The organism is Bacillus sp. AR8-1 (assembly GCF_008042345.1).
Classification (GTDB): Bacteria; Bacillota; Bacilli; order Bacillales; family Bacillaceae_G; genus Bacillus_A; species Bacillus_A cereus.
This window is the reverse complement of sequence record NZ_QNUB01000008.1, coordinates 180,717-238,387: the sequence shown is the minus strand read 5'-3', so window position 1 is coordinate 238,387 and position 57,671 is coordinate 180,717. Positions and strand designations below refer to the sequence as shown.

Sequence of the window (57,671 nt, the reverse complement as noted above, 5' to 3'; positions counted from 1 at the left end):
AATGCTTTTCAGCAAGTTCCGCTATTTTTTCACATACGGAAACGATATTACGATCCACAATTTTAAAAACATTTTCATGGCTTGTTTTTTTTGATATTTGGTTAAAATATTGTACGAAAAAGCTTTGAACATCATTTTCTATTAGTAATTCTAATTCTTCCTCTTCAATACCACGTGCTTGAAGTTCTTCGTATTTATAGTCAATATAATCGTAAATAGAAGATCGTTTTTCATCTTCTGTTTTATGATTACTCCAACCTTCCTCACCTGTAAATACAAATGTTTCATTTGGTATTTGGTATAAGTGACGGCTCTTCCTTTCAATGAACAACCCTTCTTTCATATACCAAGGTAAATCTGTACTTGAAACATAGACAGAATCACGTTTCTTTGTGACCAAATCAGAATAGGCTTTCGCACAGGCAATTTGAACATCTGTTTTTAATTGACCAATGTTATTGGGACAATTGTAAAAGACGAAAGCACGCATTGCATTTGGGCTAACGTGAATGTCTTTTCGCAGACGAATTGCTTCATTTGTGAAAAATAGCTGTAGTAAAGCAAAGCGCTCTTTATGTGTACGCTCACGAAGTGGTGGCAGCGTAACAGTCATCGGTATACGTCTTGTAAATGTTTTTAATAAAAAGGAATTTGGTTCTTCTGTTGTTGCAGTAATGATTAATACTTGTGCTTTACGTTCGTTCTCTGTTTCTCCAAGGCGGCGGTACACTCCGCGGTCAATAAAGGTGAAAAGCATTTCTTGTCCCTCTGGAGGTAGGCGATGTACTTCATCTAAGAAAAGAATTCCTTCATGTGCTTTTTCAATTAACCCTTTTTGATCACTTGCTCCTGTGTAAGCTCCTTTTTTAATCCCAAATAACTGTCCAAGTAGTAGTTGTGGATTGTTTGCGTAATCAGCACAGTTAAAGACGATAAATGGTGCATTTTTGGGAAGCTGTTCAACTTCAATTGCATATTCGTGCATTAAAGAAGCAAACATAGATTTTCCGACCCCTGTTTCTCCCAGTAGTAAAGTATGCATACCGTTTGGAGGGTAGAGAATAGAAGCTTTCGCTTTTTCAATTGCGATTTTAAGGCTCGTATTTTCAATTGCAAATGTATCTAATGAAGTTATGTCTTTTGAATGCGTTTCCAACGAAGTGTTCGTTTCTATGTAAAAACGAACAGGTCGCGTATTTGTTTTTAATAACCGTTTATCTTTTACAAGTTTGTTTAAGTCGCTACTTACATTGGCGCGATCTAGTTGTAGAAATGTAGCGAGTTCTGATGCGGTTACACCTTCTGTATAATTTCCTTCTTGTATTGCATTAAAAATGAGATCTATTCGTTTCATTTCCATTCACCTCGAAACTTCATCACTATTTAAAAGTTTACACAAAAATGGGAAGGGTGGGAAGAGAAAAATAAAACAGCTTTAGTCTAGAAGTACTAAAGCTGTTACAATCTTGTGTCTTTCCAAAAATTTACCTCGAGATGAGAAGATGGATTATAGGGAAGAAGTTTGTATCCTTGTGACTGTAAATAATCAATTACTTTTGGCAGTATTTGTACGGTCACACTCGAATCATGCATTAAAATAACTTCGACTTGTTCATCACTTTGATTACGCACTCTTTCGAGTATGGCAGAAGGATTATCATAGCTTTTCCAGTCATAAGTATCGATCGTCCAATCCCACATTTTATACTGGGCTGATACAAGTGCGTCACGGTAATTCTTTTTTAAGTAAGGCATACTACCATATGGAACGCGAACGAGATGTGTATTTAATTTCGTAACTTGCTGGACAATGCTTTGTGTTTGTTCCATTTCTGCAATTAAAGTGGAAGGGTCACCAGTGTAAAGGCGTTTTACATCATGTGACATGCTATGGAGCCCGATATAATGTCCTTCTTTAATTAATCGTTGCATCGTTTTTCTGTAATGCGGCACTTTTCCGCCAATAACAAAGAAAGTTGCTTTTCCGTTCTTTTCTTTTAAGATGTTTAAAATTTGTGTAGTATATTTGTTTGGACCGTCATCAAATGTTAAGTACGCAATTTTTTGTGTAGGAGAAGTTGTTTCAGTATTTGGATGATGTTCAGCAGGAATAACGGTTGTTGCTTCAGTATTAGATGATGCGTACATAGTAATTGTTAAGAATAAAATAATACATTGAAATACTCGCTTGATCATAACATTCACCCTCAGTTTGACAATCAAGATGTAAAAAAACTTGATACTTTTCTTATTATGTATATCTTTCTCCAATAGAGGAACTCTCAAACAATCTATATTTTGGAAATATAAAATAAGGAATAAAAAATAGCATCCTAAAGGATGCTATTTGAATATTTCATAATGGTAAAGGCTATACTACAATTAGTCTTCGCGTTTTTTCACTTTTTTATAAAAGGAAATAAGTGGTTTGTAACGTTCATGTACAAGACCGATTATTTCAGCAATGATTTCTGTGAAGAAAATCAAAGCGAAAAGAAGAATAATGGATAACCATAACGTTGCACTAGTAAAAATAATGGCATTTACACTAAAGAAAATACCGAATGCGTATATAATTAGTACCGTTTTACGATGAGAGAATCCCATTGCAAGTAAGCGGTGATGTAAATGCGATTTATCTGGTGCTGAAATAGGTTTTTTATTTACGATACGACGGATGATTGCAAATATCGTATCAAATATAGGTACACCTAAAATGATAATTGGAACGATAAAACTGAATAACGTTACACTTTTGTATAATCCAAGTAACGATATAACAGAAATACAGTATCCTAAAAATAGTGCTCCTGTATCTCCCATGAAAATTTTTGCTGGATGGAAGTTGAAGAATAAAAATCCAATTGTACTTGCTAATATAATTAATGCGAGTGGCAAGATAATAGCTGTTCCAGTACCCCATGGGCTAGTGAAGGCCATATATGCTAGCGTTGCAAGTACGATAGATGAAATACCAGCAGATAATCCATCTAAGCCGTCAATTAAGTTGATTGCATTCGTAATACCTACAAGCCAAAATACTGTAATTGGATAAGCAAGCCATCCAAGTTCAGTATCCCCAAGGAATGGGATATATAATACTTGCACTAATAATCCACTTTTTACAATCATAATGGCAACTAACAGTTGTCCACCGAATTTTACTTTCGCAGATAACTCGTACATATCATCTAAAATTCCGATGATTACAATGATAATCGCACCTAGTGTTATCGATAACATTCTTTGCTCATATAAGCCGCCGACAACAAATCCTACAGCTACACCAATAAATATTGCTAACCCGCCAAGACGTGGCATAATCTTTTGGTGCACTTTACGTGCGTTTGGCTTATCTGTCGCTCCTATTTTAAAAGCTAATTTAATAACTAAAGGAGTAACGACGAGTACAGTGATGAAAGATGCCAAAATGGCATAAATCACTTGTGAGTCCATTAATACCCCACCCTTTATATTCTAACGTAGTTTTTTTTTTTTTTTGAAAATATATTTATCTGAAAATTATGATGTTTATTTACAGGCTCATAACATATGGTATCACAAAAAGATTAGAATTCAATCTTTTTTTCTCTTTACGGTTAATGGAAGCGGATAGAATATATGACAATTGTATATAGAATGTTGCATCATATGAGAAGGTTAATCGTACTGGACTTTGGAATATGACATTTCCTTTTTTCTTCGATAGTGAATACTTTTAGTTCAGTATTATAAGTGTTACACGTAGAAATGAGTAAGTTTCATGTTAAAATGTGGGAATTTATCTCGCGTCAACTAGTAGCCCCATTCCTACTAATTAAAGTTTTACTTTATCCCGCATTAACGGGCAGTAAGACCCCCACCTCAAAATTCAGCGAAGCAAAGAAGTTAGGTGGGGATCAACTGCCCGTAAAAGCCCCACTGATTAAAGTTTCACTTTATATTATAGTGCATTTAATTTTACAAAAACTTTAAAAAGAATGAGGGAAGTAATTCATATAATGAAGAAGGAAAAGGGTTTTCTCATTTTTAATGTGAGAGGGGGAAGCACAGGGAGAATTCTGTATTTCATATCTTTTCTATTGTAAATTCCTGTGCGAAAAGGAAATGAAAATTACGATAATAGGTACTGGATATGTTGGATTGATTACAGGAGTAGGATTGGCAAAGTTGGGGCATTCAGTTACATGTTTTGATATAGATGATGAAAAAATTGAACGGATAAAACAAGGGGATTTACCTATTTATGAGGTTAGATTACATGAATTAATAAATTATGCATATGAGAATAATGCTTTAACTTTTACATCAAATAAAGAAGAGGCATTTGATGATGTAGAGTTTATATTTATTGCAGTTGGAACACCATCTTTATTAGATGGGACGGCGGATTTAACGTATATTCAGAGTGCTTGTAACGATATTGGATTATATGCGACAAACGATATTATTGTTGTTACGAAAAGTACAGTTCCAGTAGGTACAAATGATGTAATGAAGGGATGGATTGAGGGGAATTTAAAAGGGAGGCATACAGTACATATCGTATCGAATCCAGAGTTTTTGCGTGAAGGTTCAGGTATTTATGATTTCTTTCATGGAGATCGTATTGTAATTGGAGCGGATAGTGAGGAAGTAGCAAGAAGAGTAGAGAGTTTGTATAGCCAATTATGCTTAGAAACGTATGTTACAGATATTAAAAGTGCAGAGATGATTAAATACGCATCGAATGCCTTTTTAGCTACAAAGATTAGTTTCATTAATGAAATTTCAAATATATGTGAGAAGGTAGGCGCAAATGTATTGGATGTTGCCAAAGGGATGGGAATGGATAAGAGAATTGGTGCATCTTTTTTAAATGCGGGCATTGGATATGGGGGATCATGTTTCCCGAAAGATACGAAAGCACTGGTGCAAATTGCGGGAAATGTTGCTCATGATTTTCGTTTGTTAAAAGCGGTTATTGAAGTAAATAATAAGCAACAGCTGCTATTGATTGAAAAAGCGAAAAAAGTCATGAACATGAATAAAAAGCGGATTGCAGTTCTTGGCGCATCCTTTAAACCGAATACGGATGATATTAGAGAGGCATCATCTCTTATTATAATAGAAGCATTACTTAATATAGGTGCAGAAATTGTTCTGTACGACCCAAAAGCAATTCAATATGTGAAAAATATATTTGGAGATGCTATACAATATAGTAGATGTATAGATGAATCGATTAGAGATGCGAGTGCGGTTTTTATCGTAACAGAATGGGAAGCTATTCGAGTGTACCCGTTAGAAAAGTACGTACAACTTATGAGAGAGCCTATTTTATTCGATGGGAGAAATTGTTATACTGATGAAGATGTTAAGAAACAAAAGATAGATTATTACTCGGTGGGCAGAAAAAGTATTTGTAATAGAAAAGTTTCTGTTATGCGTTAAAAAGGGATGTACTCATCCATATTTTTATATGTCATAATAGAAGCTGTAATTAGTGAAAGAAAAGAGGCAATCACATGACTGAACGTTTAAAAGTAATGACAATTTTCGGGACACGTCCAGAAGCAATTAAAATGGCACCTCTTGTATTAGAGTTGCAAAAACACCCAGAAAAAATTAAATCGATTGTGACTGTAACAGCACAACATCGCCAAATGTTAGATCAAGTATTAAATATCTTTGGAATTACGCCAGATTTCGATTTAAATATCATGAAAGACCGCCAAACTTTAATTGATGTTACAACGCGCGGTTTAGAAGGTTTGGATAAAGTAATGAAAGAAGCGAAGCCGGATATTGTACTTGTACATGGTGATACAACAACAACATTTATTGCAAGCTTAGCTGCTTTTTATAATCAAATTCCAGTAGGTCATGTTGAGGCGGGCCTTCGTACGTGGGATAAGTATTCTCCATACCCAGAAGAGATGAATCGTCAATTAACAGGTGTAATGGCGGATCTTCATTTCTCACCAACAGCAAAATCAGCAACGAACTTACAGAAGGAAAATAAAGATGAGTCACGTATTTTCATCACAGGAAATACAGCGATTGACGCGCTGCAAACGACTGTAAAAGAAACATATAGTCATCCTGTACTAGAGAAACTTGGAAATGATCGTCTTGTACTTATGACAGCTCACCGTCGTGAAAACTTAGGTGAACCTATGCGTAATATGTTCCGTGCAATTAAGCGTCTTGTTGATAAGCATGAAGATGTACAAGTTGTGTACCCTGTTCATATGAACCCTGTTGTTCGTGAAATAGCAAATGAAATTTTAGGTGAACATAATCGTATTCATTTAATTGAGCCGCTAGATGTAATTGATTTCCACAATGTTGCAGCTCGTTCATACTTAATGTTAACGGATTCTGGTGGTGTACAAGAAGAAGCTCCATCACTTGGGGTACCAGTTCTTGTTCTTCGTGATACAACAGAGCGCCCTGAAGGTATTGAAGCAGGTACGCTGAAATTAGCAGGAACAGACGAAGAGACAATCTTTGGTCTTGCAGATGAGTTGTTATCAGATAAAGAAGCTCATGATAAGATGGCGAAAGCATCTAACCCTTACGGTGATGGTCGTGCATCAGAGCGCATTGTAGAAGCGATTTTACAACACTTTAATAAGTAAATAAAAAAGGCCCAATCGGATAGATTGGGCCTTTTTGTTACGGCTGATTGCGCATAATCCACTCTGCATGAGCATTTGTAGAAGGTGGCGGATCAGTTGGTGTTTTATTTTGGTTTGTTTCTTTTTTTGCTTGTTCGTTAGAATTAGAATTAGAACTTGAATTTGAATCAGGATTTGAGTTGTTTTTTGTAGTTGGATTTTTTGCTTTTTCCCCTAATTCTTTTTCAATTTCGTTACGCACCGTTTCTACACTGATTGGATCTGGAAGGAAGTAATAAATACCGCCTATCTTTTTGTCTTCGCCTTCAAGCTTTAACGTTTGCATTGTAGAAGGATCAAATCCAGAAAGTTTATTGTAAAGAGCAAGTCCGTCTGAAATAGGAATGTCGGTTTTTATATATTTTCCAACGACAGCTGTTAAATCTTTAATTTTAAATACAGTAGAGGTGGAGTTTAACTTTTGGGCAACAGCGGCTAGTAATTGTCTTTGTCTAGCAGCTCGACCATAATCGCCATTTGGATCTTGTTTTCGCATACGGACGTAAGCAAGTGCTTCTTCACCGTTTAAGTTTTGCTGTCCTTGCTTAAATTGAATTTTTTTGTAGTAATCTACGTCAGAGCGCTCCCAGAAATCGAAGGGTACGTCAACCGTAACGCCGCCGACAGCATCAACGATACCTTTAAAGCCTTGGAAATCAATTTTAAGATAATGGTCTACAGGAACTTTTAGAAAGCCTTCGACAGTTTTGATTGCCATTTCTTCTCCGCCGTAAGCATGGGCAGCGTTAATTTTGTCTTCCTTATTTTTACCAACAATTTTAACTCGAGAATCACGAGGAATACTCATAAGTGAAATCTTTTGAGTTTTCGGATTGACTGTTGCAAACATTAATGAGTCTGTACGACCATTTTGACCGTCTGTCGCATAATCTTCTATACCCATAATGAGAATTGTAAAAGGTTCCTTTGTAATTTCTACATCTTTGTTTCTTAAATCCGATTTTTCACGAGTAAAACCACTATACATCCCCATAAGAGAAGAGTAAGAATTTAACACATAAACTCCTATGCTGCCAAATAAAAATGCGAAAATAAGGAAGAAGAAAAGTTTCCTTCTTCGCTTCTTTTTTATTCTGCTATTTTGGAGATGATAATAACGTTCTTCCATATATAATCTCCTTAGTTCGTTAGTTCATTTGTAGGGAAGTAATTCACTACATTAATCTTTGAAGGTGATAAAAGAGTTATGCTTAGATAACATCTTGTTCTAAGTACAACATATCTCCTTCTGTAATTGTACATTTCCCGTTTGTTAATTCAATCATCCAATTTGTAAATGCTTGTTTGCCGTCTTCTTCTACATAAGTATCAAATGTGACATTTTCTAGATAATGTATATCTTTAATGGCATATTTTGAATTACGTAATTCATTTTCTACTTTGCCAAGTAATGTGTAATCAATCTCGGTTTGCATCACACGCATTAGTTTTCGCTGGACAACACCGACATGATTAATGCCTTCGCTTGTACACTTTCCATATGCACGAATTAATCCACCTGCGCCAAGTTTAATGCCACCAAAATAGCGTGTTACGACAACGACGGTATCTTTTAGCCCACGTTTTTTTAGTACTTCTAGCATTGGTACGCCAGCTGTACCGCTAGGCTCGCCGTCATCATTTGCTTTTTGAATATGATCTTGTTCGCCAATTAAATAAGCGGAACAATTATGTGTTGCATTCCAATGCTGTTTTTTTATTTTTTGTATAAATTCTTGAGCCTCTTCCTCAGTCGTTGCTCGGCTAATATAACAAATAAATCTTGATTTTTGAATGACGATTTCGTGTTCGCCGTAGTCTTTGATTGTTAAATATTGTAATAGCACTTGTATACGCCCCTATCTATCAAAATGACTAGTACTTTCCATTTTAAAAGCGAGCCTTTTTATATTCAAACATTTTTTCTAAATAGGCTGAAGTTTTTGGTGAGTATTTTATCTTTTTGTTGTAATTTGTCGAGATGGTGAGTATAATTTCAACCGGCATTTCCCTGTATGGATGCACCATTTGTAGTTTTCGTGTAAAATTAGGAAATAAAACTTTTTATAAGGCAGGTACGAAAATGAAAATAGCTATTGTTACTGATAGTACAGCATATATACCGAAGCAAATCCGTGATGAACTCAATATATATATGATTCCATTAAACGTTGTGTTTGGAACAGAATCTTATCAAGAAGAAGCTGAAATTTCAGCAGATGATTTTTATGTGAAAGTACGTGAACAAGAGGAACTTCCAAAAACTTCTCAACCAGCAATCGGAAAGTTTGTTGAGCTATATGAAGAACTAGCTAAAGATTATGATGCAGTTATTAGTATTCACCTATCAAGTGGAATTAGTGGTACATATCAAACATCAACGACAGCTGGACAGATGGTAGAGGGTATTGATGTATACACGTATGACTCTGAAATTAGTTGTGAAGTACAAGGATTTTATGTGCGTGAAGGTGCAAGGTTAGCAAGTGAAGGAAAGAGTCCAAAAGAGATTATTGCTCGTTTTGATGAAATGAAGAAAACGATGGACGCCTATTTTGTAGTTGATGATTTACATCATTTACAACGTGGTGGTCGATTAAATAGCGCGCAAGCTTTCATCGGCAGTCTGTTACAAGTGAAGCCAGTTTTATATTTTAGAGATAAAATCATTATTCCGTTTGAAAAGATTCGTACACGTAAAAAAGCATTAAAACGTATCATTGAAATTTTTGATGAGCAAGCAAGTAAAGGTGTACCTATGGAAGCAGTTATCATTCATGCGCAACGTGAAGAGGAAGCGAATGAATGGAAGAAAGAATTAGAAGCAAAATATCCTCACGTCACAATTCGTACAGGTTATTTTGGAGCTGTAATTGGTACGCACTTAGGTGAAGGTGCATTAGGTCTTGGATGGTATACGAAGTAATAAAGATATAAAAAGCTCTCTTTTTAAGAGGGTTTTTTTACGGGTATGTTACGTTTAGTTGACAAGTTAATATTTGGAAATGGTAAAATGTACGTAAAATAAAATAATGAGGAAAGTTTTATAACTTACTTTTTACAAGAAACTATATTATAATAGAAGAGAGGTGAAACATATGGAGCATAATTCTTGTTTATGTCCAAAGTTTGAGTCAGCTTTTACTCTGCTTAGTAAGAAGTGGACTGGCTTAATTATTAAATCTTTGCTTGAAGAGTCGAAACGTTTTAGAGAAATCGCAGATATTATCCCAAATATGAGCGATCGTATGTTGTCAGAGCGTTTGAAGGAATTGGAAAGCGAGGGCATTGTAGTTCGTAATGTCTATCCAGAAGTACCAGTTCGAATCGAGTATGGCTTAACTGACAAGGGAAAAGCGTTAGAAAGTGTTATGGATGAGGTCCAAAATTGGGCTGAGAAATGGATGAAGTAGCATTTCATTTGTATTCGTATATTTAATAAAACGTAAGGGATTCCTTACGTTTTTTCTTTGTTTATAGAAGTAAGAAAAGTATGCAAATTTCTACACACACATACAAAAATATACGAATTTTGCGCTAGAGCTACATATAATATTACATTTGTTTTACAAAAACGTAACATTAGCAAAAAAAATCCCGAATTATGGTATAAATTTTATAGGTTATATACGGAAAAAGAAAAAAGAAAGCGGTGTAAAAAATAAAATGAAAAAGCTAAAAATGGCATCTTGCGCATTAGTTGCAGGGTTAATGTTTTCAGGGCTAACACCAAATGTATTTGCAGAAGATAAAATTTCTGACGTGAAATCACAAATTAATACACAAAATGACACTTTACATAAACAACAACAAGAACGTGATGAATTACAAAAACAAATGAATGACTTAAACAAAACAATTCAAGGTTTAGATAAGTCTGTTCAAGAGAATGCTGCAAAGCTTGATGAAACAACGAAAAAAGTTTCTGATACTGAGCAATTAATTGAAAAGAAAAATAAAGATATTGCAGAATTACAAACGAAGATTGCAAAACGTGAAGAGTTATTAAGAAAGCGTTTAGTTGCACTTCAAGAACAGCCAAATACGAACGTTGTAACAGAAGTTCTTGTAAACTCTAAAAACGTTGCAGATTTAGTTGATCGTTTAACTTCTGTTTCTAAAATTCTTGAGTCTGATGAAGATATCATGAAAACACAACAAGAAGACCAAGCTAGTGTGAAAAAAGATGTTGCAACGGTAAAAGAGAAACAAAAAGAATTAAAAGAAGCACAAGCTCAAATTGAAACTGCTAAGAAAGAACTTGACGCTGAAAAAGAGAAAAAAGCAACAGCGGTAAACGATTTAAGCGGTAAAATGGATACAGTTGTAACTTCAATGACAAGTACGGAAGGTCAATTGAAAGAGCTTGAGAAACAAGCGCTACAATTACAACGCATTGCAGAAGAAGAAGCACAAGCAAAAGCTGCACAAGAAGCTGCTGCTCAAAAACAAGCAGAGCAAGCTGCTAAAGCTGCGCAAGCTCAGTCAGCACAAGCACCTGCAGAGCAAGCTGCACCAGCAAACAATGGTGGACAAGCTCAAAAAGAAGAGCCTAAAAAAGAAGAACCAAAAAAAGAAGAGCCTAAGAAAGAAGCACCTAAAAAAGAAGAGCAAAAGCCAACACCAACACCCGATCCAAATCCGGCTCCGGGCGTAATTGGTAAGGCAAAGCAATACTTAGGTATGCCTTATGTTTGGGGAAGTGCATCTCCATCAAACGGTGGTTTTGATTGTAGTGGATTCATTTCTTACATCTTTGGTGTAGGTCGTCAAGACGTTAGAGGTTACTGGAACTCAGTTTCTAAAGTAGATAGCCCACAACCAGGAGACTTAGTATTCTTCCAAGGTACTTATAAAGCAGGTCCATCTCACATCGGTATTTACGTTGGTAATGGCCAAATGATTCATGCTAGTGATAAAGGAATTGCGTACGGTGATATTAACAGCTCATATAACCAAAAACATTTCTTAGGTTACGGTCGATTCTAGGATTTATAAAAGAATAAAAAACGTGTATAAAGTCGATAGCTTACTATTTTATAAGTAGGTTATCGGCTTTTTTGAGTTTTTACGGGATTTGAAGAAGGGTTTATAGTAGTGCTTGGAGGTGATTGTCGATGCTACCGGGGAAACAGTTGCTATTAGACGAACTTTCTTCAGATTTACAGAGGGAATTAAATGATTTGAAAAAGAAGGGAGAGGTCGTCTGTGTACAAGGTGTAAAAAAGAAGGCTTCTAAATATGTATGTCAGCGCTGTGGAAATATAGAACAGCGGCTATTTGCGTCGTTTTTATGTAAAAGATGCAGTAAAGTGTGCACATATTGCCGGAAGTGTATAACGATGGGGAGGGTAAGTGAATGTGCTTTACTTGTTCGCGGGATTGCTGAAAGAAAGAGAGAAAAGAATTTAAACTTGTTACGGTGGAGCGGAACGTTGTCTACTGGTCAGAATTTGGCGGCGCAAGGAGTTATAGAGGCTATTAAGCGAAAAGAATCATTTTTTATTTGGGCTGTATGCGGGGCTGGGAAAACAGAGATGTTGTTTTACGGTATTAACGAAGCGCTTCAAAAAGGAGAAAGAGTTTGTATCGCAACGCCGAGAACGGATGTTGTTCTGGAATTAGCACCGAGATTACAAGAAGTATTTCCATATATAAAGGTAGCGGCTTTATATGGAGGGAGTGTGGATAAAGAAAAAGATGCAGTACTAGTCGTTGCAACCACGCATCAATTATTGCGTTATTATAGGGCGTTTCATGTCATGGTTGTAGATGAGATAGATGCTTTTCCATATTGTGCAGATCAAATGTTACAGTACGCGGTAAAACAAGCGATGAAAGAAAGAGCGGCGCGTATTTATTTAACTGCGACTCCAGATGAAACGTGGAAGCGAAAATTTAGAAGAGGTGAACAAAAAGGTGTTATTGTTTCTGGACGATATCACCGTCATCCTTTGCCAGTTCCTTTATTTTGTTGGTGCGGGAATTGGAAAAAAAGCCTCATTCATAAAAGAATTCCTCGAGTTTTACTACAGTGGTTACAAACGTACTTAAATAAAAAATATCCTATTTTTTTATTTGTCCCCCATGTGCGATATATAGAAGAGATAAGCCTGTTGTTAAAGTCATTCAACAAGCGAATTGAAGGTGTACATGCAGAAGATCCGGGTAGAAAAGAAAAAGTAGCGGCTTTCAGAAAAGGAGAAATCCCATTATTAGTTACAACGACAATTTTAGAGCGAGGCGTAACAGTAAAAAATTTGCAAGTAGCGGTTTTAGGGGCGGAAGAAGAAATATTCTCAGAAAGTGCACTCGTACAAATTGCGGGCCGAGCAGGGCGGAGCTTTGAAGCACCGTATGGAGAGGTCGTTTATTTTCACTATGGTAAGACAGAGGCGATGGTGCGCGCGAAAAAACATATTCAAGGTATGAATAAAAATGCGAAAGAACAAGGATTGATCGATTAATGCATTGTTTACTTTGTGATGAGTGTTTTGTAGAAACGGTTAGTTGGTACAATTTTTTTGTAAAGTGTCATAGAAAATATATATGTGATAGATGTGAGCAGAAACTTTCCTATATTATAGGAGAAATTTGCATGGAGTGTGGGCGGCCTTTAGAATATGTTCCTGCCTCATTTCAAGAAGACGGTATTTGTATAGATTGTCTAAGGTGGATGAAAGAGGCGAAGTATCGTTCTTTTAAAAACCGTTCGTTATATATGTATGATGATGAGATGAAAGAAATAGTAGCGCAGTTTAAGTTTCGGGGGGATGCAGAGTTAGTGCGCATTTTTTATCGTCCTTTTCGAAGTTTATTTCAAAAGTATTTTGCTAATGGTTCAACCGTTATCGCTGTTCCGCTTAGTAAGGAAAGGGAAGTTGAACGTGGTTTTAATCAAGCTGAGTTATTAGCAACTTGTTTACCTGTCAAAATTTCTTATCCATCATTAAGAAGAAGGGAAACAGAAAAGCAAAGTAAGAAGACACGTAAAGAAAGGGTGTCAGGAAGCAATCCTTTTTATTTTCAGGGAGAAGAGATGTTTTCTGGGCAACATATTTTACTCGTTGATGATGTGTATACGACTGGAATTACAGTTAGGCAAATCGGAAGTTTGTTATATGAAAGAGGGGCAAGGGAAGTATCTAGTTTGACACTTTGTAGAAGTTAATATGGCAGTGTCGAAAGGGATAATAAAAAGGCGATAAGTCTTCTTTGACTTCATATGTTGTCATTCGTTATAGTCAAAATATGGGGCGAATGCCCTGATTTTTAGAGTGAAGGGAATGGAATGAACATGCAAGGAAGAGTGAAATGGTTCAATGCAGAAAAGGGATTTGGGTTTATTGAGCGTGAAGATGGTGACGATGTATTTGTCCATTTTTCTGCTATTCAACAAGATGGGTATAAGTCATTAGAAGAAGGGCAACAAGTAGAGTTTGACATTGTAGATGGAGCACGTGGACCACAAGCAGCTAATGTTGTGAAACTGTAGGGGATATTGTTTTGGGAAGAGAAAGCTGCGTTTGTGGCAACGTTATATATATGTAGTAGAACCTCTTGTTTTTCGCAAGGGGTTTTTTGTTATAGGGTAAGTTGTCAAAAAGTTGTTTCTTTTCTGTAACGAATTGTCCACAGTTATATTCGTTATTCACGATGTTAATAGGATAAAATAAAGATAGAAACGATGCATCTTTTCATTTCAACAAAAAACGATAAAAAAATCGCAATTCCACTAATTTTTTTAAAAAAGTTAGAAGGAGTTTTTAAGCCAGTGTCGAAATTATAGTACATAGGCTTGAAAGGAGGAATTCATCTATGAAATTCAACATTCGTGGTGAAAATATTGAAGTAACTCCAGCATTAAAGGAATATGTAGAGAAAAAACTAAGTAAGTTAGAGCGTTATTTTGATACATTCCCAGAGATTAAAGTTAATTTAAAAGTATACTCTGACAAGCAACGTGTCGAGGTAACAATACCATTTACTGATTTATTACTTCGTGCAGAAGAAACTAATAGCGATATGTACGCTGCTATCGATTTAGTAGTTGATAAACTTGAGCGACAAATTCGTAAACATAAAACAAAGGTAAATCGTAAGTTACGTGAGAAAGGTTCTGTGAAAACGAACTTTATCCTTCCAGAAGCAGTAGCTGTTCTGGATGCGGTAGAAGAGGATGAATTAGAACTTGTACGTACAAAACGATTCGATTTAAAACCGATGGACGTTGAAGAAGCGATCCTACAAATGGATATGCTAGGACATAATTTCTTCGTCTTCACAAATGCTGATACAAATGAAACTAATGTTGTATATGGCCGTAAAGATGGGAAATACGGTTTAATCGAAACTAAATAATAATTCAAAAGCGCAGCCGAAATGGCTGCGCTTTTTTGTATTGAGATTTTGAATGTGATTATCTCCATAAGTATGTACTTGTTAGGAGTATACTAATTTTGTTTAATTTAACAATATTTTATAATTGTAAATAAAATATTAAGTTTTCTGGAATCAATTGATAGTGTATTTTGCTTTTGTTATCTTTAAATTGCATTATATAGATTTACTTTGTTTCTTTAGTAAAAAAATAAAATCGATATAATGCTACAAATTATCGGAGGTGCTTTTAGTGAGCATTAAGAAAAAAAGTCGTTTTATGTTTGGATCTGTTTTATCGTTAGGTATTTTAGCTAGTACTTTTGCTTTAACCGAACCTGCTAAGGCTGATACAAAGGATGATCATGTAGAATTTACCTTTAGACTTTGGAATGCATATGATTTTACTAATGCACGTCCTAAAGAGACACCTACTTCTATGTATATGCGTGTAAAGAGTAGTGAGAAGGGCGGTGGTTCTTTTAACGTTTGGACAGAAGCTGATAAAAATAAAGGTAAAGGTAATAGAGATTGGGTAAATGTTTCAGGTGAGTCGAGTAAGCATGAAGGAACGGTGAAACCAGGTAAAACGTATCTTTTCCAAAATTACGCATATGAAAACTATGGAAAAAATGTACCTGTGAGATTTGGTGGTTATTCTAGAGAAAATAATGCTTATCCTACTGCTTGGAGTCCTGATAGTGTAAGACCGAGTGGACCTTACACTGAATATTGATTTAGAAATTATAAATTGAAATTATTTATTGTGTAGTACTAGAAAAAGTCGTATAGTTCCGAGTCTTGATTATACGGCTTTTCCTGCTATTTCATTTTTAAAATAGGAGGAGTTGTAATGAGGTTTATCTCAAGATATATTTTAGTTTGTTTTTTTATATTGAGTATTAGTTTCTTAGTTTCTTGTCAAAAGAAAGTAGATGAACCGATTGTAAATATTGAAGATACTTTAACGGAAAAAGATAATTTGAAAAGTATTCAGTTACAAGAAATTAAGAAAAATACTATTGTTGAACAAGTGTTTTTAAAAAGTGAAAATGGTCATGATTTCTTTCAAGGTCAAATAGAAAGAAATGATAGCTTAATAGAGGATAAGCTTTCAAATAAAAAATTAAAGTCAGGAGTTATACCAGAAAATTATTATGTTTTTTTAACGGGTGTGACGAATAAGAAAAAACCAACGTATCTTTTGGGACGGATTGAACAAATTGATGGAAAAATAATTCAGTGGAAACAAGAAGTTAAGAGTGTAAAAAGAAAAGGTACAAACGATGTTTATCAGTATGAAGTTGAGTTTCCTAAATTTGAAGGAGAGAGAGCAAATGTTTCTTTTCGTTACATTTGGTTAAATAAAGAAAATAAATGTTATGGTGTTGCGGATCAACTTTTCATATTAAAAAAGATTTAAATTTCATTAATGGTTTATGGAGGAGTTGTAGATGAGTTACTTTTTAGGAAGGATTTTAAAAGGTAGGATGTTTTGGTTGTCTGTATTTATTATGTTAGTAATTGTCATTGCTCAATATATTGCTATGTGTGTAACAACGAAAGGATTTAATGATGCTGGGATTATAAAGGTATCTCCATATTTATCTAACATTTTACATTTTAATAGATTACCATTTTATAGTGAATTTTATCTACTTATATTTCCTATGATTTCTGCAATGGCTGTAGCTGGGATTTATAGAATTGATAAAAATTATGGATTTATTTATCCTGTCATTTCTAAGATGGGAACGCGTCATTATTTTAGATTACTTTATTGTATTAATTTTATAGTATCTTTTTTTATTATAAGTGTCCCTTTACTATTTCATTTTTATTTATATGCGATGACTTATCCGACAGTTGCTCCGCATCCGATATTAAATTATATGGCGGCTACTGTTTCACCAACAGCTCAATTTAATACGGTTTATTATGAGTATCCTACTTTATATTTTCTAATGTATGTATTTTTAAATAGTTTATACGGTGCGGTATTTTCGAGTTTGGCTTTATCAATTTCGTTTTTTATAAAACGAGTTTATTTTATTTATTTAGTTCCATTTGTTTTACATATTGTTTGGCTTGGTATTGGGAGGGGGATTCTCTATCCTAAAGATTATTTAATTAAAGACTTCGGTTTTTTTGAATTGCAAATTTTTCTTAGTGTCCTGTTATGTATTTGGTTTTGTTCTGTAGTTCTTTATTTACGGGGGAGTAGGAAGCATGTTCTTTTATAATGCAATGAAAGAAACTATAAGGATGAAGTACGTTTGGTTAAGTATTCTTTTTTTACTTAATGTTAGTATCATTGGTTGCTTGTTCAATTATTTTGAACAGGGCATTGTAAAAGAAAAAATGAACGAATTAGAAACTTTGTATAAAGTTATGTCGTTTTATAATTTGTCGACTATATTTATTCCTTTAACCATCGTTTTTTCTGTATATTCTATGTCGAATTTTTTTAGTGTTTATGTAGTTTATCGAGTGAATAATGCAATGAAATTAGTTTCTATATATTATTTGAAACTATTCGTTTTTGTTTGTTTTTTCGCTGGGAGTATGATTTTACAGTTGTTTTTGATGTCAAATATGATGGCTGTAACTAGTGTTGATGTAAATTATCCATTATTATTTTGTATTCAATTATTTGCGAATGTTTTTATATGTATGATAAGTGCTTTATTGCAATTATTTTTACCTAGTTTACTTGTAATAATATGTATGATCACTGCTGTTTTACTAGATAGATTTATATTACATGGATTTTTATTTACAAATGCTTTTTATATAAATGTGTTTGAAGATGCTACTGGTTTATTTATACGCTTATTTGGCTGTTTTTTTATCTTTTTTATAAGTGTATGGATTTTATCTAAAAAAAGTTATATTTCTATGAATGATGAGACAGAGGTGATCTAGTTTACATTATGATCTTATATTATTTGTTAAAAAGAGATTTACATGTAAGGTTTCGAGATTCCATCAAGATAATGGCTTTTTTATTCTTAATTTACGCTATTATTGCAATTGCTTTTTTATACAATCAGCCTCTTAGTAATGGTAAAGAATCTGTATTAGTAGATGTTACCTTTTATCGATTTTTTCATGGAGTAGACTTTGTGGATTTATCTTATTTTTATAAGGAGGGGCGATTTTCTATCCCTTTTTATTGGGTATTCTTTCAAATCACTCCTTTGTTGCTTGTAGGGAATTTTGCTTTTTCAGATATTCAACAGAATGGTGTTTATTTACTTCCTCGTGTTAAGAAGAAGCATTTTCTGTGGTTAACGAAAATATTATCTTTGTTTTTTTATATAATTATTATTTGGATTGGTATGTATTTTATTTGGTTTAGCGCTTACTATTTGCTTTCTTTAGGAGAGGATAATTTTTTAAATTTATATAGTCAATTTCCTTATAAGATATTAGGTACTATGCTAATTCAAATAATTATAAGCTTTTTATTAGCTTTGGTTTTTGAGTTTTTAACGTTTTATATACCAATAACTATTGTTTTTGTACTAATGTTGTTGTACCTGTTTTTGTCTATTTTCTTTCATAGTATTTATTTTTTAGGCTCTTTTGTTATGCCAAATCGTTGGTATTTTGTTGATCACAGTTCAATTCAATTGACTTTAGGTAATAATCAATCTATTCAATGGAATGATTTACTTCTAATAGGAGTAGTAATTGTTGTTGTAATGATTTTATTAGGTAGTTTTTGTTTTAAAAAACTAGATGTGATAGGTGAATAATTTATGGACAATTATATTAAATGTGAATGTATGACGAAAAGATTAAAAGGAAATATTGTGTTAGATAATATTAATTTGTCAGTAAAAAAAGGCGAATTTTTAGTTTTGAAGGGGCATAATGGCTCTGGTAAAACAATGATTTTACGTGCTATATCAGGATTAATGCGTTTGAATTCTGGAGTTGTTTATATAGATAATGAAATGATTGGAAAACAAAAGCAATTCCCTGATTCTATGGGGATATTGATTGAATATCCAAGTTTTATTCCAGGGTATACTGGTTTTCAGAACTTGAAATTTTTATCATCGATTAATAATAAAATTTCTGATGAGGAAATTTATAATATTATTCAGAGGGTTGGACTTGATAAAACAGATAAGAGAAAGTATAAAAGATACTCTTTAGGTATGAAACAACGTTTAGGGATAGCGCAAGCTTTAATGGAACAACCAACACTATTGTTATTAGACGAGCCAACTAATGCTTTAGATAGTGATGGGATAAAAGATGTTTTAGATATTTTGGAAGTAGAAAAATCTAAAGGAACGACTATTATAGTAGCTAGTCATGATGTGCATGTCCTGGATAACGGTATAGTAGATCGCATTGTACATGTTAATAATGGAAAGTTGGTAGATTAAGAGTGACAAGAAATCATGTCTTAATAATCATTGGATTGTGTCTGTTGCTATGTATATTTGCTAGTTTATTTAGATTTAAAACATTAAATCTAAATAATGAATCTTATAAAGTGGTAAAAGATGAATTTTTATCTAATAGAACTTTTGAAGATGGACAAGGAGTTACGTTTCATGCTCTTGATCCTCTTGATCCTACAAAAGTTTATGATCCTTATGAAGACCGTGAAGTAGTGACGTATGTTTTACCTTTAAATATTACAAATACAACAAATCGGGATATTAACTTGCTTAGTAATGAGTCTATTTCCGATACATTGTTTTATTCTAAAATAGGAGAGTTTTATAATGTAATTCCGTATGCAATGGAGTTACCTAAACAATATCAGTTTGATCCTGTAATACCTGCTGGTAAAACAGTACGAGGATATATAGGGACAAATTATTTTATAGGAGATGACCCTTATAAAAATTATAAAAACTTTTCAAATGAATCAACTAAGGTGAAATTTATTTCTTTTATGAAGGATAAGAAAGGGAAATATCATGAATTAGAAATACCAATAAATTAATAAAATTCGTGATTGATCCAGATATATTTTAAGGGTGTTTTTTGCTGTGGTTGAGTAGATCTTGCAACATAACAGTATCGTTTAAAGTCGGAGTTGTTTCGCAGGTGTAAGTATCTATGGATGCTGCACCTGCGGAATTTCCGGCTTTTTGTAATTGTTCATTTAAAACTAATAGATTTCCTTCGATTATCCTCTTTTAAAGGGGGATATTTAATACGAAATTTGCAATAGAGGGATGGAGAAAAGGCATGTTAGTTTGTTAGAACAAATGAAATGAAAACTTTTTTTGAATATAAGGCCCGACATTCGGCCGATTGTTGTCATAGTTATAAGACAAGTGTTACAATTATCATTAGGTATATACATTTTAGTTTTTTTAATTAGGAGAAAAATTGGCATAACATACATTTGATTTTTACAACGACTGATTGTAATAGAGAAAAAGAAAAACAATCGGAAGTTTTATTTTAATAAAAGAGGAGCGTATTTCCTATGATCGGTATTTTAAAAAAGGTGTTTGATGTAAACCAACGCCAAATTAAACGTATGCAAAAGACAGTTGAGCAAATTGATGCATTAGAGTCATCTATTAAGCCACTAACTGATGAACAATTAAAAGGAAAGACGCTTGAATTTAAAGAACGTCTAACAAAAGGTGAAACAGTAGATGATCTACTACCTGAAGCTTTTGCAGTTGTTCGCGAAGCGGCAACTCGTGTTCTTGGAATGCGTCCATATGGCGTACAGTTAATGGGTGGTATTGCCTTACATGAAGGGAATATTTCTGAGATGAAAACGGGTGAAGGTAAAACGTTAACATCTACATTACCTGTATATTTAAATGCTTTAACAGGAAAAGGTGTTCACGTTGTTACAGTCAATGAATACTTAGCACAACGTGATGCGAACGAAATGGGACAACTTCATGAGTTCCTTGGCTTAACGGTAGGAATTAACTTAAATAGTATGTCACGCGAAGAGAAACAAGAGGCTTATGCTGCTGATATTACGTATAGCACAAATAATGAGCTTGGATTCGATTACTTACGTGATAACATGGTTTTATATAAAGAGCAGTGCGTTCAACGTCCACTTCACTTTGCTATTATCGATGAAGTCGATTCTATTTTAGTCGATGAAGCGCGTACGCCGCTTATTATTTCGGGACAAGCTCAAAAATCAACAGAGCTATACATGTTTGCAAATGCATTCGTTCGTACGTTAGAAAATGAAAAAGAGTATTCATTTGATGTGAAAACGAAAAATGTAATGTTAACAGAAGATGGTATTACGAAAGCAGAGAAAGCTTTCCATATTGAAAACTTATTCGATTTAAAACATGTAGCACTTCTTCACCATATTAATCAGGCGCTTCGTGCACACGTTGTTATGCACCGTGATACAGATTATGTTGTACAAGAAGGCGAAATCGTAATTGTAGACCAATTTACTGGTCGTCTTATGAAAGGTCGTCGCTATAGCGAAGGTTTGCACCAAGCGATTGAAGCAAAAGAAGGTGTAGAAATTCAAAATGAAAGTATGACGCTTGCAACAATTACGTTCCAGAACTATTTCCGTATGTATGAAAAGTTATCTGGTATGACTGGTACAGCGAAAACGGAAGAAGAAGAATTCCGTAGTATTTACAATATGAATGTTATCGTAATTCCAACAAACAAACCGATTATTCGTGATGATCGTGCCGATTTAATCTTTAAATCAATGGAAGGTAAGTTCAATGCAGTTGTTGAGGATATTGTGAATCGTCATAAACAAGGGCAACCTATTCTTGTAGGTACAGTTGCAATTGAAACTTCAGAGCTTATTTCAAAAATGTTAACGCGTAAAGGTGTACGTCATAACATTTTAAATGCGAAAAACCATGCGCGTGAAGCAGATATCATTGCAGAAGCTGGTATGAAAGGTGCTGTAACGATTGCAACGAATATGGCTGGTCGTGGTACAGATATCAAGCTTGGAGACGATGTGAAAATCTTCGGTCTAGCAGTTATCGGTACAGAACGTCATGAAAGCCGTCGTATTGATAATCAGTTACGTGGTCGTGCTGGTCGTCAAGGGGACCCTGGTGTGACGCAGTTCTACTTATCAATGGAAGATGAATTAATGCGCCGATTTGGTTCAGATAATATGAAAGCAATGATGGATCGTCTTGGTATGGATGATTCTCAGCCAATTGAAAGTAAAATGGTTTCTCGTGCGGTAGAGTCTGCACAAAAACGTGTTGAAGGAAATAACTATGATGCACGTAAGCAGTTATTACAATACGATGATGTACTTCGTCAGCAACGTGAAGTTATTTATAAGCAACGTCAAGAAGTAATGGAATCGGAAAACTTACGTGGCATTATTGAAGGTATGATGAAATCTACAGTAGAACGTGCTGTTGCGCTTCATACACAAGAGGAAATTGAAGAGGATTGGAATATTAAAGGTCTTGTTGACTACTTAAATACAAACCTTCTTCAAGAAGGAGACATAAAAGAAGAAGAATTACGTCGCCTTGCTCCTGAGGAAATGAGCGAACCGATTATCGCGAAATTAATAGAGCGTTATAATGACAAAGAAAAGCTTATGCCAGAAGAGCAAATGCGTGAGTTTGAGAAGGTTGTTGTATTCCGCGTTGTAGATACGAAATGGACAGAGCATATTGATGCGATGGATCACCTTCGTGAAGGTATTCATTTACGTGCTTACGGTCAAATTGATCCACTTCGTGAGTACCAAATGGAAGGATTCGCGATGTTCGAGTCAATGGTTGCTTCTATTGAAGAGGAAATTTCTCGTTACATTATGAAAGCTGAAATTGAACAAAACTTAGAACGTCAAGAAGTTGTTCAAGGTGAAGCTGTTCATCCATCTAGCGATGGCGAAGAAGCGAAGAAAAAGCCAGTTGTAAAAGGTGACCAAGTGGGCCGCAACGATTTATGTAAATGTGGTAGCGGTAAAAAATATAAAAACTGCTGTGGTATTGTTCAGTAATATAGGGCGGTAGCTTTGGCTGCTTTGCAAACTTTTATATCAAAAATGTATAATTAAGAAGAATTAAACTCTCTCCGTAATAAGTGGAGAGAGTTTCCCTTGTTTTCATACGAAAGTAACAGCAATTACATAGAGGTGAAGGAAATGGAATTAGTAGAAATTAGACAGGAATTAGAGAAAATGGCTAAGCGATTAGCGGCTTTTAGGGGGTCTCTTTGACCTCCCTACTAAGGAGAACCAAATTGCAGAATTAGAAGAAAAAATGATGGGCGCAGGATTTTGGGATGACCAACAAGGCGCACAAGTTGTAATTAATGAAGCGAATGCGTTAAAAGATATGGTTGGAAGTTTCCGTCAGTTAGATGAGACGTTCGAAAATTTAGAAGTAACGCATGAGCTTTTAAAAGAAGAATATGATGAAGATTTACATGAGGAATTAGAATCAGAAGTAAAAGGCTTAATTCAAGAAATGAATGAGTATGAGCTTCAGTTACTATTAAGTGATCCTTATGATAAAAATAATGCGATTTTAGAATTACATCCAGGTGCAGGTGGAACTGAGTCACAAGACTGGGGTTCTATGTTATTACGTATGTATACACGTTGGGCTGAAAAACGTGGATTTAAAGTAGAAACGGTTGACTATTTACCAGGTGATGAAGCTGGTATTAAGAGTGTAACTTTATTAATTAAAGGTCATAACGCTTACGGTTACTTAAAAGCAGAGAAAGGTGTACATCGTCTTGTACGTATTTCACCATTCGATTCTTCAGGTCGTCGTCATACATCGTTTGTATCTTGTGAAGTTGTACCAGAGTTCAATGATGAAGTTGAAATCGAAGTACGTACAGAAGATTTAAAAATTGATACGTACCGCGCAAGTGGAGCGGGTGGACAGCACGTAAATACGACAGATTCAGCAGTTCGTATTACACATACACCGACAAATACAGTTGTAACGTGTCAGTCAGAGCGTTCACAAATTAAAAACCGTGAGCATGCGATGAAGATGTTAAAAGCGAAATTATATCAAAAGAAACTAGAAGAGCAACAGGCACAATTAGATGAAATCCGTGGGGAACAAAAAGAAATCGGATGGGGTAGCCAAATCCGTTCTTACGTATTCCACCCGTATTCTCTTGTAAAAGACCACCGTACAAATACGGAGGTTGGTAACGTACAAGCAGTTATGGATGGAGAGATTGATCCATTTATTGATGCTTACTTACGTTCTCGCATCTAATAAGCGAAAAAAAGCCAACAAAATTGTTGGCGCATGCTGAGGATATAGAGGATATAGAGGATATAAGGCATTTGATTTTATTTTTATAGATGAAGTAAAGAGGAAGAGAAGTTGGAAACGACAACTTCTCTTTTTGATGGGATTATATGTAGATTACAATGCTGTATATTGTTTTGTAAAAAGTAGAGAATAGTAAAATAGAGCGGCAATAGGGTGAAGGTTTATATAGAACTTTTCTAATTTTCCTTTTAAAAAGGATTCTTTATAGAAGTTTTTTAAGTTGTTCACAGAATTGAAACAACTTATGAAAGCTTTATTTTATCAAGGTTCTCACTGTATTTTTGAGGAATATGAAATACACCTTAGTTTTTCTATATAAAGATAATGCTTATAATGAAAATGAGTGTGTTAGGAATAAAAAGAATATCAACAATGGGGAGCGATAGAAGTGAAAAAGAAATTGTTGGCTATTGCGCTAGGGACATCGGTTGTTTTTACTTTAGGAGCATGCGGAAATAAAGAAGAGAGTAAGTCTTCGAAACAGTCTGCAAGCACAGACAGCGCAGAACAAATTTTCCAAAGAAGTTGTGCTGGATGTCACGCAACAGATTTATCAGGGGCAACTGGACCTGATTTAAGAAAAGTGGGCGGTAAGTACGACGCCGCAGATATCGAAGAGATTATTAAAAAAGGCCGCGGTTCAATGTCACCAGGACTTATTCAAGGTGAAGATGCGAAAAAAGTATCTGAATGGTTAGCAGAACATAAATAAAAAAGGTGAAATGGACGAGTTGATAATATAGTCAACTCGTTTTCCTTTTTCTGGAATGTAACATAACTGTAACAAAAATGTATCCAAATTGGAAACCGTTTGATGTTACAATGGGGTTTGTAGAATTTTGCTGAAATATATTACATAGAGTGGTATTGCTTATGAGAAAGCATAAGTAAACTACCTTCAACAAGGATGAATAAGTGAAAATGAAGGATGTCTTTTATTTTCAGATGTACAGAAAAGTATTTCGAAAAAAATCATTAAGTATTGGGTGATAAATAATGATAAAAATGACGAATGTTTATAAGGAGTACCCGAATGGTATGAAAGCCATTGCTGGTCTTACAGTTAACATTAAACAAGGTGAATTCGTATACGTAGTTGGACCGAGTGGAGCCGGAAAATCTACATTTATTAAAATGATGTATCGTGAAGAGAAACCATCTACAGGATCTATTAATGTAAATGGACTTACTATCGAAACATTGGCAGAAAGAGACGTTCCGTATTTTCGTCGTCAATTAGGCGTAATTTTCCAAGATTTTAAATTGCTACCTAAATTAACGGTATATGAGAATGTTGCGTTTGCTTTAGAAGTAATTGAAGAAGAACCGGATGCAATTCGTGAGCGTGTAACAGAAGTTCTAGGTCTTGTAGGCCTTGAAGATCGTGCAGACGCACTTCCAAGTGAGCTTTCGGGCGGGGAGCAACAACGTGTGGCTATTGCAAGAGCAATTGTAAATAGACCAAAGGTTGTAATTGCCGATGAGCCAACAGGTAACTTAGATATTGAAACAGCTCTTGATATTATGAATATTTTTACTCGCATTAATGAGCGCGGCACAACGATCGTTATGGCGACGCATAATGCAGATATCGTAAATACAATCCGTCATCGTGTAATCGCGATTGAAGGCGGAAAAATTGTTCGAGATGAGATTGAGGGAGGATACGGATATGAAGGCTAAGACCCTTAGTCGACATTTGCGAGAAGGTGTAAAGAATCTATCACGTAACGGATGGATGACATTTGCTTCTGTTAGTGCAGTAACAGTTACATTATTACTTGTAGGTGTCTTTTTAACAGCGATTATGAATATGAACCATTTTGCGACGAAAGTAGAGCAAGATGTAGAGATTCGTGTACACATTGATCCAGCTGCAAAAGAAGCGGATCAAAAGAAATTAGAAGAAGATATGAGTAAGATTGCAAAAGTAGATTCTATTAAATATTCTTCTAAAGAAGAAGAGTTAAAACGTTTAATTAAAAGCTTAGGTGATAGTGGAAAAACGTTTGAGTTATTTGAACAAGATAACCCACTTAAAAACGTATTCGTTGTAAAAGCAAAAGAACCAACAGATACAGCGACAATCGCGAAGAAAGTTGAAAAAATGCAGTTTGTCAGTAATGTTCAGTACGGAAAAGGGCAAGTTGAACGATTATTTGATACTGTAAAAACTGGTCGTAACATTGGGATTGCGTTAATTGCTGGTCTTTTATTCACAGCGATGTTCTTAATCTCTAATACAATTAAAATTACAATTTATGCTCGTAGTACAGAAATTGAAATTATGAAACTTGTTGGTGCAACAAACTGGTTTATTCGTTGGCCATTCTTGCTAGAGGGATTATTCTTAGGAGTATTAGGATCAATTATTCCAATTGGCCTAATTCTAGTTACGTATAATTCGTTGCAAGGTGTGTTTAACGAAAAACTTGGCGGAACAATTTTCGAGCTTCTACCATACAGTCCTTTCGTATTCCAATTAGCTGGTTTACTAGTGTTAATCGGTGCTTTAATCGGTATGTGGGGAAGTGTAATGTCAATTCGTCGCTTCTTAAAAGTATAAAAAGTTGCAAACATAATTCGTACAAGCTTATCATATAGTAGAAATAGGTAAAGGCATCACACACTGTGTGATGCCTTTTGCTACACCACCTGTGTGTTTTGGAAAGGGGAATTCCGCATTGAAACGTAGAGTTGCAATTATTGGAATGGTTGTTGCATTTTTAATTGGTGCTGGCGGAATGTTTGCAGGCATGTCTGTATTTGGGGTTACCCCAGCAGAAGTAACGCAAACAATTTCGAGTGGGAATGCTAGCACTGCGCAAGGGAATTTGGCAAAAATTAATGAGGCGTATGCACTAATTGATTCACGTTATGTGGAAGACGTGAAAGATGAAAAGTTAGTTGAAGGTGCAATACAAGGTATGTTGTCTACGCTGAAGGACCCTTATTCCACGTATATGGATAAAGAAACAGCCAAACAGTTTAGTGAATCGCTTGATCCTGAATTAGAGGGGATTGGGGCTGAGGTGAACAAGACGGACGATAAGCTTATTATCGTATCGCCAATTAAAGGTTCACCAGCAGAAAAGATAGGAATTAAACCGAATGACCAAATTTTATCTGTAGATGGAAACAGTGTGAAAGACTTATCACGTGAAGAAGCGGTATTAAAAATTCGTGGTAAAAAGGGAACGACTGTCGCAATTGAAATTAAACGTGCGGGAGTAACTGATCCGATTGTATTTAAAATTAAGCGTGAAAAGATTCCAATCTTTACAGTGTTTAGTTCTGTGAAGCAAGAGAGTGGAAAAGATATCGGTTATATGCAAATCACTTCTTTTGCTGAAAATACAGCGAAGGAATTTAAGGATCAGTTAAAAGAGTTAGAGAAGAAAAATATAAAAGGCTTAGTTATTGACGTGCGTGGTAATCCTGGTGGCTATTTAAATAGTGTAGAAGATATACTAGGGGAAATTATGACGAATAAAAAGCCAATGCTACAAGTAGAGCAGCGAAATGGTGAGAAGAAGAAATTCTCTACGGAACTGAAAGAGAGGAAACCATATCCAATTTCAGTATTAATTGATAATGGAAGTGCTTCTGCTTCAGAGATTTTAGCGGGTGCGCTGAAAGAAGGAGAAGGATACGATTTAATTGGTGAAAAAACATTTGGTAAAGGTACTGTCCAGCAAGCTGTTCCATTTAAAGACGGCAGCAACATTAAATTAACAATGTTTAAATGGTTAACACCGGATGGGAACTGGATTCATAAAAAAGGAATCGCACCAACAGTAGAAGTGAAGCAACCAAATTATTATCATGCGACACCAATTCAAATTGAAAAAACACTTTCATACAATTCAAATGATGTACAAGTAAAACATGCTCAAGAAATGCTTAAGAGCTTAGGGTATGTACCAGGTCGTGAAGATGGATACTTTAGTAAAGAGACAGAATCGGCGCTGAAAGCATTCCAAAATGCGAATGAGATGGAAGCGACAGGACAGCTTGATAAAAAGACAGCTGAAGCGATTCAAACTAAAATTATCGAAAAAATCCGTTCTGGAGAAAATGATTTACAATTACAGTCAGCATTAAAGTTAATGGCAAAATAAGAAGAAATACAGGCAGTTTGCTGCCTGTATTTTTTTGTGTTAAACAAACGTTTGTTTAGTTGTGATAATATAAAAAGAAAGAATGATATAAATGGTGGTGAATGAGTTCGTGGAGGCGTGGATTTTTGAAATAATGCGGGCAGTTGGACGTTTTTTCTTACACCCTGCTGTCTATATATTTGTAATAAGTAGTATCTTCGTTGGATACTTACGTATGTTAAGAGAACGAAAAGATTTTTCTTTTAAAGTTTATGATATTTGGTTTGAACTGCGAACCTCTCTATTTGCAGGGATTGGATACGGATTAGTAGTATCTATTATTACGATTGGGCTTGGACTTGTTGTTTCTAAAGCAAGCTTATGGGCTATTTTAATTTGGACATTACTATTTGGATTAACGGCTATGTATCGATATTTATCGGCAGCTTATACATTTAGCATTGCGATTGTATGTGTTCTATTATCTTCTAAGCTACCAGTTTCCTTCTTACAGCTTCGAGAAGGTGAAGAGAATACCATCGTATCCCTTGCTATTTTACTAGGCGTTATGCTTATTGTAGAAGGCTTATTGATTTCTAAAAACGCGGTAGGATACTCTACACCGAAGATTAGGAAGGGGAAGCGTGGATTAAAGATTGGTTTACACGAATCAAAGCGTTTATGGATCGTTCCTATTTTTATTCTTGTACCGGGTGATGCGGTAACGCAGTTTATTTCATGGTGGCCTGTCGTTTCAATAGGTTCAAATACATATTCTCTATTCCTCGTTCCATTTTTAATTGGATTTATGAGAAAGATTAAAAGTTATGAGCCGACGGAAGCTTTATTATTTACAGGAAGACGTGTTTATGGATTAGCAGGACTTGTGCTCGTTTTAGGAATCGCAAGTTACTGGTGGCACGTACTTGCAATTATCGCGATGGGAGTCGCGATGCTTGGGCGTTTCACAATTTCGATGCAAGAGAAAATTGCCGATGAAACAAGACCAGCGTATTTTGCTGCACGCAATGATGGGCTCGTTGTACTAGATACAATTCCAAATACAATTGGAGCAGAGCTGAAATTACTGCCTGGAGAAATTATTACGAAAGTAAATGGAGTCATTCCAAAAAGCGCCGAGGAATTTTATGATGCGCTTCAAACGAAGACGACAGGAGCATTTTGTAAATTAGAAGTATTAGATACAAATGGTGAGCTTCGTCTTGCACAAACTGCATTATATGCTGGTGGACATCACGAATTAGGTATTGTATTCGTTGAACAGGAGCATGAGTGGGATTCGGAAGCGATGTAATAGAAGGAAAGGTATCACCTTGTGGTGATACTTTTTTTGTTTTTGGGGCGGGGAAGGGTAGTTAGTAAATGAAATTTATATCGGCGATTTTCCGAATATATTAGCGCAACTTAAAATATATCGGCGATTTTGCAAATATATCAGCGCAACTCGAAATATATCGGCGATTATTCGAATATATCGACTTTCCGGCAAAAAACGACAACTATCGTAAAGCTTATTTTCAGTTTCATAGACGGATAACTTGAATAATCATTTGATAATGGTTATCATTTAGGGAGTCTTTTTAATTTTGGAAAATGGAGGTAAGATATGCTACGTAAATTTTTTTCTTACTATAGACCGTATAAAGGTTTATTTATACTCGACTTTTCTTGTGCAGTTATCGCAGGATTACTGGAACTTGGCTTCCCGCTTATCGTAAATCAATTTATTGATAAGTTATTGCCAGGGCAAAACTGGACGCTTATTTTATGGGCTTGTTTCGGTTTACTCGCAGTTTATATGTTAAATGCAGGCTTACAATATGTCGTTACATATTGGGGACATATGCTTGGTGTTAACATTGAAACAGATATGAGGCAGAAATTATTTGATCATATTCAAAAGCTATCATTCAGATTTTTTGATAATAATAAAACAGGTCATTTAATTTCGCGCCTTACAAACGATTTAATGGAAATTGGGGAAATTGCTCACCATGGACCAGAAGATTTATTTATCGCCGTAATGACTTTAGTTGGGGCATTCTCATTTATGATGATGATCAACTGGAAGTTAGCGTTATTAACGTTCTTCGTCATTCCATTCCTATTATGGTTAGCACTTTACTTCAATAAAAAAATGACAGGTACATTTAGACGTTTATTCTCAGACGTTGCTGATTTCAATGCATGTATTGAGAACAACGTTGGTGGTATTCGCGTTGTACAAGCATTCGGAAATGAAAAGTTTGAGAAAGAGCAATTCGCTGTGAACAACGCTCGTTTCCGTACAACGAAATTAATGGCGTATAAAATTATGGCTTTAAATTCATCGATTAGTTATATGCTCATGCGTCTCGTAACGCTCTTCGTATTAATATGCGGTACATGGTTTGTTCTGCAAGGAGAATTAACATACGGTGGATTTATCGGATTCGTTCTATTAACGAATATTTTCTTCCGTCCAATTGAAAAAATTAACGCGGTAATCGAAAGCTATCCGAAAGGAATCGCTGGTTTTAAAAGGTATGTAGAGCTTCTTGAAACAGAGCCTGACATTGTAGACTCTAAAGATGCAATGGAAGTTAAACAGGTACATGGTGATATTCAATATAACAACATTACGTTCGGATATGAAAATAAAGAACCGATTTTAAATGATATTAGTTTGAACATACATGCAGGTGAAACGGTTGCGTTCGTTGGACCATCAGGAGCAGGGAAAACGACGTTATGTAGCCTATTACCACGTTTTTATGAGCAATCATCTGGATCAATTCAAATTGATGGTATTGATACGAAAGATATGACATTATCTTCGCTTCGTAAGCAAATTGGAATTGTGCAGCAAGATGTGTTCTTATTCTCAGGAACAATTCGTGAAAATATTGCTTACGGGAACTTAAAGGCGTCAGAAGCTGAAATTTGGCAGGCAGTAAAACGTGCGCAGTTAGAAGACTTAATTTACTCACAACCAGACGGTTTAGATACTGTTATCGGTGAGCGTGGTGTAAAACTTTCTGGTGGACAGAAGCAGCGTCTAGCAATTGCTCGTATGTTCTTGAAAAACCCGCCAATTTTAATACTAGATGAAGCTACTTCCGCACTAGATACTGAGACGGAACTTGCAATTCAAAAATCACTTGCTGAATTAGCAGCTGGTCGTACAACGTTAGTTATCGCTCACAGACTTGCAACGATTAAAAATGCAGATCGAATCGTCGTTGTAAATAAAGACGGTATTGCAGAACAAGGTTCACATGATGAATTAATTGAGCGTGGCGGAGGATACAGTAGGTTATACGAAGCTCAGTTTAGTTCGTAAATATAATTTGTACTGAATTAGTGCACCATAAGTAGGTAAAAATCTCATATGGGAGGCTATAAAGTATGATTGTAACAACAACGTCTACAATTCAAGGAAAAGAAATTATTGAGTATATCGATATCGTCAATGGAGAAGCGATTATGGGCGCGAATATCGTTCGTGACCTCTTCGCTTCTGTCCGTGACGTTGTCGGCGGTCGTGCGGGTGCTTATGAAAGTAAATTAAAAGAAGCGCGCGACATTGCAATGGAAGAGATGAAAACTTTCGCAAGACAAAAAAATGCGAATGCCATTGTTGGTATTGACGTGGATTACGAAGTAGTTCGCGAAGGGATGCTAATGGTTGCTGTGAGCGGGACTGCTGTTCGTATATAAAGTGAAACTTTAATCAGTGGGGGTGTTTGTTCCCCACTGATTATTAGTTGAACCAATCGGGCATTTACGGGCAGTTGGTCTCCCATCTACCTTCTTTGCCTTAACCGAATTTTGAGGTGGGAGTCTTACTGCCCGTTAATGCGGGATAAAGTAAAAAGCCGTGCTGATGCATGGCTTTTTACTTTATATGTCGAAGTTTCAATATTTCTTGGGAAATGCGGAAGGTCCCGTCGATATATAGGGAAGACATTAGAGCGCTTCTTTACATTTCCGTATTTAAACTAATAATGTTTCGTATTCTTGGTTGAGAGATGTGATGTCATCGTGATGATTGGGTATAGAAATCCGGCTGATGACTTCAGTTAATTTTGTTTGTAACCTTAATAATTCTTGTTCAGTAACGTTTACAGAATTCCCGGTTGTTCTTTTTGTGTATTGCTCGTAATTACCGTGGAATACTCTTGGTTCACTCTCATCTACTTGTAGAATATGGTCTGCAACAGAGTGAATAAAGGCACGGTCATGGCTAATGAAAAGTATTGTGCCAGGATATTCTTGTAACATGGTTTCTAATTCTTCTTGCGTTGCTAAGTCTAAATAGTTTGTCAAACTTATTTCTGTTCGCTATTTTTGAATTTATTATTATACAATTGTACTTTTGCCAGCGCCTCAGCATCGTTTTTGACTTCATCTAATCCATTCGCATCTCCAATGATATATCCTTCAAATGATGAACCAACAAAATCGAAGATGTATTGAAACTGAGCAATAAGCGGCAATGCCTTCAGTTTTGGATTGTCTCCGCCAACGATGACAACATACATCTTTTTATCTTTCATTTTCTCTTTGAAATGAAGAGATGTATCGCGCAAGCTTTGTGACCAGCGATCAACAAAGTTTTTCATATGTCCACTCATTCCGTACCAATATAATGGTGTAGCAAAGATAATCGTGTCGTGCTCTAACATGCGTTTCGTTAACTGCTCGTAGTCATCATTTACAGGTTGGAATCCTTCTGCATCATGACGCTTATCTGTAATAGGATAGACTGTGTGATCACGTAAATAAATTTGTTCTGTTTCAATTCCATCAATCATCATATGTGTTAAAGCTTCCGTATTTCCGTTTTGTCTTGAACTGCCATGTATAACAAACATGTAATCATCCCTTTTCTTTTGCTTGTTTTAGGAGTGAAACGTGTTTTTGCAAATTCGTTTGGATGTTGGAAAGTAATGTGATTTGCTTTGTTACTTCATTGAGTTTATCTTCGTAAAGCGTAAGGATACTGCTGCACGGATTGTCGTACAGGTGCGGTTCAATTTCAAGGCAGCGCAGCATCCTTGCCGTCTCTTCTAAATTTAAGCCAATTTGTAAGTACATTTGAATAAGCTCCACTTTTCCGATGGCACTTTCATCAAAATCACGGTAGCCATTTGCGAGGCGCTTAGAAGGGAGTAATCCCTTTTCTTCGTAATGTCTTAGTGATCTTTCACTAACGCCAGTTTCTTTTGATAATTCTCCAATTCGCAATGTGTTTCACTCCTTTTACATGTATTGTAAACCTTCACACTAATGTGAAGGTCAATGCTGTTTTTTCGCAAAAGAATTTACATGATTTAAGAACACTTGAATGGCTTTAGAGGGAATGAAATATTTGCCGCGCACGATGGAGAACGGACGGATTAGTTGTTCATTTGGAACCTCGATGTGGAATAGTTCTTTTGCTAGTAGCTCTTTCCGTACAGTCCAATCAGAAAGTATAGCGATGCCAAGACCGGCGGCGACGGCTTCCTTCACACTTTGAATACTGCTAAATGTAAAGAATCGCTTCATTTTTAAATGGTGTTGATGAATAAATCGATCGCTATAAGCACGTGTACCAGAACCACTTTCTCTTAATACCCATACTTGGTCTTGGAGTGTGCTTTCATTTATTTCCTTTGTGCGGAGCAATGGATGATTTGGCGGAACGACGAGCTTCATTTCATCTTGCATAAATGTTTCAACGTTAACATCAGCGTATACGACTTGCCCTTCCACTAAGCCGATATCAATTTGATTAGAGCGAAGACTTTGCAAAACGTCTTCTGTATTTGAGATGAAAGTATGAACTTCGACGTGTGGATTTTCATTCGCATAGTTAGCCAGTATTTTTGGAAGTAAGTATTCGCCAATTGTAAAACTAGCACCAATGCGAAGTGTTCCTGTTACAACGTTATGTAGTTCATTAATCTCTTGCTTAGCATCTTCGTAAAGAGAGAGCATTTGCTTTGCATGTATATATAATATGTTTCCAGCTTCAGTAACTTGGACGTGCTTCGGGGAGCGTTGAATAAGTGTAGTGCCAAATTCGTTTTCTAAGTTGCGTATATGCATACTTACTCCAGGCTGTGAAAGGTTTAATAATTCTGCTGCACGGGAGAAGTGTTTCTGTTCAACGACAGTAACAAAAATTTTTAAAATGTCTACGTTCATATAATGGGCTCCTTTCTTTTTCTATCATCTTATCATAAGTATTTCTGATGATAGAGATTTGGTATTGGTATTAAACTTATTATAGAAACTCTCTTATAATGTAAGTAGAAAGAACATGCATGTTCCAATACGATTATTGGAGTGGTTCAAAATGGAACAAACACTTGTTATACAAAAGAAGAAGCGTTTTGGATTTTCGCAAGGAATTGGGATTACATTATTAATCGCAATTGCCGCGAAATATTTAGCAGAGCTTCCATTTTTAAATATTATGGGACAATTAGTAATTGCTATTCTAATTGGGATGGTTTGGCGCGCTGCAATTGGAGTTCCTCACGATGCGATAGCAGGAACGAACTTTGCGAGTAAGAAGTTACTTCGCTTTGGGATCATCTTACTTGGAATGCGATTAAATCTTGTTGATATTGCGAAGGCGGGACCGAAAGTATTGGTCATCGCGGCGGTTGTTATTACATTTACTATTTTTGTTGTATACGGACTAACGAAAGTATTTAAAGTAGAAAAGAAACTTGGGATTTTAACAGCATGCGGTACGGCAATTTGTGGCGCGGCCGCGGTTGTGGCAATTGCACCGCAAGTGAAAGCAAAAGATGACGAAACAGCAGTTGGAGCAGCGATCATCGCAATTTTAGGTACAATATTTACGCTTATTTATACGTTATTATATCCAGTGCTTGGCCTATCTCCATACGGATATGGAGTGTTCTCAGGGGCGACACTGCATGAAATTGCTCACGTAATTGCGGCTGCGGCGCCAGGAGGAAGCACGGCTGTAGATATCGCAGTTATCGTGAAACTAACGCGCGTTGCAATGCTTGTACCAGTAGCGATTTTAATGGGATTATGGTTTGGTAAGAGTGAAGGTAGCGAGGAAAAAAGATCATGGCGCGACCTTCCAATTCCATGGTTCATCTTCGGATTTTTAGCAATGAGTGCAGTGCATTCGCTTGGGATTATTCCAGAAGTTGTTGCGGGATACATTGTTGTCATTGCTTATATGCTAATCGCAATGGCGATGGCAGGGCTCGGTTTAAATGTAGAGTTTAAAACTTTTCGTAAATTAGGAAGTAAAGCATTCGTGGCAGGGCTGATTGGCTCGGTTTGCTTATCGGTTCTTGGATACGTTCTTGTATGGGGATTAGGATTTATATAAGTAGGACGAAGAAGCTGTTCCAAAAGATATTTTGGGGCAGCTTCTTTCTTATGCTTATGGTGTTACTGATGTCGATATATTTGGGAAATCGCCGATATAAATGGAGTTGCGCTGATATATTTGCAAAATCGCCGATATATTTTAAGTTGCGCTGATATATTTAAAAAATCGCTGATATAAATTGAATTACTCTTGTACTTTGTTAGAGAAGATATGCAGTGAAATGTTTTTCTAAAATTTGTAAAGATATCTTTACTTGTAACTGGAAAATATTTATAATTTAAGTAAAGATATCTTTACTTTTGAAGGTGGATCCTATGGGTGTGAAAAATAAAATAAAAGAGTTAAGAAAGCAAAATCATATAACACAAGTTGAAATGGCAAAGGCGATGCAGGTGACGCGGCAGACGATAGTGGCGATTGAAAATCATCATTACAATCCGAGTCTAGAGTTATCCTTAAAAATCGCCAAGTATTTTGGAGTGAAGGTGGAGGAAATCTTTACGCTGGAGTAAGGGGAGAGAAATGGTAGGAAAACGAGCATAGCGATAGGGGGAATAAAAAATGCAGGATGAGTTTGAGAGATTTCAGTCAGATAAAGCGTTTAAATATGTAGGGTTATTTTTTACGATTAGTTTAGCGATATGGAGTTTATATAATTTAATTGTTGATGGAAATGCTGGTATGCCGTTTGTTTTATTTGTACTAGGGCAGTGGGTGTATTTTCTTGTGAACTATTGGCCGAAGTGGAAATATAGAAATCGAAAAGAGGCTGATCATGTATGAGTAAGAGAGAGGTCATGAGATTCGTAGGGAGTTTGCTTGTAGCAGGAATTCTTTTAAATACGAGTTTAATGATTTTAAGTATTTCGTGGGGAACTATTTTTATATCGAATGTAGCGCTAGTCATTTTATATGGAATTTCGGAATATAAAGAGCAGAAGCGTTTGAAAGAAGAGGGAGTACCATCGATTGATGAGCGAGTTGTGAACAAGATGAAGTCATATTTTATGATTTGTATTACAAGCTTCGTTTTCTTGTTTATTATGTATCTTTGTGTAAATAAGTATTTAGATAGGCAAGCAGTACATGTAACTGAGCTATTATATATTGCTATTTTTGGTGTATTAATAAGTATCGCATCAACGAGCGTGTTAGCAACAAAGAATAATAGATAGAAAAAGGGGAACTGGGATGGGATTACCGGTGTTATGTGTCGCTACAGCTATATTTGCGCTTCTTTGGGGAATGCAAAATTTTTCTCGTAATCCAGTGCCGAGTATTTGTATTATGATTGGTACTGTAGGTTTATCGTATTATTTATTATTATTAGCCCATTATCATAAAACGGCAACGAGTGTTGTTGTTGGAGCACTTATTTTATTTTGTGGGCGCGCCATACAAAAGGGGTTATTTCCATAAAAGCTGTTTATACACTTTGTATAAACAGCTTTTTGTATTTTTTTTACAAAACACTTGAAAGTTACGTAACGTCATCTTCTATAATGAGGGGGAAGAGGTGATGGTAGTGATTTCAATACAAGAATTGACGAGAGAAACAGGGGTTACAGTACGTACACTACGTTATTATGATCAAATAGATTTATTAAAGCCGAGCGGAAAAACAGAGGGTGGGCATCGGTTATATAGTGAAGCTGACGTTATTCGTTTGCAACAAATTTTATTTTTAAAAGAAATGGGATTTTCATTAAAAGAAGTTGCGAATATGTTAGTAAAAGGTGAGCTGGATTTGAAAAAATCACTTGAAAACCAACTTAGATTTGTACAAGAAGAGCAAAAGAAGTTCAATCGAATGGAGCGTGTTTTACAAGCGGTTGTTTATTCGGTAGATGTAGAGGGAGAACTTGATTGGAAAGTTATGTTTGAACTTATTCAGCTTTCAAAACAGTCTCCTCGTATACGTGAAATATTTCAAAATGAAGTATTTTCAAAGGAAGAACAAAAGTTGCTTCATAATTTGCCGAATATGAGTGAGGAAGATCCGAATGTTTTAGAATGGGTAGATTTATTAAAGCAATTACGTATTTTTATGAAAGAGGGTAAAGAAGCCACTAGTGATGAAGTACAAAGGGCAATGAAGAGATTAATGCAGAAGTGTTTAGAAATGGCTAATGGTGACGAAGCGTTTTTAGATAAGTTATGGGAAGTTAGAAAATCAAAGGAAGATTCACAGAAAATGAGCATGTATCCAATTGAAGAAGAGTTTTTATTATATATGGATGAAGCTTTTCGTATTTATGATGAAAGGGAGAAGGATAAATGAGCATACTCGCAGAATATCGTTGGTATTTTTTAATTGGAGCAGAGATTGTATTTTGGTTATCGGCTATCGGTTTCTTTTTACTCCGTTACGGATTCCGTTTGAAGAAGGCGAGCTTTATTATGGGGATTGTACTCCTCGTAAATGAAGTGTTTATTTTAACATTAGGGGCAGTGGACTATTATCAAACAGGAAAGTTCTCTAATTTTCAAATCATTACTGTAATTATTTTACTGTATGCAGTTTTCTACGGGAAAAAGGATTTGAAGAAGCTTGATATATTTGCGCAAAAGCTAGTTGCGAAATGGCGTAATGAACCGGCGCCTATTATTGAAGAACAGGTAGAATTAACAGGTATGGCCTATGCAAAGCAGGAAATAAAAAATTGGGTATTACATCTTGTTTTATTCGTTGGTGTGCACATATTCTTTTTCTTCGCGTATGGATTTATTCCATTTGAACAATGGGGTAATTGGTTAGAATCGGGAATCGTTTTAAATAAAGCTGCAAGTCGCGTGAGCCAAGTGTGGGCAATTATATTTTTAGTTGATACAGCGATTTCATTTTCATATGTGGTTTTTCCGAAGAAGGAGAAAGGAAAAGAAAAGCTACTTTCATAGTTGAAAGTAGCTTTTGGGTATACAAATAATTTTTATAGGAGAGGATGACAATAGAAAAAAGAACCAGCTTTATATGTCTATTTCTCTTTAGTTTAGTAGCATGCTCATCATCTAACACTACAATTGATAAGAAGAACGATGTCATTGTAAAGGGAACCAGGATTTCCAATCTAGATAAATTTGAAAATTTCGTTTTGAATGTCGAACAAAGGGAAGTTGATAAAATAAGAATTGTACAGTATACCCTTGAAGGGGACCCGATTTTTCAAACGTTAGAGTATAGTGGGAACGATATATTTTATGTTTCAGATAATAGAAAAGACAAATTTGCTGGGAAGGATAAAGGGTTACATAAAGATAGTTGTAAAAGTATTGTTAAAGAGCAGCGCGAATCAGAAAGTACTTATCGGTTAATAGATTGTATGAATGAAGCTGGGCGCAATGGATATGACTTAGTATATGAACCTAAAAAATAGAATTAGTAGAGGAAGGAAGTATTTACTCCTTCCTTTTTCTATGTGTATATTGTCGAAAACTTTACCGAATATCTGTTCGTTTTTTTAGGTTTTTTATAGGCATTCGTGGTAAAATAATAATACAGATTTTTATGAGGAGGTCGGATTTTACTTGGAACATCAATTTGAAATTATATCAGCGTATTCCCCGCAAGGTGATCAGCCGGTAGCTATAGAGAAGCTTGTAGAGGGAATTAATAGTGGAAAGAAAAAGCAAGTGTTGCTTGGAGCGACAGGAACGGGTAAGACATTTACGATTTCAAATGTCATTAAAGAAGTGCAAAAGCCAACACTTGTTATGGCTCACAATAAAACGTTAGCAGGACAGTTATATAGTGAGTTGAAAGACTTTTTCCCGAATAATGCAGTTGAATATTTTGTTAGTTATTACGATTATTATCAGCCGGAAGCGTATGTACCACAAACAGATACGTTTATTGAAAAGGACGCGCAGATTAATGATGAAATTGATAAATTGCGTCACTCGGCAACGTCTGCATTATTTGAACGGGACGATGTAATTATCGTTGCGAGTGTATCGTGTATATATGGTTTAGGTTCTCCTGAAGAATATCGCGAGTTAGTTGTATCACTTCGAGTTGGTATGGAGAAGGACCGCAATCAATTGCTTCGTGAACTTGTTGATGTACAGTATGGACGTAATGATATTGATTTCAAGCGTGGTACATTCCGTGTGCGCGGAGATGTAGTTGAAATCTTCCCAGCATCACTTGATGAGCATTGTATTCGAATTGAATTTTTCGGCGATGAAATTGATCGTATTCGTGAAGTAAATGCGTTAACAGGTGAAGTATTAGCAGAACGTGATCATGTAGCAATCTTCCCAGCATCTCACTTCGTTACACGTGAAGAGAAAATGAAGGTCGCTATTGAAAATATTGAAAAAGAATTAGAAGAGCGTTTAAAGGATTTAAATGATAACGGTAAGTTGCTAGAAGCACAGCGTATAGAGCAACGTACACGTTATGATTTAGAAATGATGCGCGAGATGGGCTTTTGTTCAGGTATTGAAAACTATTCCCGTCATTTAACACTTCGTCCAGCGGGTGCAACACCGTATACGTTATTGGACTATTTCCCGGAAGATTTCTTAATTGTTATGGATGAGTCGCATGTATCAGTGCCACAAGTAAGAGCGATGTATAACGGGGACCAAGCACGTAAGCAAGTGCTTGTGGATCATGGATTCCGTCTGCCGTCAGCTTTAGATAATAGACCGCTCATGTTTGATGAGTTTGAGGAGAAAACAAATCAAGTTATTTACGTTTCGGCGACGCCAGGACCGTACGAGTTAGAGCAGTCACCAGAAGTAATAGAACAAATTATTCGTCCAACAGGGCTTTTAGATCCACCAATCGATATACGACCTATTGAAGGGCAAATTGACGATTTATTAGGAGAGATTCAAGATCGTATTGCAAAAAATGAACGTGTATTAATTACGACTTTAACGAAGAAAATGTCAGAGGATTTAACGGACTACTTAAAAGATGTAGGAATTAAAGTGAACTATCTTCATTCTGAAATTAAAACGTTAGAACGTATTGAAATTATTCGTGACCTTCGCCTTGGTAAGTTTGATGTACTTGTCGGTATTAACTTATTACGAGAAGGATTAGATATTCCAGAAGTATCACTTGTAGCGATTTTAGATGCTGATAAGGAAGGGTTCTTACGTTCAGAGCGCTCATTAATTCAAACAATTGGTCGTGCCGCGCGTAATGAAAACGGCCGCGTTATTATGTACGCAGATCGTATAACAAGATCCATGGGAATTGCAATTGAAGAAACGCAGCGTCGTCGTACTATACAAGAAGCCTACAATAAAGAGCATGGTATTACGCCGAAAACGATTCAAAAAGGCGTACGTGATGTAATCCGTGCAACGACAACTGCTGAAGAGACAGAAACATACGAAGCAACTCCTGCTAAGAAAATGACGAAAAAAGAGCGTGAAAAGACAATTGCGAAGATGGAAGCAGAGATGAAAGAAGCAGCAAAAGCGTTAGACTTCGAGCGTGCAGCTGAACTAAGAGATTTACTATTAGAATTAAAAGCGGAAGGGTGAAAAGAGTGAGTAAGAGCAAGGATTTTATCGTTGTAAAAGGTGCTAGAGCACATAACTTAAAAAATATTGATGTAACCATTCCGAGAAATCAGCTTGTCGTTGTAACGGGATTGTCTGGTTCGGGGAAATCATCATTAGCATTTGATACGATTTATGCAGAAGGGCAGCGCAGATACGTAGAATCGTTATCTGCGTATGCGCGCCAGTTTTTAGGACAAATGGATAAGCCGGATGTAGATACGATTGAAGGATTGTCACCAGCGATTTCAATCGATCAAAAAACGACGAGTCGTAATCCACGTTCAACTGTCGGAACGGTAACGGAGATTTATGATTATTTACGTTTATTATTTGCGCGAATTGGTACGCCAATTTGTCCAAATCATGGGATTGAAATTACATCACAAACAGTAGAGCAGATGGTAGACCGTGTTCTTGAATATCCTGAACGTACGAAATTACAAGTGTTAGCTCCTATCGTTTCTGGGCGTAAAGGTGCACATGTGAAAGTACTTGAAGATATTAAGAAGCAAGGATATGTTCGTGTACGTGTTGATGGTGAAATGCTTGATGTGTCTGAAGAGATTACGTTAGATAAAAATAAGAAGCATTCTATTGAAGTTGTAATTGACCGTATTGTTGTAAAAGAAGGAATCGCAAGCCGTCTTGCTGATTCACTTGAAAGTGCATTAAAGCTTGGCGGAGGCCGAGTGTTAATCGATGTAATGGGAGAAGAGGAACTTCTATTTAGTGAACATCATGCTTGTCCGCATTGTGGTTTTTCAATCGGAGAATTAGAGCCGCGTATGTTCTCATTCAACAGTCCGTTCGGAGCGTGTCCTTCTTGTGATGGACTTGGTTCAAAGCTAGAGGTAGATTTAGAGCTTGTTATCCCGAACTGGGATTTATCATTAAATGAACATGCGATTGCACCTTGGGAACCGACAAGTTCACAATACTATCCACAACTTTTACAATCTGTATGTAATCACTACGGCGTTGATATGGATATGCCTGTGAAAGATATACCGAAAGATTTATTTGATAAAGTGTTGTACGGAAGCGGGGAAGAGAAGGTTTATTTCCGCTATGTAAATGAATTCGGTCAAGTAAAGGAAAATGAGATTTTATTTGAAGGTGTTATTCCAAACATTGAACGTCGTTATCGTGAAACGAGTTCTGATTACATTCGTGAGCAAATGGAAAAGTATATGGCAGAACAAGCTTGTCCGAAGTGTAAAGGCGGCCGCTTAAAGCCTGAAAGCTTAGCTGTTTTTGTTGGTGATAAAACGATTGCTGACGTAACGAAGTATTCAGTTCAAGAAGTACAAGAATTTTTCTCGAATGTAGAGCTAACGGAGAAGCAACAAAAAATAGCTCATTTAATTTTAAGAGAAATTCAGGAGCGCGTTGGATTCTTAGTGAACGTTGGTTTAGATTATTTAACGCTAAGTCGTGCGGCTGGTACGTTATCAGGTGGTGAGGCGCAGCGTATTCGCTTAGCGACGCAAATTGGTTCTCGTCTAACTGGCGTACTTTATATTCTTGATGAGCCTTCAATTGGTTTACACCAGCGCGATAACGATCGTCTTATTCGTACATTGCAAGAAATGCGCGATTTAGGTAATACATTAATCGTTGTTGAGCATGATGAAGATACGATGATGGCTGCTGATTATTTACTTGATATCGGACCAGGTGCAGGTATTCACGGTGGGCAAGTTGTATCGGCAGGGACACCAGCTGAAGTGATGCAAGATGATAATTCGTTAACAGGAAAATATTTAAGCGGTAAAGAGTTTATTCCAGTTCCACTTGAAAGACGTAAAGGTGACGGACGTAAAGTGGAGATTGTCGGCGCAAAAGAGAATAACTTAAAGAATGCAAAAATGTCATTCCCACTCGGTACGTTTGTAGCGGTAACAGGTGTATCTGGATCAGGTAAAAGTACGATGATTAATGAAGTACTATATAAATCGTTAGCGCAAAAGTTATATAAAGCGAAAGCGAAGCCAGGTACTCATAAAGAGATTAAAGGTCTTGAACATTTAGATAAAGTAATTGATATTGATCAATCGCCAATTGGTCGTACACCACGTTCTAATCCAGCGACGTACACAGGTGTATTCGATGATATTCGTGATGTGTTTGCACAAACGAACGAAGCTAAAGTGCGCGGATATCAAAAAGGACGTTTCAGCTTTAACGTAAAAGGTGGCCGTTGTGAAGCGTGCCGTGGTGATGGAATTATTAAAATCGAAATGCATTTCTTACCAGATGTGTATGTTCCGTGTGAAGTTTGTCACGGTAAACGATATAATCGTGAAACGTTAGAAGTGAAATATAAAGATAAGAATATTTCTGAAGTGTTAGGGATGACAATTGAAGATGGAGTAGAATTCTTCGCCAATATTCCTAAAATTAAGCGTAAACTTCAAACGCTTGTAGATGTTGGGCTTGGTTATATGAAATTAGGTCAACCAGCAACAACATTATCTGGTGGGGAAGCACAGCGTGTGAAATTAGCTTCTGAATTACATCGTCGTTCTACAGGTCGTACGTTATATATTTTAGATGAGCCAACGACTGGGTTGCATGCGCATGATATTGCACGTCTTCTAGAAGTGCTGCAACGTCTTGTTGAGAGTGGTGAGACGGTACTTGTAATTGAACATAATTTAGATGTGATTAAAACAGCTGATTATATTGTTGATCTTGGACCAGAAGGCGGGGACAAAGGTGGACAAATCGTCGCTTCGGGAACGCCAGAGCAAGTAGTAAAAGAAGAGCGCTCGTACACTGGTAAGTATTTAAAAGAGATTTTAAATCGTGATAAAGCAAGAATGAAAGAGAAAATAAAAGAAGTAGAGTTATCGCAATAAGTTTATTGATGAAAACCGAGTGGAAATGACGCTCGGTTTTTATTTTACGAGGAAAAACTGGTAAGTATGTTAGTAGGTATACAAGCATGAAAGATAGAATAAGTTGATATAAGTGTTTGTATCATACTTGCGTTTATTATCTATTAGCGTATGATGAAATATATATGTTTAAAAGGATGTGTAACGAAATGAGATGGATTGTATCACTTCTTGTAAATAGCGTTGTGTTAATCGCTGTATCGGGGCTTTTAAAAGGGATTGCACCAGATGCATTTTACGTAGCAAATATACAAACTGCAATTATTGCGAGTATTATATTGGCGGTTTTAAATGTGTTCGTAAAGCCGTTTTTAATTTTAATTACGCTACCAATTACTGTTGTAACTTTCGGCTTCTTCTTAATTGTTATTAATGCGATTACGTTAAAAATAGCAGATTCATTATTAGGAGATGCTTTTAATATATCAGGATTTGGTGTAGCGATTGTTGCGGCAATTTGTATTTCAATTTTTAATATGATTATTGAGAAGGCAATTGTGGAACCTCTATATGAAAAAAAGAGAAAATGACAAAAAGAAAAACATTTCATTATTCGTATGAAATGTTTTTTTCTATTTATTAGAAACCGTATTTCTTGTTTCCAGAAAAAAATGGTACAATATCCGGTAGAATGGAATTTTACATCAAACGAGACTGAACCCGCAGCGGAGTGGAGGTTTATACATATGCCAAAAGTAAGGACAAAAGATTTAATTGAACAATTTCAATTGGAGTTAATAAGTGGTGAGGAAGGAATTCATCGTCCGATTGATACAAGTGATTTATCACGACCTGGAATTGAAATGGCAGGATTCTTTACATATTATCCAGCTGATCGCGTGCAGCTTCTTGGAAAAACGGAGCTCACGTTCTTTGATACGTTAACAACAGAGCAAAAACAAGAGAGAATGAAAGCGCTTTGTACCGAGGAGACGCCATGTATTATTATAACTCGTAATCAAGATGTACCAAATGAGTTATTACAAGCATCACGTGAATCAGGCATGCCTTTATTACGTTCTTCTCAAACGACAACGAGATTATCAAGTCGTTTAACTAATTATTTAGAAGGTAAGCTAGCACCAACAACTGCTGTTCATGGTGTATTAGTAGATATTTACGGTGTTGGTGTTTTAATTACAGGTCAAAGTGGTGTTGGTAAAAGTGAGACAGCTCTTGAACTTGTGAAGCGTGGTCACCGCCTTGTTGCGGATGATAGTGTAGAAATTCGCCAAGAAGATGAAGACACATTAGTAGGAAGCTCACCAGATTTAATTGAGCATTTATTAGAAATTCGTGGTCTAGGTATCATTAACGTTATGACGTTATTCGGTGCAGGGGCAGTGCGAAATTATAAGCGTATTACACTTGTTATTAATCTTGAAATTTGGGATCAAAAGAAAAACTATGATCGCTTAGGTCTTGATGAAGAGAAGATGAAAATTATTGATACAGAACTTACGAAGATTACACTTCCAGTTCGTCCTGGTCGAAACTTGGCTGTTATTATTGAAGTAGCAGCGATGAACTTCCGTTTAAAGCGTATGGGAGTCAATGCAGCACAGCAGTTCTCAGAACGATTAATGAGTGCGATTGAGTTAGGGAATCAGGAGTAAACATTGGAGAGGGAGGTCATACATATGCTGTTAGGTTCTGTACCGCAGCTTGACCGCGTAGCTGTCCAACTTGGGCCGTTTCCTGTTTATTGGTACGGGATTATTATCGGTACAGGGGTGCTATTAGGTCTTTGGCTAGCAACTCGCGAGGGAGAAAGGCTAGGTATTCCAAAAGATACATTTGTTGACCTTGTATTAATTGCAGTACCGATCGCTATTCTATTTGCGAGAATGTACTATGTTATTTTTGAATGGGAATATTACGCGCAAAACCCGAGTCAAATTATTAATATTCGTCAAGGTGGCTTGGCGATTCATGGTGGTTTAATCGGAGCGGTTATTACAGGGATTCTTTTTGCAAAGCGACGCGGGGTTTCATTCTGGAAGTTGGCGGATATTGCTGCACCAAGTATTTTATTAGGACAAGCAATTGGCCGATGGGGAAACTTTATGAACCAAGAGGCGCATGGTGATGAAGTAACGAGACAGTTTTTAGAAGGTCTTCATTTACCAGATTTCATTATTAATCAAATGTATATTGAGGGTGTGTACTATCATCCGACGTTTTTATATGAATCATTATGGAATTTTGCAGGTGTAATTTTACTACTTGCATTAAGAAAAGTGAATTTACGCCGCGGGGAATTATTCTTCACATATTTAATTTGGTATTCAGTAGGACGCTTCTTCGTAGAAGGCTTACGTACAGATAGTTTAATGCTAGGACCACTTCGTATTGCACAAGTAATGTCAATTGGACTTGTTGTTATTTCTATTATTTTCATTATTGTGAGACGAAAAATGGGGCAAGCTGATAAAAGATATTCGGAAAATTAGAGAAAAGTAGCATCTTATTATAAGATGCTGCTTCTTTCATATTCAGGAAGGCGAAAGGACTAAGGCAATGAGAATAAATACAGTGTTATTTGATTTAGATGGAACTTTAATTAATACAAACGAACTTATTATTTCTTCTTTTTTACATACTTTAAATACGTATTATCCAAATCAATATAAGCGTGAAGATGTGTTGCCATTTATCGGTCCATCTTTGCATGATACTTTCAGTAAGATTGATGAAAGTAAGGTTGAAGAGATGATTACAAGTTATCGCGAATTTAACCATGATCATCATGATGAATTAGTAGAAGAATATGAAACTGTATATGAAACAGTTCGAGAGTTGAAGAAGCAAGGTTATAAAGTTGGTATTGTTACAACGAAAGCGAGACAAACCGTTGAGATGGGATTACAGTTGTCAAAGCTTGATGAATTTTTTGATGTTGTCGTGACAATTGATGATGTAGAGCATGTGAAACCACATCCAGAGCCACTTCAAAAAGCGCTTGAATTATTAGATGCAAAACCAGAAGAGGCATTGATGGTTGGAGATAATCATCATGATATTGTCGGTGGTCAAAATGCGGGGACGAAAACAGCTGCGGTTTCATGGACGTTGAAAGGTAGAGCGTATTTAGAAGCTTACAAGCCGGACTTTATGCTAGATAAAATGAGTGATTTGCTACCGATTTTGTCTAATATGAAACGTTCATAAAGGTCCAAGTAAGTTAGTAGAGGAGCGAGCTAAGTGCGACGGACAACGCGCTATCCTGTTTCAGGAGAAAATTCATTATGGAATGTGTATAAAACAGTGTCTTTTTGGAAGGTAATGAAAAACTTTATTATTATCCAAATTGCGCGTTACACGCCATTTTTATCTGTGAAGAATTGGTTGTACCGTACTTTTTTACGGATGAAAGTAGGAAAGAAAACATCATTTGCGCTTATGGTAATGCCGGATATTATGTTCCCGGAAAAGATAACTGTGGGAGAGAATTCGATTATTGGCTATAATACAACGCTTTTAGCGCATGAATATTTAATTCGTGAATATCGACTTGGGGAAATCGTCATTGGAAATGAAGTGATGATTGGAGCGAATGTAACAATATTACCAGGTGTGAAAATTGGAGACGGTGCGACTGTCTCAGCTGGCACACTTGTTCATAGAGATGTACCGAGCGGTGCTTTCGTAGGTGGAAATCCAATGCGTATTATTTATACGAAAGAGCAAATGACCGCAAGAGAAGGTTCATGGTGAAAATGTAACATTTCTCCTCTTTTTTTATGAATAAAAAGGAAATAATTGAGTATAATATACTGTTTTGTTTTTTACGGAATCGTTTATACTTATAGATAGAAGAATGTGTGAGCGAAGAAAACAAAAAACTGGAGGATATATGGGGAAAAATCAAAGGATATATAAGGAGAACGGACAAGTTATCTCTTTTAATCAATTAGCGGACTTCTTTTATAAAAAAGGGATGAGAGCTTACAAAGGGCAAAAATTGCAAGATGCAATTAAATATTTTCGAAGAGCGGCACAAAGTGAGAAGGAGCCGTTTATTTTATGTCAATTAGCAACAGTATTATCTGAGGCTGGTGAATATCAAGAGTCGAACCAAATCTTCTTAAAGTTAGTTAGATCTAATCCAGAACTTGAACAGTGCTATTATTTTATTGCAAATAATTATGCATATATGGGGTTATTTCAACAGGCGAAGAAATATGCGGATCGTTATTTAGAAGTTGCAAAAGAGAAGGAATTCGTAGAAGATACATTAGAACTTCTTGAGATTATGGAAGAAGAAGCAATGGGTGCGGAAGAGATTGAAGATGAAGATGATTTAATTGTTATGCAGGAAGAAGCGAATCGTTATATTCGTAATGGACAATTGGAAGAAGCAATTGCTACATTAGAAATTGTTACGAAAGATTATCCGGAATTTTGGTCAGGTCATAATAATTTAGCCATTGCACATTTTCAATCGGGTAATGTAGACAAAGCACTGAAGTTAACAGAAATGATTTTAGAGAAAAATCCTGGTAATATACATGCGCTTTGTAATACGCTTATTTTTCTATATTCAATTGGAGAGCATAAACAAGTAGAAGCGTTAGCGGGACAGCTAGTTTCGGTATATCCGATTTCATTTGAACATCGTTTGAAACTGGGAACTACACTTGCAACAATTGGTTATTTCGAGCATGCATATAAATGGTTCAAACTATTAAAGCGTCAAGGATACGAAGGAGACGTTAGTTTTTATTATTGGTTTGCATATTCTGCGTATATGGTGAAAGATCAGCAACTAGCTGAAAAAATGTGGCAACATGTCGTGGAATTGCATCCTGATAAAAAGGGAAAAGAACCGTGGAATGCGCTGAATTTAGCAGATGAAGGACAAAACGTGTTATTTGAAGAATTACGAAAATCATTTCAGCAAAGTGCGACGCTAGAAGAACAAATGCTAGCTTTATATTTAATGAATGAATTGTCAACGCCGGAGAAGGTTGGATTCTTCTTTGATATAACGCAAGCGAAGAACGGTGTTCCCATCGTATCGCAACTTGCAAAGTACTTCTTTTTACTTAATAGTCATAAGAGTATTCCAGCTGATTTACAACAATTTGAGCAGTGCGCGAGAATCGCGGATGCCTTATACAATTATACGAAAAAAGATGATGAATTAATTGAAGAGTGTTTACACTTTTGGTTTTGTACGTTCATACGTTTATATACATCTGGAGACATATTTACAAATGTGTACGGCTGGTCAGCTGCGATTGAATACATTGTACGCGGCGAACAAGGAAATAAAATGACACAGTCGGAGCTTGGAGATGTATATAATGTATCTGTAGCGACTGTTCGAAAGTATGTGCAAGCTGTTAAGCGTACGCACACATAAGATAAGCAAATCATTGGGAAAAAAATGATGCTAACAGTATAATGAGGGTAACTTAATTGTGTAGGAATGGATAGGAGTGAATAGTGTGTCAGAAGAAAAAATTTATGATGTCGTTATTATTGGTGCAGGACCAGCTGGTATGACAGCTGCAGTATATACATCTCGTGCAAATTTAAGCACATTAATGCTTGAGCGTGGTATTCCAGGTGGCCAAATGGCAAACACGGAAGATGTAGAAAACTACCCAGGTTATGAGTCTATTTTAGGACCAGACTTATCAAATAAAATGTTCGAGCATGCGAAGAAATTTGGTGCTGAATATGCATACGGTGATGTGAAAGAAGTCATCGATGGTAAAGAATACAAAACAATTATTGCTGGTAAAAAAGAATATAAAGCACGTGCAATTATCGTTGCAAGCGGTGCAGAGTATAAAAAAATTGGTGTACCGGGTGAAACAGAACTTGGCGGCCGTGGTGTATCATATTGTGCAGTATGTGATGGGGCATTCTTTAAAGGAAAAGAACTTATCGTAATTGGCGGTGGAGATTCTGCTGTTGAAGAGGGTGTGTTCTTAACACGCTTCGCATCAAAAGTAACGATCGTTCACCGTCGTGACACGCTTCGTGCACAGAAAATTTTACAAGACCGTGCTTTCCAAAACGAAAAAGTAGATTTCATTTGGAACCACACTATAAAAGAAATTAACGAAGCAAGCGGTAAAGTAGGAAGTGTAACACTTGTAGACGTAAACAGTGGAGAAGAGAAAGAAGTCAAAACTGACGGCGTATTCGTATACATCGGTATGTTACCATTATCAAAACCATTTGTTGAACTAGGTATTACAAATGAAAATGGTTACCTTGAAACGAACGAACGTATGGAAACTAAAATCCCTGGTATTTTCGCAGCTGGTGATGTTCGTGAAAAAATGCTTCGTCAAATTGTAACTGCAACAGGTGACGGTAGTATTGCAGCACAAAGTGCACAACATTACGTAGAAGAATTATTAGAGGAATTAAAAACTGTATCAGAAAAATAAGGGATAATATACCTTGTGAGAAGAAAGCTACCGACAGGAGCTTTCTTCTTTTTTTGTGTGGAAATGTCAAAGTATTGTCAAAAAATATAAGGATTATAAGCTTTCTTATTGATATACTGGACTTTACGGAAAAAATCACTATAAGAAATGAGGAATTTATTCAGTATGGAATGGCGTAATATATATCGTGGATTTTGTATGGGCGTTAGTGATTTAATTCCTGGTGTGAGCGGCGGTACAATCGCTGTTGTGTTAGGGATTTATGAACAATTGCTTGCGGCAATTAGTGGATTCTTTAGTCGTGAATGGAAAAAACATTTAGGGTTTTTAATTCCACTTGCAGCTGGTGTGGCAGCAGCGTTTTTAACGTTAAGTCATGTTATTAAATATTTACTTGCAAATCATTATGAACCGACTCAATTTTTCTTCCTCGGTTTAATTATTAGTATATTACCGATGTTAATGAGAGAAGCTGATGCAAAGTCGTCGTTTAAAGGTAAGCACATTGTTTTATTAATAGTTGCAGCAATTCTTGTTGCGATCACAGCTTTCTTTAAACCAGATAAGGCAGCAGATCCAATTACGACGTTAACAATTTTAAATGCAATTGGTTTATTTTTCGCAGGATGGATGGCTAGTATGGCTATGCTACTTCCTGGGATTAGTGGATCGTTTATTTTATTAATTATTGGTGTGTATCCAACAGCAATTAACGCTTTAACTACACTTAACTTACCTTTAATCGTGGTTATCGGTGCTGGTGTTATGGTTGGATTTGTTGTAAGTAGTAAAGGCATTAGTTTTTTATTAGATCGTTATAAAAGTATGACATTTGCGGCAATTATTGGACTAGTTATCGGTTCGATTGTAATTGTGTTCCCTGGTATTCCAACTGGTGGATTTTCAATTATAAGTTCAATTATTACCTTTATTTTAGGATTTGCGATTGTTACTTATTTCGGTAAGAAATAAGGGCTTTAATCCCCTTGGCGATAAAAATCGTTAAGGGGATTTTTCATGCTATTCATTAAAAGTCTAAGCATTTACATTGCTTGTTATGGAAAGCTTTTTTAAAATTGTTGAGTAGCGTATGCTTAGCGAAAGAGGACTGGCTCCTTCGTTGTAGCAAACTGTTTTTGATAGTATAATGAAAGAAGTATGCAGTGAGAAATTTTACTGCAAGTAGCTGAGGTGAAGAAACATGCAAAGAGTGACAAACTGTGTGTTAATTAGAGATAATGAAGTACTCTTACTCCAAAAACCTCGCCGAAATTGGTGGGTTGCACCAGGCGGGAAAATGGAGCGTGGTGAGACTGTAAGAGATTCCGTTGTTCGCGAATATCGCGAAGAAACAGGTATTTATTTGAAAAACCCAGCGTTAAAGGGGGTCTTCACCTTTGTCATCCAAGAAGGTGATAAAGTTGTTTCTGAATGGATGATGTTCTCCTTTTTAGCGACAGATTTTGCAGGAGAAAACAAACTAGAGAGCGAAGAAGGCATCATTGGTTGGCATACATTTGATAAAATTGATGATTTAGCAATGGCGCCAGGAGATTATCACATTATTGATTATTTAATTAAAGGAAATGGCATAATCTACGGTACATTTGTATATACCCCAGATTTTGAGTTGCTTTCATATCGATTAGATCCGAGTTAAACCGTCAAGGAGAGGATACGATGACAGAGAATAATGATATAAAAATGGTAATTATTACAGGGATGTCTGGAGCTGGAAAAACAGTAGCTTTACAAAGTTTTGAAGATTTAGGATATTTTTGTGTAGATAATTTACCACCGATGTTATTGCCAAAGTTTATTGAGCTTATGGCGGATTCAAAAGGGAAAATGAATAAAGTGGCACTTGGTATTGATTTACGTGGCCGCGAGTTTTTCGAGCATTTATGGGGAGCACTTGATGATTTATCAGAACGTACATGGATTATTCCTCATATTTTATTTTTAGATGCGAAAGATAGTACGCTTGTAACTCGTTATAAAGAAACGAGACGTTCGCATCCACTTGCACCAACTGGTTTGCCGTTAAAGGGAATCGAAGCAGAGCGCAATTTATTAACAGATATGAAGGCACGAGCAAATATTGTGCTTGATACATCGGATTTAAAACCGAAAGAATTACGTGAAAAAATTGTTCACTTGTTCTCAACAGAAACTGAGCAAGCATTTCGTGTAAATGTTATGTCATTTGGATTTAAGTACGGTATTCCAATTGATGCAGATTTAGTATTTGATGTTCGTTTTTTACCAAATCCATATTACATTCCACATATGAAGCCATTAACAGGACTAGATGAAGAAGTTTCTTCGTATGTACTGAAATTTAATGAGACACATAAGTTTTTAGAGAAGTTGACGGATCTGATTACTTTCATGCTGCCTCATTATAAAAGAGAAGGCAAAAGTCAACTTGTAATTGCAATTGGATGTACAGGTGGACAGCATCGTTCTGTTACGCTTACAGAATACCTTGGGAAACATTTGAAACCAGAGTATAGTGTTCATGTATCTCATCGTGATGTGGAGAAGAGAAAGGGCCATTAAGGGATGAAAAAAGAGAGAAAGCCTAAAATTGTCATCATGGGAGGCGGAACTGGACTCTCTGTTTTATTAAGAGGATTAAAGCAATATCCTGTTGATATTACAGCAGTTGTTACAATCGCTGATGATGGTGGCAGTTCGGGTCGATTACGTGATGAGCTAGAAATTCCACCTCCAGGTGACATCCGTAACGTACTTGTTGCGTTATCGGATGTAGAGCCACTGGTGGAAGCTTTATTTCAGCACCGTTTCACAACAGGAGACGGACTGAAAGGTCATGCGTTAGGAAATCTATTGTTGGCAGGTATGACCTCGATTACAGGAGACTTTTTCCATGCAATTACGGAAACAAGTAAAGTATTAAATGTCAGAGGACGTGTATTACCAGCAGCGAATCAAAGTGCGGTACTTCATGCGGAACTTGAAGATGGGGAAATTGTAACAGGTGAATCAAAGATTCCTTATTACGGAAAGAAGATTAATCGTGTCTTTTTAACTCCAGAAGATGTAGAGCCATTGCATGAAACGTTGGCTGAGATTAAACGAGCTGATTTACTTGTTTTCGGCCCAGGAAGTTTGTATACGAGTATATTACCCAACTTAGTTGTTAACAAAATTGGGGACGCTGTTCTTGCTGCAAAGGCGAAGAAGGTATATGTATGTAACGTTATGACACAAGCGGGTGAAACGATGGGATATACTGCTTTTGATCATGTGCAGGCGTTACACGATCATTTAGGGCAACCATTTATTAATACTGCAATTGTAAATAACCGTGAGATTCCTTGTGAATTACGTAAGTTATATGAGGAAGAAATGTCTACACCAGTTGTAGTGGATGAAGAACGTTTTGCTGAAAATAATATTGATGTTATTCAAGAGGGATTAGCGAAGTATGATGATCGTGTTGTAAGGCATGATACGTTAAAGTTAGCTTCGATTTTATATTCATTGTTATAAATGTGCGTTGCCTCGTTTGAGGTGGCGCTCCTCATTCATATAGGACAAGAATTTTGTTCCATAATAATCGTATAAGGAGGTGTTGACTGTGTCATTTGCATCAGAAACAAAGAAAGAGCTGACGAATCTTGAAGTGAAAGAATGCTGTGAGAAAGCAGAATTATCGGCGTTACTTCGAATGAACGGATCGCTTTCTTTTTCAAACCGTCGTCTATCTATCGATATTCAAACAGAAAATGCGGCAATTGCAAGAAGGATTTATACGCTTTTGAAAAAAGGATATGATGTGACGGTAGAATTACTTGTTCGTAAAAAAATGCGATTGAAGAAAAATAATGTATATATCGTAAGGCTTGTTGAAAAGTCTCGCGAAATATTAGCCGATCTTCATATCGTTCGAGATGACTTTTCATTTATTCGAAATATATCACAAGAATTGATTGAGAAGAAGTGTTGTAAACGATCGTATTTACGCGGTGCATTTTTAGCAGGTGGTTCAGTAAATAACCCAGAAACATCATCTTATCATTTAGAGATCTTTTCGTTATATAAGGAACATAATGATGCTATATGTGAACTGATGAACGGATTTGATTTAAATAGTAAGACGTTGGAAAGAAGAAAAGGGTACATTACGTATTTGAAAGAAGCGGAGAAAATTACGGAATTTTTAAATATTATTGGTGCTCATAATGCACTTTTAAGGTTTGAAGATATTCGAATCGTACGTGATATGCGTAATTCCGTAAATCGTTTAGTGAACTGCGAAACAGCTAATTTAAATAAAACAATTGGTGCAGCGCTAAGGCAGATTGAAAATATCCGCTATATTGATGAGACGGTTGGTCTTGATATATTGCCAGATAAACTACAAGAGATTGCGCAACTACGAAGAGATTATCAAGATGTAACATTGAAAGAGTTAGGTGAGATGGTATCCGGGGGGAAAATTAGTAAATCGGGTATTAATCATCGTTTGCGTAAAATCGATGAAATTGCAGAGAAATTACGCGCGGGGGAAACGGTAGCAAAAAAATAAGAGGTTAAAGGGGAAATGGAGCTGTGGTTCAAAAACGAGTTCAGGTTTCATTAAAAAACGGTTTACAAGCACGTCCGGCTGCGTTGTTTGTACAAGAGGCAAATCGCTTTCATGCAGATATCTTTATTGAGAAAGATGGAAAGACAGTAAATGCAAAGAGCATAATGGGGATTATGAGCTTAGCAATTGGAACTGGAAGCATGATAACAATTACAACAGAAGGTTCAGATGCAGAAGAGGCTTTAGAAGCATTAGCTGCATATGTACAATAAAGAGCTATCGCGTATATGCGATAGTTTTTTTGTTTTGTTGTTTGTGCGGATTAGCTGGGAGGGGTATTTAGCTGGTTTGTCCTTGTCGGAGATTGTCGGTAAATCGATATGTTGTGTCGAACCGTTGATATATTAAAAAAATCGTTGATATAATTTGAGTTTTGTTCGATATAATTGAAAAATCGTTGATATATTTAGAGGGATACTGGATGGGGTATGTGAGCGGGGAACAATATATAAAAGAAGCGCCCAATTATAGGGCGCTTCCACTTTTAGTTATATCTAGCTCCAGCGGCTAGAATCTCCGGTTGTTTCGCCCCTTCATTCGAGGCAAAAAGCGCCTCGGAATCAGGGGCTCCATCGCCTTGCGATTCTAAACGAGCCACTTTCGCTTTTAAGTATTAACGATTTGTAAAAATCTTATCGATTAAACCGTATTCTAAAGCTTTTTCTGCTGTCATGAAGTTGTCGCGGTCTGTGTCGCGTTGTAGTACTTCAAGTGGTTGACCAGTGCGGTCAGCAAGAATTTGGTTTAGTTTTTCACGTAAGAATAGGATACGTTTTGCAGCGATTTCGATTTCAGTCGCTTGACCTTGTGCTCCACCAAGTGGTTGGTGAATCATTACTTCACTGTTTGGAAGTGCATAACGTTTTCCTTTTTCACCTGCTGCAAGTAAGAATGCACCCATAGATGCAGCCATACCGATACAGATTGTTGATACTTGTGGTTTAATAAACTGCATTGTATCATAGATTGCCATACCTGCTGTGATAGAACCACCAGGGCTGTTGATGTAGATGTGAATATCTTTTTCTGGATCTTGAGATTCCAAGAATAAAAGCTGGGAAACGATTGAGTTAGCTACGTTGTCATCAATTGCACTACCAAGCATAATGATGCGGTCTTTTAGTAGTCGAGAGTAAATATCGTAAGCGCGTTCTCCACGATTTGTTTGTTCAATTACTGTAGGAATTAAATTCATCTGTTATTTCCTCCTTATAAAGCTTTCTTAGTCTTATAATACAATTATGGTCAATAAAGGTCAAACGAAACCACTTTAAATCAAAAAAATATGTAGTTGTATCATGAAATATTCGCTATGTTTTCGAAATTCCCTGCTTATGTATCTTCAACATCATAACCGAATTACATAAATTTAAACGTTATGAAAACTGGAGAAAAAAGAAAAGAACGCCTTTTAACTGAAGCGTTCTTTCGATAATTAGTCTTTTAAAAGATAGGTTACTTTATTTAAAATCTTTTCGATTTGTTTCGCGTTTTTACTATACATTTCGCTTGCTGATTTCGACTTTGTTTCTAGGGAAAATAGTTCAAGATCAGCATGACATTTTTTTAAAGATGCTAATAATAAAGGTTTGTTTTGAGGAGAAGGCATTTGGAGTTTGTCATTGTAAATGTCGATAGTAAGTTGTCCATATGAATCCACTTGACCGAGAAAGACATTTTCAATAACAACACCGAGTTTTTCTAATTCTGAATGTAGCCAAGCGCGGTTATGTCCGCTTGCTGAAAGAGGTTCATCTAGTACATTTCCATCCATAATAACAGTTTGTGGTTCTTTCTCGTTTGGTACTTTTAAACCGATATCTTTTGCTGTAAGTGGCTGGGAATCTTTCTTTAATAATACATTTAATTCTCCGCTCGGTTCTAAGACAGCAAATTCGACTTCAGCTACGCTGAACGCACTTTTTCCACGGAGAAGTTCCAGTAATTCGTCACTCGTATATTTTTCTTTCTTTAAGTTATCTTCGAGTATCTTTCCATCTTTTATTAATACGGTAGATTTCCCTTCAAAGAAGTCCCGAGCTGTTTTGTTCTTTAAAGAGAGGATTCCTGTTAAAAAAGGTACCACAGCGAAAATGAGTATCGCAAAGACGCCGTGAAAAAATTTTGAATCGAGCCCTGTAGATACTTGGGCAGCGATGTCACCAATCGTCATTCCGGCTATGTATTCAAAAAAGGAAAGCTGAGAGATTTGTCTTTTGCCTAACCATTTCGTAATAGCGAATAAAATAATTAATATGAATACAGAGCGAAGAATGACAAGTGTCCATTCCGGCAGGTGAGACATAGTCGTTTCCTCCAGTCTACTTAAAACCCTTTATATTGAGGTTCTTCACGTTCTAATACTGAAATTCTATCCTTTAAATCAGTGATGACGCTGTCCATTTCTAACATACATTCATGAAATACGCGTT

Annotated in this window: 60 protein-coding genes (2 of these 60 cut by a window edge); 48 read left to right on the top strand and 12 right to left on the bottom strand. The window is 36.1% G+C overall.

What is annotated here, in order from left to right:
• From DN400_RS04940 to DN400_RS04930, 3 genes are all read right to left on the bottom strand, one after another.
• Window positions 1-1,354, bottom strand: partial view of a sigma-54-dependent transcriptional regulator gene (locus tag DN400_RS04940; protein ID WP_000820950.1) — the 5' portion only. It extends 1,322 nt beyond the left edge of the window; the window shows 1,354 of its 2,676 coding nt (coding positions 1-1,354); the start codon lies at window positions 1,352-1,354; its stop codon lies off the left edge, out of view.
• A 104-nt stretch (window positions 1,355-1,458) separates the two neighbouring features.
• Entirely contained in the window at window positions 1,459-2,196 is a 738-nt protein-coding gene (locus DN400_RS04935) for a polysaccharide deacetylase family protein (RefSeq protein ID WP_016513232.1), read from the bottom strand.
• Between the two features lie 186 nt (window positions 2,197-2,382).
• Window positions 2,383-3,456: a glycosyltransferase family 4 protein gene (locus DN400_RS04930; protein ID WP_000378306.1), complete on the bottom strand. Its 1,074-nt coding sequence runs from the start codon at window positions 3,454-3,456 to the stop codon at window positions 2,383-2,385.
• Window positions 3,457-4,107: 651 nt separating this feature from the next.
• On the opposite strand from DN400_RS04930, the gene DN400_RS04925 reads away from it, so the two are divergent.
• Both DN400_RS04925 and wecB read left to right on the top strand, forming a co-directional pair.
• A complete protein-coding gene (locus DN400_RS04925) occupies window positions 4,108-5,433 on the top strand; it encodes a UDP-glucose dehydrogenase family protein (RefSeq protein WP_097913010.1) in 1,326 nt (441 codons plus the stop codon).
• 74 nt (window positions 5,434-5,507) lie between these two features.
• Window positions 5,508-6,623 carry a non-hydrolyzing UDP-N-acetylglucosamine 2-epimerase gene (wecB, locus tag DN400_RS04920; RefSeq protein WP_147801564.1) on the top strand — a complete coding sequence of 372 codons (1,116 nt, stop codon included), beginning with the start codon at window positions 5,508-5,510 and terminating at the stop codon, window positions 6,621-6,623.
• 37 nt (window positions 6,624-6,660) lie between these two features.
• Here wecB and DN400_RS04915 read toward each other — a convergent pair whose 3' ends face one another.
• Window positions 6,661-7,791, bottom strand: coding sequence for an LCP family protein (locus tag DN400_RS04915; protein ID WP_000392801.1), 1,131 nt, complete (start codon window positions 7,789-7,791; stop codon window positions 6,661-6,663).
• 82 nt (window positions 7,792-7,873) lie between these two features.
• Window positions 7,874-8,509 carry a YigZ family protein gene (locus DN400_RS04910; protein ID WP_000926670.1) on the bottom strand — a complete coding sequence of 212 codons (636 nt, stop codon included), beginning with the start codon at window positions 8,507-8,509 and terminating at the stop codon, window positions 7,874-7,876.
• Window positions 8,510-8,745: 236 nt separating this feature from the next.
• Between DN400_RS04910 and DN400_RS04905 the strand changes: the two genes are divergently transcribed.
• The 23 genes from DN400_RS04905 (at window position 8,746) to DN400_RS04795 (ending at window position 32,136) form a co-directional block, all read left to right on the top strand.
• Complete coding sequence (locus DN400_RS04905; RefSeq protein ID WP_000684727.1) at window positions 8,746-9,588, top strand: DegV family protein; 843 nt, start codon at window positions 8,746-8,748, stop codon at window positions 9,586-9,588.
• Between the two features lie 172 nt (window positions 9,589-9,760).
• Entirely contained in the window at window positions 9,761-10,075 is a 315-nt protein-coding gene (locus tag DN400_RS04900) for a winged helix-turn-helix transcriptional regulator (protein ID WP_000400857.1), read from the top strand.
• A gap of 148 nt (window positions 10,076-10,223) precedes the next feature.
• Window positions 10,224-11,651: a C40 family peptidase gene (locus DN400_RS04895; protein ID WP_141505363.1), complete on the top strand. Its 1,428-nt coding sequence runs from the start codon at window positions 10,224-10,226 to the stop codon at window positions 11,649-11,651.
• Between the two features lie 128 nt (window positions 11,652-11,779).
• Window positions 11,780-13,129 carry an ATP-dependent helicase ComFA gene (gene comFA / locus DN400_RS04890; RefSeq protein ID WP_098236338.1) on the top strand — a complete coding sequence of 450 codons (1,350 nt, stop codon included), beginning with the start codon at window positions 11,780-11,782 and terminating at the stop codon, window positions 13,127-13,129.
• Window positions 13,129-13,833, top strand: a complete 705-nt coding sequence (locus DN400_RS04885; protein WP_097913006.1) for a ComF family protein — start codon at window positions 13,129-13,131, stop codon at window positions 13,831-13,833. The genes comFA and DN400_RS04885 overlap by 1 nt, the downstream gene beginning before the upstream one ends.
• 126 nt (window positions 13,834-13,959) lie before the next feature.
• Window positions 13,960-14,157, top strand: coding sequence for a cold shock protein CspC (gene cspC / locus DN400_RS04880; protein WP_001990088.1), 198 nt, complete (start codon window positions 13,960-13,962; stop codon window positions 14,155-14,157).
• A gap of 323 nt (window positions 14,158-14,480) precedes the next feature.
• Window positions 14,481-15,023 carry a ribosome hibernation-promoting factor, HPF/YfiA family gene (gene hpf, locus DN400_RS04875; RefSeq protein ID WP_000671193.1) on the top strand — a complete coding sequence of 181 codons (543 nt, stop codon included), beginning with the start codon at window positions 14,481-14,483 and terminating at the stop codon, window positions 15,021-15,023.
• 271 nt (window positions 15,024-15,294) lie between these two features.
• Window positions 15,295-15,777, top strand: a complete 483-nt coding sequence (locus DN400_RS04870; RefSeq protein WP_065229562.1) for a hypothetical protein — start codon at window positions 15,295-15,297, stop codon at window positions 15,775-15,777.
• A gap of 117 nt (window positions 15,778-15,894) precedes the next feature.
• Complete coding sequence (locus DN400_RS04865; protein ID WP_001211060.1) at window positions 15,895-16,464, top strand: hypothetical protein; 570 nt, start codon at window positions 15,895-15,897, stop codon at window positions 16,462-16,464.
• A gap of 31 nt (window positions 16,465-16,495) precedes the next feature.
• The gene (locus DN400_RS04860; RefSeq protein ID WP_071713843.1) at window positions 16,496-17,284 is read left to right on the top strand and encodes a hypothetical protein; all 789 of its coding nucleotides are present in this window, start codon (window positions 16,496-16,498) and stop codon (window positions 17,282-17,284) included.
• Entirely contained in the window at window positions 17,271-17,966 is a 696-nt protein-coding gene (locus DN400_RS04855; RefSeq protein WP_097945702.1) for a hypothetical protein, read from the top strand. The genes DN400_RS04860 and DN400_RS04855 overlap by 14 nt, the downstream gene beginning before the upstream one ends.
• Before the next feature lie 71 nt (window positions 17,967-18,037).
• A complete protein-coding gene (locus DN400_RS04850; protein WP_072940198.1) occupies window positions 18,038-18,802 on the top strand; it encodes a hypothetical protein in 765 nt (254 codons plus the stop codon).
• Window positions 18,803-18,805: 3 nt separating this feature from the next.
• Window positions 18,806-19,444 carry an ATP-binding cassette domain-containing protein gene (locus DN400_RS04845; RefSeq protein WP_065229560.1) on the top strand — a complete coding sequence of 213 codons (639 nt, stop codon included), beginning with the start codon at window positions 18,806-18,808 and terminating at the stop codon, window positions 19,442-19,444.
• Between the two features lie 41 nt (window positions 19,445-19,485).
• Complete coding sequence (locus DN400_RS04840; protein ID WP_029948375.1) at window positions 19,486-20,013, top strand: hypothetical protein; 528 nt, start codon at window positions 19,486-19,488, stop codon at window positions 20,011-20,013.
• Window positions 20,014-20,505: 492 nt separating this feature from the next.
• Complete coding sequence (gene secA / locus DN400_RS04835; RefSeq protein ID WP_000579372.1) at window positions 20,506-23,013, top strand: preprotein translocase subunit SecA; 2,508 nt, start codon at window positions 20,506-20,508, stop codon at window positions 23,011-23,013.
• 144 nt (window positions 23,014-23,157) lie between these two features.
• Window positions 23,158-24,256, top strand: a protein-coding gene (gene prfB / locus DN400_RS04830; RefSeq protein ID WP_096001455.1) for a peptide chain release factor 2 whose coding sequence is annotated in 2 segments (ribosomal slippage) — window positions 23,158-23,229 and window positions 23,231-24,256 — 1,098 coding nt in all. Because the reading frame shifts where the segments join, the coding sequence is not laid out codon by codon here.
• A gap of 448 nt (window positions 24,257-24,704) precedes the next feature.
• Window positions 24,705-25,028 carry a cytochrome c551 gene (gene cccB / locus DN400_RS04825; protein WP_000727975.1) on the top strand — a complete coding sequence of 108 codons (324 nt, stop codon included), beginning with the start codon at window positions 24,705-24,707 and terminating at the stop codon, window positions 25,026-25,028.
• A gap of 284 nt (window positions 25,029-25,312) precedes the next feature.
• Window positions 25,313-25,999 (top strand): cell division ATP-binding protein FtsE, encoded by a 687-nt coding sequence (gene ftsE, locus DN400_RS04820; RefSeq protein ID WP_000594319.1) that lies wholly within the window; start codon window positions 25,313-25,315, stop codon window positions 25,997-25,999.
• Complete coding sequence (gene ftsX / locus DN400_RS04815) at window positions 25,989-26,882, top strand: permease-like cell division protein FtsX (protein ID WP_000645028.1); 894 nt, start codon at window positions 25,989-25,991, stop codon at window positions 26,880-26,882. Before ftsE ends, ftsX begins: the two co-directional genes overlap by 11 nt.
• A gap of 118 nt (window positions 26,883-27,000) precedes the next feature.
• Complete coding sequence (locus DN400_RS04810; RefSeq protein WP_000830318.1) at window positions 27,001-28,437, top strand: S41 family peptidase; 1,437 nt, start codon at window positions 27,001-27,003, stop codon at window positions 28,435-28,437.
• Between the two features lie 91 nt (window positions 28,438-28,528).
• Window positions 28,529-29,731, top strand: a complete 1,203-nt coding sequence (locus DN400_RS04805) for a PDZ domain-containing protein (protein ID WP_016085217.1) — start codon at window positions 28,529-28,531, stop codon at window positions 29,729-29,731.
• A 312-nt stretch (window positions 29,732-30,043) separates the two neighbouring features.
• Window positions 30,044-31,759, top strand: a complete 1,716-nt coding sequence (locus tag DN400_RS04800) for an ABC transporter ATP-binding protein (RefSeq protein ID WP_065229558.1) — start codon at window positions 30,044-30,046, stop codon at window positions 31,757-31,759.
• Between the two features lie 65 nt (window positions 31,760-31,824).
• Window positions 31,825-32,136: a heavy metal-binding domain-containing protein gene (locus DN400_RS04795; protein WP_000637523.1), complete on the top strand. Its 312-nt coding sequence runs from the start codon at window positions 31,825-31,827 to the stop codon at window positions 32,134-32,136.
• 276 nt (window positions 32,137-32,412) lie between these two features.
• Here DN400_RS04795 and DN400_RS04790 read toward each other — a convergent pair whose 3' ends face one another.
• Genes DN400_RS04790 through DN400_RS04775 form a run of 4 tightly spaced genes read right to left on the bottom strand, consistent with a single transcriptional unit; the run spans window position 32,413 to window position 34,611 of the window.
• The gene (locus DN400_RS04790) at window positions 32,413-32,745 is read right to left on the bottom strand and encodes a macrolide transporter (protein WP_065229557.1); all 333 of its coding nucleotides are present in this window, start codon (window positions 32,743-32,745) and stop codon (window positions 32,413-32,415) included.
• A 2-nt stretch (window positions 32,746-32,747) separates the two neighbouring features.
• Complete coding sequence (locus DN400_RS04785; RefSeq protein WP_016513224.1) at window positions 32,748-33,293, bottom strand: flavodoxin family protein; 546 nt, start codon at window positions 33,291-33,293, stop codon at window positions 32,748-32,750.
• A gap of 4 nt (window positions 33,294-33,297) precedes the next feature.
• Entirely contained in the window at window positions 33,298-33,666 is a 369-nt protein-coding gene (locus DN400_RS04780; RefSeq protein WP_001219209.1) for a MerR family transcriptional regulator, read from the bottom strand.
• A 51-nt stretch (window positions 33,667-33,717) separates the two neighbouring features.
• On the bottom strand, window positions 33,718-34,611 hold the full coding sequence (locus DN400_RS04775; protein WP_065229556.1) for a LysR family transcriptional regulator: 894 nt from the start codon (window positions 34,609-34,611) through the stop codon (window positions 33,718-33,720).
• A 151-nt stretch (window positions 34,612-34,762) separates the two neighbouring features.
• Between DN400_RS04775 and DN400_RS04770 the strand changes: the two genes are divergently transcribed.
• The 23 genes from DN400_RS04770 (at window position 34,763) to DN400_RS04660 (ending at window position 55,451) form a co-directional block, all read left to right on the top strand.
• Window positions 34,763-35,785, top strand: coding sequence for a YeiH family protein (locus DN400_RS04770; protein WP_147801563.1), 1,023 nt, complete (start codon window positions 34,763-34,765; stop codon window positions 35,783-35,785).
• A 317-nt stretch (window positions 35,786-36,102) separates the two neighbouring features.
• Entirely contained in the window at window positions 36,103-36,300 is a 198-nt protein-coding gene (locus DN400_RS04765; protein ID WP_000538364.1) for a helix-turn-helix transcriptional regulator, read from the top strand.
• Between the two features lie 49 nt (window positions 36,301-36,349).
• The gene (locus tag DN400_RS04760; protein ID WP_001150199.1) at window positions 36,350-36,571 is read left to right on the top strand and encodes a hypothetical protein; all 222 of its coding nucleotides are present in this window, start codon (window positions 36,350-36,352) and stop codon (window positions 36,569-36,571) included.
• On the top strand, window positions 36,568-36,963 hold the full coding sequence (locus tag DN400_RS04755) for a hypothetical protein (RefSeq protein WP_025710206.1): 396 nt from the start codon (window positions 36,568-36,570) through the stop codon (window positions 36,961-36,963). Before DN400_RS04760 ends, DN400_RS04755 begins: the two co-directional genes overlap by 4 nt.
• A gap of 16 nt (window positions 36,964-36,979) precedes the next feature.
• Entirely contained in the window at window positions 36,980-37,207 is a 228-nt protein-coding gene (locus tag DN400_RS04750; RefSeq protein ID WP_000524131.1) for a hypothetical protein, read from the top strand.
• 100 nt (window positions 37,208-37,307) lie between these two features.
• Window positions 37,308-38,069, top strand: a complete 762-nt coding sequence (locus DN400_RS04745) for a MerR family transcriptional regulator (RefSeq protein ID WP_000260342.1) — start codon at window positions 37,308-37,310, stop codon at window positions 38,067-38,069.
• Entirely contained in the window at window positions 38,066-38,686 is a 621-nt protein-coding gene (locus tag DN400_RS04740; protein WP_000025200.1) for a hypothetical protein, read from the top strand. The genes DN400_RS04745 and DN400_RS04740 overlap by 4 nt, the downstream gene beginning before the upstream one ends.
• A 44-nt stretch (window positions 38,687-38,730) precedes the next feature.
• Window positions 38,731-39,162 (top strand): DUF4362 domain-containing protein, encoded by a 432-nt coding sequence (locus DN400_RS04735; RefSeq protein WP_065229554.1) that lies wholly within the window; start codon window positions 38,731-38,733, stop codon window positions 39,160-39,162.
• 151 nt (window positions 39,163-39,313) lie between these two features.
• Complete coding sequence (gene uvrB, locus DN400_RS04730) at window positions 39,314-41,290, top strand: excinuclease ABC subunit B (protein WP_000400987.1); 1,977 nt, start codon at window positions 39,314-39,316, stop codon at window positions 41,288-41,290.
• Between the two features lie 5 nt (window positions 41,291-41,295).
• Window positions 41,296-44,172, top strand: coding sequence for an excinuclease ABC subunit UvrA (gene uvrA, locus DN400_RS04725; RefSeq protein ID WP_000045587.1), 2,877 nt, complete (start codon window positions 41,296-41,298; stop codon window positions 44,170-44,172).
• A 188-nt stretch (window positions 44,173-44,360) separates the two neighbouring features.
• The gene (locus DN400_RS04720; protein WP_001267308.1) at window positions 44,361-44,741 is read left to right on the top strand and encodes a phage holin family protein; all 381 of its coding nucleotides are present in this window, start codon (window positions 44,361-44,363) and stop codon (window positions 44,739-44,741) included.
• Between the two features lie 156 nt (window positions 44,742-44,897).
• Window positions 44,898-45,827 (top strand): HPr(Ser) kinase/phosphatase, encoded by a 930-nt coding sequence (gene hprK, locus DN400_RS04715; RefSeq protein ID WP_065229553.1) that lies wholly within the window; start codon window positions 44,898-44,900, stop codon window positions 45,825-45,827.
• A 24-nt stretch (window positions 45,828-45,851) separates the two neighbouring features.
• On the top strand, window positions 45,852-46,664 hold the full coding sequence (lgt, locus tag DN400_RS04710) for a prolipoprotein diacylglyceryl transferase (protein WP_000924240.1): 813 nt from the start codon (window positions 45,852-45,854) through the stop codon (window positions 46,662-46,664).
• Between the two features lie 67 nt (window positions 46,665-46,731).
• Complete coding sequence (gene ppaX, locus DN400_RS04705; protein ID WP_050822169.1) at window positions 46,732-47,382, top strand: pyrophosphatase PpaX; 651 nt, start codon at window positions 46,732-46,734, stop codon at window positions 47,380-47,382.
• 33 nt (window positions 47,383-47,415) lie between these two features.
• Entirely contained in the window at window positions 47,416-47,928 is a 513-nt protein-coding gene (locus tag DN400_RS04700; RefSeq protein ID WP_001255070.1) for an acyltransferase, read from the top strand.
• A gap of 139 nt (window positions 47,929-48,067) precedes the next feature.
• A complete protein-coding gene (locus DN400_RS04695; RefSeq protein WP_000517723.1) occupies window positions 48,068-49,579 on the top strand; it encodes a tetratricopeptide repeat protein in 1,512 nt (503 codons plus the stop codon).
• Between the two features lie 85 nt (window positions 49,580-49,664).
• Window positions 49,665-50,621 carry a thioredoxin-disulfide reductase gene (gene trxB / locus DN400_RS04690; protein WP_001288078.1) on the top strand — a complete coding sequence of 319 codons (957 nt, stop codon included), beginning with the start codon at window positions 49,665-49,667 and terminating at the stop codon, window positions 50,619-50,621.
• A 165-nt stretch (window positions 50,622-50,786) separates the two neighbouring features.
• Window positions 50,787-51,593 (top strand): DUF368 domain-containing protein, encoded by an 807-nt coding sequence (locus tag DN400_RS04685; protein ID WP_000455196.1) that lies wholly within the window; start codon window positions 50,787-50,789, stop codon window positions 51,591-51,593.
• Between the two features lie 229 nt (window positions 51,594-51,822).
• Window positions 51,823-52,281, top strand: coding sequence for an NUDIX hydrolase (locus DN400_RS04680; protein ID WP_001190080.1), 459 nt, complete (start codon window positions 51,823-51,825; stop codon window positions 52,279-52,281).
• A 20-nt stretch (window positions 52,282-52,301) separates the two neighbouring features.
• Window positions 52,302-53,183, top strand: a complete 882-nt coding sequence (rapZ, locus tag DN400_RS04675; RefSeq protein WP_000138459.1) for an RNase adapter RapZ — start codon at window positions 52,302-52,304, stop codon at window positions 53,181-53,183.
• A 3-nt stretch (window positions 53,184-53,186) separates the two neighbouring features.
• Window positions 53,187-54,140 carry a gluconeogenesis factor YvcK family protein gene (locus DN400_RS04670; RefSeq protein WP_000712187.1) on the top strand — a complete coding sequence of 318 codons (954 nt, stop codon included), beginning with the start codon at window positions 53,187-53,189 and terminating at the stop codon, window positions 54,138-54,140.
• 88 nt (window positions 54,141-54,228) lie between these two features.
• Window positions 54,229-55,179 carry a DNA-binding protein WhiA gene (gene whiA / locus DN400_RS04665; RefSeq protein ID WP_000006566.1) on the top strand — a complete coding sequence of 317 codons (951 nt, stop codon included), beginning with the start codon at window positions 54,229-54,231 and terminating at the stop codon, window positions 55,177-55,179.
• A gap of 23 nt (window positions 55,180-55,202) precedes the next feature.
• Window positions 55,203-55,451 (top strand): HPr family phosphocarrier protein, encoded by a 249-nt coding sequence (locus tag DN400_RS04660; protein WP_000250307.1) that lies wholly within the window; start codon window positions 55,203-55,205, stop codon window positions 55,449-55,451.
• A 401-nt stretch (window positions 55,452-55,852) separates the two neighbouring features.
• Here DN400_RS04660 and clpP read toward each other — a convergent pair whose 3' ends face one another.
• The 3 genes from clpP to DN400_RS04645 all read right to left on the bottom strand — a co-directional run.
• Window positions 55,853-56,434, bottom strand: a complete 582-nt coding sequence (gene clpP / locus DN400_RS04655; protein ID WP_001049162.1) for an ATP-dependent Clp endopeptidase proteolytic subunit ClpP — start codon at window positions 56,432-56,434, stop codon at window positions 55,853-55,855.
• Between the two features lie 240 nt (window positions 56,435-56,674).
• Window positions 56,675-57,544 carry a DUF421 domain-containing protein gene (locus DN400_RS04650; protein ID WP_000018924.1) on the bottom strand — a complete coding sequence of 290 codons (870 nt, stop codon included), beginning with the start codon at window positions 57,542-57,544 and terminating at the stop codon, window positions 56,675-56,677.
• A gap of 20 nt (window positions 57,545-57,564) precedes the next feature.
• Window positions 57,565-57,671 carry the 3' portion of a DUF1657 domain-containing protein gene (locus tag DN400_RS04645; protein WP_016513222.1) on the bottom strand. It continues 100 nt past the right edge of the window, so 107 of the gene's 207 nt are visible here — the last part of the coding sequence; its start codon lies beyond the right edge, outside the window; its stop codon occupies window positions 57,565-57,567.

Coding starts and splice junctions, on each gene's coding strand:
- DN400_RS04765 (WP_000538364.1), top strand. CDS start 36,103: ATGGGTGTGAAAAATAAAATAAAAGAGTTAAGAAAGCAAAATCATATA.
- ftsX (WP_000645028.1), top strand. CDS start 25,989: ATGAAGGCTAAGACCCTTAGTCGACATTTGCGAGAAGGTGTAAAGAAT.
- comFA (WP_098236338.1), top strand. CDS start 11,780: ATGCTACCGGGGAAACAGTTGCTATTAGACGAACTTTCTTCAGATTTA.
- DN400_RS04720 (WP_001267308.1), top strand. CDS start 44,361: ATGAGATGGATTGTATCACTTCTTGTAAATAGCGTTGTGTTAATCGCT.
- DN400_RS04735 (WP_065229554.1), top strand. CDS start 38,731: ATGACAATAGAAAAAAGAACCAGCTTTATATGTCTATTTCTCTTTAGT.
- DN400_RS04695 (WP_000517723.1), top strand. CDS start 48,068: ATGGGGAAAAATCAAAGGATATATAAGGAGAACGGACAAGTTATCTCT.
- DN400_RS04760 (WP_001150199.1), top strand. CDS start 36,350: ATGCAGGATGAGTTTGAGAGATTTCAGTCAGATAAAGCGTTTAAATAT.
- DN400_RS04785 (WP_016513224.1), bottom strand. CDS start 33,293: ATGTTTGTTATACATGGCAGTTCAAGACAAAACGGAAATACGGAAGCT.
- DN400_RS04650 (WP_000018924.1), bottom strand. CDS start 57,544: ATGTCTCACCTGCCGGAATGGACACTTGTCATTCTTCGCTCTGTATTC.
- DN400_RS04850 (WP_072940198.1), top strand. CDS start 18,038: ATGGCTTTTTTATTCTTAATTTACGCTATTATTGCAATTGCTTTTTTA.
- ftsE (WP_000594319.1), top strand. CDS start 25,313: ATGATAAAAATGACGAATGTTTATAAGGAGTACCCGAATGGTATGAAA.
- DN400_RS04860 (WP_071713843.1), top strand. CDS start 16,496: ATGAGTTACTTTTTAGGAAGGATTTTAAAAGGTAGGATGTTTTGGTTG.
- DN400_RS04925 (WP_097913010.1), top strand. CDS start 4,108: ATGAAAATTACGATAATAGGTACTGGATATGTTGGATTGATTACAGGA.
- cspC (WP_001990088.1), top strand. CDS start 13,960: ATGCAAGGAAGAGTGAAATGGTTCAATGCAGAAAAGGGATTTGGGTTT.
- clpP (WP_001049162.1), bottom strand. CDS start 56,434: ATGAATTTAATTCCTACAGTAATTGAACAAACAAATCGTGGAGAACGC.
- DN400_RS04935 (WP_016513232.1), bottom strand. CDS start 2,196: ATGATCAAGCGAGTATTTCAATGTATTATTTTATTCTTAACAATTACT.
- DN400_RS04745 (WP_000260342.1), top strand. CDS start 37,308: ATGGTAGTGATTTCAATACAAGAATTGACGAGAGAAACAGGGGTTACA.
- DN400_RS04670 (WP_000712187.1), top strand. CDS start 53,187: ATGAAAAAAGAGAGAAAGCCTAAAATTGTCATCATGGGAGGCGGAACT.
- DN400_RS04685 (WP_000455196.1), top strand. CDS start 50,787: ATGGAATGGCGTAATATATATCGTGGATTTTGTATGGGCGTTAGTGAT.
- DN400_RS04930 (WP_000378306.1), bottom strand. CDS start 3,456: ATGGACTCACAAGTGATTTATGCCATTTTGGCATCTTTCATCACTGTA.
- DN400_RS04865 (WP_001211060.1), top strand. CDS start 15,895: ATGAGGTTTATCTCAAGATATATTTTAGTTTGTTTTTTTATATTGAGT.
- DN400_RS04805 (WP_016085217.1), top strand. CDS start 28,529: ATGGTGGTGAATGAGTTCGTGGAGGCGTGGATTTTTGAAATAATGCGG.
- rapZ (WP_000138459.1), top strand. CDS start 52,302: ATGACAGAGAATAATGATATAAAAATGGTAATTATTACAGGGATGTCT.
- DN400_RS04885 (WP_097913006.1), top strand. CDS start 13,129: ATGCATTGTTTACTTTGTGATGAGTGTTTTGTAGAAACGGTTAGTTGG.
- wecB (WP_147801564.1), top strand. CDS start 5,508: ATGACTGAACGTTTAAAAGTAATGACAATTTTCGGGACACGTCCAGAA.
- DN400_RS04905 (WP_000684727.1), top strand. CDS start 8,746: ATGAAAATAGCTATTGTTACTGATAGTACAGCATATATACCGAAGCAA.
- secA (WP_000579372.1), top strand. CDS start 20,506: ATGATCGGTATTTTAAAAAAGGTGTTTGATGTAAACCAACGCCAAATT.
- DN400_RS04915 (WP_000392801.1), bottom strand. CDS start 7,791: ATGGAAGAACGTTATTATCATCTCCAAAATAGCAGAATAAAAAAGAAG.
- DN400_RS04740 (WP_000025200.1), top strand. CDS start 38,066: ATGAGCATACTCGCAGAATATCGTTGGTATTTTTTAATTGGAGCAGAG.
- DN400_RS04900 (WP_000400857.1), top strand. CDS start 9,761: ATGGAGCATAATTCTTGTTTATGTCCAAAGTTTGAGTCAGCTTTTACT.
- hpf (WP_000671193.1), top strand. CDS start 14,481: ATGAAATTCAACATTCGTGGTGAAAATATTGAAGTAACTCCAGCATTA.
- DN400_RS04795 (WP_000637523.1), top strand. CDS start 31,825: ATGATTGTAACAACAACGTCTACAATTCAAGGAAAAGAAATTATTGAG.
- DN400_RS04845 (WP_065229560.1), top strand. CDS start 18,806: ATGGACAATTATATTAAATGTGAATGTATGACGAAAAGATTAAAAGGA.
- DN400_RS04750 (WP_000524131.1), top strand. CDS start 36,980: ATGGGATTACCGGTGTTATGTGTCGCTACAGCTATATTTGCGCTTCTT.
- DN400_RS04800 (WP_065229558.1), top strand. CDS start 30,044: ATGCTACGTAAATTTTTTTCTTACTATAGACCGTATAAAGGTTTATTT.
- ppaX (WP_050822169.1), top strand. CDS start 46,732: ATGAGAATAAATACAGTGTTATTTGATTTAGATGGAACTTTAATTAAT.
- hprK (WP_065229553.1), top strand. CDS start 44,898: ATGCCAAAAGTAAGGACAAAAGATTTAATTGAACAATTTCAATTGGAG.
- DN400_RS04680 (WP_001190080.1), top strand. CDS start 51,823: ATGCAAAGAGTGACAAACTGTGTGTTAATTAGAGATAATGAAGTACTC.
- DN400_RS04775 (WP_065229556.1), bottom strand. CDS start 34,611: ATGAACGTAGACATTTTAAAAATTTTTGTTACTGTCGTTGAACAGAAA.
- lgt (WP_000924240.1), top strand. CDS start 45,852: ATGCTGTTAGGTTCTGTACCGCAGCTTGACCGCGTAGCTGTCCAACTT.
- DN400_RS04855 (WP_097945702.1), top strand. CDS start 17,271: ATGTTCTTTTATAATGCAATGAAAGAAACTATAAGGATGAAGTACGTT.
- DN400_RS04755 (WP_025710206.1), top strand. CDS start 36,568: ATGAGTAAGAGAGAGGTCATGAGATTCGTAGGGAGTTTGCTTGTAGCA.
- DN400_RS04770 (WP_147801563.1), top strand. CDS start 34,763: ATGGAACAAACACTTGTTATACAAAAGAAGAAGCGTTTTGGATTTTCG.